Source organism: Vogesella alkaliphila, from assembly GCF_014652475.1.
Lineage (GTDB): Bacteria > Pseudomonadota > Gammaproteobacteria > Burkholderiales > Chromobacteriaceae > Vogesella > Vogesella alkaliphila.
Map to the genome: position 1 here is coordinate 84549 of NZ_BMYW01000003.1, position 55325 is coordinate 139873.

A 55325-nucleotide genomic window follows, 5' to 3' on the forward strand; every position below is an offset into this window, starting at 1 on the left:
AGAACAGTAAGATAAAAACATTTAGCGCAATCAAGCCTAGACGTTGCCGCTGAGTATGGTTTTTGTCAACGTTGGCCCTATGAAGTTGTCGTTTCGAACAATTAATGATGTTTTGGGCTGCTTGCTTATTGCCCGTAAATCCTTTCGCCGCCAGTAATTCTTGCACCGTGACTACACGCCCTTCACTATAGTTGTACCCTCGACTCCATTTGATATCTTCATCAAGCAACTTTTTTCGCGGCACAAACCACACTGTCGTTGGGAATATCCATAAAGAATTGTCTGGGTAATCTAAATAATCAGGCACAGCTAGCGCATGGGGATAGGATTTCTTTTCCAATATAAAGGATGCTAAACCATCAAACATCATCTCGCACAATGTCAATATTCTCGCCTGAGAATTTTGGCTTGGTGGGGTGGTTGCTTCCCTTGCAGCTGGATTCTTACGAAGTAGGTTGATGCCATGCGTAAGATTGTCTACTTGTAAAAATCGTTCTAGGAAAGTAATGACCGTGCTTTGTTGGCGAGCAGCACCATTTATTGATATGGAGTTAGTTAATACTCGCTCACGGAGATGCCTGATATAGGCCTGAACTACAGGCCGGGCAGTTTCTGCGCTACTCAAGACATCATAGAAACCATTTGTGTCTGCCCAATACATAAAGACAAGGAAGCGTGTTGCATAGTCTCGTACTGTTTCAGTACGTCTCCCACTGTGCTTTAAATCGTCTGAAATATGATTTATTAGGGCAAGAACGTGTTTTGCACGTTCTGTTGAAAGTGAATCCAAATCTACTTTCCGGCCTTCCGATTGCCTTCGAGAGTCTTGGAGTAATTTTGGTGTCGATTCGCGGTGTAGATAGCAGAGGGATCCAAAATCAGTCGATTTCCTATTCGGAAAACGTAGGATGGCCGACTCTGGTCTGAGGATTGCCGTATCCTTGGGAAGAGGCATGTCATAAATGACAGTTGGCCGCCTCGATAAAATCATTGGATATCCCTCAAGGCTAGTTCCGCTAACTGGCGAAGGTGATTGCTGTAGGCAGCAGTAGCGGCTCGGACTAGTTTGAGGTTTTTGCGGTATTGCAGATAGCGATCTGTTGTTGCAGACGACTCATGGCACATTCGGTTTTTCACAAACTCTCGAGCTTCATGCAAAGTAACCTCTCCCTTTGACACCAGTCCTAACTGCGCATCCGTCAGATTCATCCCAAACGTGGCTCGGGTATCGTGAAATTGGTAGCTGAAGCCTGGAGTGTTGTACTTCTCACGAATAAACGGGATGACGCGCTCTGTTATGAATTGCCTAACGCCTTGTCCCGCTTTGGCGTGCCGGATGCTTGCCGACGCATTGAAGGTTTGTGACCCTGCTTTGGATTGGTACAAGGGGGTACCTCTTATGCTGAGGAAGAGATATTGATCCTCGGTATCTCCACCTACCGCGCGATGCCGTCGTCTCCTAGCTCGCTCGCTCTGAGCATAGGTTCGCAACATTTGATAAAACCAGACAGGAATGTGTAGGACTAGCTGCTTGTCGTTTTTTGTGTCGATACCTGTGCCAGGGCCGACAGGGAACCGCAGTTCAAAGGGATGGGGTTCATCCAGCTCCAAAAGCACATGTCGCACACGGAAAGTAAGGATAGTTTGGATTCGGGCACCGGTGAGTAGTGCAAATAGATGAATCAGAGTCATCTCTGTATTACTTAGGGATATGAGCGCTTCTAAGAGCCAAGCCTGCTCATCCTGTGACAGAGGGCGCAGTTTGCCGCCATCATCGATAGTCCCTGCGTAGGGATCATCTTGCTTTGCGATGTGAAGAGAAACATCTGTTGTCGTAACGCGCTTTGAAAACTTAAAGCCGTGAGTGTCTTTCAGTTCAATGTAGCGATCTGACGCTTTCCAAGGGGAATACTCTGGAGCCAGAACGCCTTCGCTTATCAACCATGCGTAAAACGAAATGACTGCACTCATACGGCGCTTCGCTGTGCTACTAGCAATTTCGCCTGCGGCGATAGCGAGTTTGAGATGTCCGCTGTAGCGGTAGGTCGGCCTGCTTAGTTTGTGAGCAGGAAAGTGCATCCAGTCGATGCCGGCTTCATCAAGGTACCGCCGGTAGGCAGCCAAGTCGTCTGCGATGCTGGAGTACGTTGACATGGCGGGGGCCTGGCTATCCTTTATGCGCGAGAGCAGATAGACATTCGCCTCGGCCCAAGGTGCTCCCTCTGTATCCAATACTAAGGGGAACAGATTGAACTGGACCCTAGATGGTATGGAGCTGTCGTTCAGTCTCCTACCAACGTGTGCTTCTTCCTGCCTGGGACGGACGAAGTAAGCTTCGTGCGGGGAGTTTCTAGGCAGTCTGATCCGGATGGCTCCATCCTCTGTTGCCTCGGCAATCTCTGTAACCAGCAGGGAGGGGAGCAGAATTTTTCTGGCGCGTCTTGTCATTTCTGAGTTTGTTAGTGATTTCGCATCGGCAACGAGTCAACCGATCGGATAATTGCATCAGCATAACGCAGGTGGTAGGGTTTTGCGGAAAGGGGGGGCACAAATGCATATCCAGCATATTGAGGTTGGTAACTTCAGGAAACTCCAGTCTGTCCGCATCGATTTCTCTGAAGAGACAACGATCTTTGTCGGGGCAAACAATAGTGGCAAGACTTCGGCCATGATCGCCTTGAGGCGCTTTCTCGTTGATCGGTCAGATTTCTCCATTCACGACTTCACCCTCACTCATTGGGCAAAGATTGATGCGGCTGCAGTTGGTTGGGAGCAACCCGTCTTAGGTAAAGAGTCCGAGCCATTTGATTGGGGTGTGGTTCTGCCTTTTATTGATGTCTGGCTTAGTGTGCCTGTGCATGAGCTTCACTACGTCCAAAAGCTCCTACCAACCCTGGACTGGGACGGGGAGTGTATTGGGGTCAGACTGCGTTATGAGCCCAAGGATATACAAGCCCTCAAGCATGAGTATCTAACGGCGAAGGCCGCTGCTGAGGCTGTAATGTCCAGTGCATATGAACAGGAATCTCTGGCCCACGAATCCACGTCGGAAGTTACGGCTGCTGAAGCCAAGAAAGAAGGCTCTGATTTCGCACTGTGGCCGCGCACGATGATGGACTTTTTATCACGACGTATGCGTGCGACATTCGAAGTCCGTGCCTACCTGTTGGATCCTGCGAATCTTGTTGTGCCGAAGGATGGTTTAGCCAGCCCCCAAATCTTGCCAGTTGATAGCGAACCACTCGAGGGCGACCCTTTTAAGGGGCTCATACGTATCGATGAAATCAGTGCGCAGCGTGGATTCGGGCACTCACCGCGAAAAGCGTTGCGTGAAGAGGATGCGGCTGATGATCAAGGCGAACAGAGAACTGGCAAGAAGCTGTCATCTCAATTGCGGTCATACTACACGCAGCACCTCGATCCGTTCGACACGCCTGAGCCGAAGGATCTTCAAGCATTGCAAGCCTTACATGCAGCACAAACTGCTTTTGGCAAGCGCCTCGCGGATAGCTTCTCCGTGGCACTTGGGGAGCTTGAGGATCTTGGATATCCCGGGGTGACAGATCCTAAGCTTATTGTTACCCCTAACATCAAGCCCGTTGATGGCTTGAACCATCCGTCTGCAGTGCATTATGAAGTTCCAACCTACCTCGCTGAAAAGGGAGACGCTCACCGTTTGCCTGAGGATTCAAACGGGCTTGGTTATCAGAATCTTGTCTCTATTGTGTTTGCGTTAATGAGCTTTCGCGACAAGTGGATGAAGGTGGGTAAAGCTGGTCGTACCATGCAGGATGAGGAGGCTCGAATACCTCCGCTGCATCTTGTGCTGATTGAAGAGCCGGAGGCGCACCTGCACGCACAGGTTCAGCAAGTCTTTATCAAACAGGCCTACGACGTACTGCGAAAACACGATTCCCTCAAAGGTTCGAAAGATTTGAGGACGCAGCTTATCGTCAGTACACATTCCAGCCATCTTGCACACGAAGCTGATTTTGCGTCGTTGCGATACTTCCGCAGGCTTCCTGCTCCGGCAACTACTGGTGCGGTACCTGTGTCGTCTGTTGTGAATCTGTCTGAGATTTTTGGAAATAAAGATAAAACGGAACGCTTCGTTAGGCGCTACCTGAAGGCAACGCATTGCGATCTGTTTTTCGCAGATGGAGCTATTCTGGTTGAAGGCCCCGCTGAGCGAATTCTTGTTCCCCATCTCGTGCGCGCTCGTGAAGATTATGACTATCTTGAGCGCTGCTACATCACATGGCTTGAGATTGGGGGTAGTCATGCTCACCGACTGAAGTCCTTGCTGCTTCACCTCGGGCTTAATACGCTGATCATCACTGATATCGATGCGAAGGATGGGGTAACTGGAAAAAAAGTTGCGATTCCGAAGCGTGGAGCTGGCCTCAAAGCCCGCAATGAGACCTTGAAAGCCTGGATTCCAGCCGAGGAATCGTTCGATGCCCTTCTTGATAAGAAACATGAAGAGATCGTCTTTAACGATCCAAGTGGTTATGCGATTAGGGTGGCCTACCAGCAACCGATTTCGGTTACCTATAAAGCGAAGGAGCCAGTTGAGGCGCTGGCGAACACATTCGAAGACGCCTTGGTCTACGAGAACATGACCCTATTTGAAACGATGGATGGGGCTGGACTTATTGCAAAATTCCGTGATGCAATTGCAGATAGTCCTAATCTTGATGCGCTTGCCAAGGAACTAGAAAACGCCCTATCTGATGGTAGCAAGGCCAAATTTGCGCTTGATCTCATGTATAGCGACGAAATCGACAGTTTGAAGATGCCAACATACATTCACAACGGGCTTATTTGGCTAGCTGAGCAATTGAAGCGTAAAGAAGAGGGTACGACCGGCAAGTCGACAGAGGTGGCAGCATGACAAGTAATCAGGATGCTATTGTCGGTGGTGATATTGATAGTTCAGTCGATGCAGAGATTGCCGACTGTCTCGACTTATCTTCCCCGCGCAGTTTTTTCCTATTTGCCGGAGCGGGCTCTGGTAAGACACGATCACTCGTCACTGCACTCGAGCACATTCAGAAGCATCTAAGTAACCGGTTGAAAAAGAAGGGGCAACGAGTCGGCGTCATCACTTACACAAATGCAGCCAGTGATGAGATAAAACGGCGCCTGCTATTTGATCCTCTAATTGATGTAAGGACTATCCACAGTTTCGCTTGGTCATTGATAGAAGGCTTGAATCACGATATTCGTGAATGGCTGCGAACTGAGCTTTCCACTGATATCAAAATACTACGAGCCGAAGAAGAGAGGGGGCGTAAAGGGACCAAAGCCTCTGCAACGCGCTTAAGCAAAATCGAATCAAAAACTAAACGTCTTCAAAACCTCGACAAAGTAAAGCGTTTTGTTTATAGCCCAATAGGGGATAATCGAGGAAGGGACGCACTAAATCACGCGGAAGTTCTTCAACTGACCTCTTATTTTCTGAAGGCAAAACCAGCAATGCAAAGCATTCTGGTGGGACGGTATCCAATTCTCCTAATAGATGAAAGCCAGGATACTAATAAAAATCTGATCGATGCACTGTTTGCCGTTGAAGCTGCGCAGAAAGGTAAATTCGTCTTGGGCCTGATTGGCGACATGATGCAGCGAATCTATAGCGATGGCAAAGATGGCCTTGGTAAAGAGTTGCCCTCAAATTGGGCTACTCCTGGCAAGAAGCTCAATTATCGGTGCCCGAAACGCATTGTGACCTTGATCAACAAAGTCAGAAGTTCAGCCGATACGCAACAACAGGAACCACGCTCCGATGCCATTGAGGGCGTTGTCCGCCTATTTATCTTACCTAGTGGTACGTCGGATAAGGCGACTACAGAGCGTGCTATTGCCCGGAGTATGAGCAAGGTCACCGGCGACGAAAAATGGAATGAGCCAAAAGCGATCAAGACTTTGACGCTTGAACATCGCATGGCTGCTTCCAGGATGGGCTTCCTTGATATTTTTGTTCCGCTCTACGAAGTTGAGAGCTGGCGAACAAGCTTTCTTGAAGGAACACTCCCTGTGTCACGCTTCTTTACGGAAGAGGTGTATCCGCTCATTAGGGCGAAACAATCAGGGGACCGTTTTGCAATTGCTAACATCACCAAAGCCTTTTCACCGTTGTTGACTGCTGAAGCGCTGAGGGCTGCGGAAGACAAGCAGAGGCATCTACAAAAAGTTTCTGCTGCAATCGACGAATTAATGACATTGTGGAAGGACGGTGCCGACCCTACACTTTTGCAAGTTTTACGATGTATCGGTCAAAGTAATTTATTGGCGATTCCTGACCGTTTGCGAATGTATGGATCTTCTGATCAATGCCTGGAGAAAATTATGTCGAGTGACGAGGAGAGCGAATCCGACCGGCAAACAGAACAGGCTGTAGCAATCGAAAATTTTCTAAAAGCACCTTTTTCTCAGATAGAGCCATTCGCGAATTATATAGCTGGTAGAGCGCACTTTGACACACATCAGGGAGTGAAAGGGCTCGAGTTTGATCGAGTAATGGTCATCATGGATGATGAAGAGGCCAGAGGGTTTCTCTTCAAATATGAGGACCTGTTCGGCGGTAAAGCGACCGGAGATAAGACGGTGGAAGGAACGAGACGTCTGTTCTATGTGACGTGTAGTCGAGCCAAGCAGAGCCTTGCACTTGTCGCCTATACAGGCTCACCTGATCGAGTCCGCCGTTTTGTGTTACAGCAAGAATGGTTTAGTGAGGATGAGGTCGTCACTGAAATTCCAAGCTAATTGCCTATCGCAGTGTTGCTATAAACAAAGGCTAGGCCTTATTCGTCCTGGCCTTTAGTTTTTAGCGATTTATGCGAGCTCGCGCCAAGTAAGCCAAACCCGTAAATCAAATTCCAACTGATGATAGTCCGGCTCCATATGGCAGCACAGCTGGTAGAACGCTTTGTTATGGTCCTTTTCTTTTAAATGCGAAAGCTCATGTATCACGATCATCCGTAAAAAAGCCTCCGGCGCATCACGGAACAGCGCGGCGATACGGATTTCGTTTTTGCTCTTGAGCTTGCCGCCCTGCACACGCGCTACGAAGGTGTTGGTGCCGAGCGTGCCTTTCACAGGGTGCTGCTGATTGTCGTACGCTACCTTGGCCAGTGCTGGCGCGTTTTTCATGTAGTGCTGCTTGAGCTCGGCTACGTACTGATATAACGCCTTGTCGGTTTGGATATCGTGGCGCGATGGATACTTTCGCTCCAGCCAGGTGCCAAGTTGGTCTTGTTCCAGCAGGGTTTGGATGCGTTCAAGAAGGGCGGCAGGATAGCCGTTAAGGTAATGAAGCGTAGTCATGGCACTATGGTACTGCGTGGCTGATAGATATGGCAGGCTATGGCCACCACTTCAAGCGACTAATGATGTCCATTTTTCATTAACTTGTGCATCTTGTCATTGGAAGAATCACTTGTGAGTACGAGCTCGTGCACCACGATCATCTGCAGGAAGGGCTCCGGCGCGTCGCGGAACAGGGTGGCGATGCGGATCTCGTTCTTGGCCTTCAGTTTGCCGCCCTGCACCCGCGACACGAAGGCGTTGGTGCCCAGCGTGCCGTTGACCGGGTGCATATTGTTGTCGTACTGCACCTTGGCCAGCGGCGGCGCGTTCTTCAGGTAGCGCTGCTTCAGCGCCATCACGTAGTCGTACAGCGCGCGGTCGGTGGTGGCGTCGTGGCGCTCGGGATAGCGGCGGGCGATCCACTGGCCGAGCTGGCCCTGGTCCAGCAGCGCGCGCACCTTGTCCAGCAGTTCGGCGGGATAGGCTTGCAGATAGGTCAGCGGCTGGCTCATGCGGGGCGTGCTCGATCTCGGGTCGTGGAAACGGGGACAGCGCCCGGCGGGCGCTGTCGGGTGGCGCGAGGACGTGCTTAGACGTGCAGCAGCGCCATCTTCAGCGGGTGCTTGCCGTCGAAGGACGGGAAGTCGGCTTCCGGGGTGATCCACTCCACCTCGCGCACGGTGCGGCCAACCTTGGCGGCGCTGCGCTTGAGCTGGTCCAGCCAGGCGTCGGCATCGACCTGCGCCACGTTGTTGCAGCAGATGATGATGCCGCCCTCGGCGGTGGCCAGCAGCGCCGGCTTGAACAGCGCCGGGTAGTCGTTGATCAGGTCGACCACGCCGAACGGGCTCTTGGCGTAGCGCGGCGGATCGAGGAACACCAGGTCGAACTGGCGCGCTTCCAGCGGCTGGAACGGGGGCATCTTCTTGCCGCGCACCATCTTGGCCTGGCCGATGCCGGCCAGCTGGCGGATGGCCGGGAAGAAGTCGCTCTGCACGCAGCGCGGGCGGGTAGCCAGGGTGTTGAGCTTGGCGTTGCCGCGCGCCACGCGCAGGCTGGATTCGGCGAAGTCCACGTTCATCACGAAGCTGGCGCCGGCCTTGGCGGCGGCGACGCCGACACCGCCGGTGTAGGCGAACAGGTTGAGCACGCTCTTGCCCTCGGCCAGCTGCATCACGCGGCGGCGGCCGGCGCGCAGGTCGAGGAACAGCCACGGGTCCTGGCCGTCGTGACGCGCCTCGAAGTGGTAGTTGACGCCCAGCTCGCTGATCACGCGCGGCTGCTGCGCCGCGACCAGCTCTTCCTCGCTCAGCGCGTTGCCGATGCGCGAGTTGCTGCTGCTGCGGTCGTTGTACACCGCGTGCAGGCCCAGCGGCGCGTAGTGGGCGAGGATGGTCTGGTGCTCGTCGTCGCTGAGCGGGGTGTGGAAGGTCTGGATCAGCAGCACATCGCCGTAACGGTCGATGGTCAGGCCGTCGCGGCCCTCGACGCTGCCGTGAAACAGGCGGTAGGCGTTGGTGTTTTCGTCTTGCAGTTGCGCCAGCAGCGCGGTGCGCTGGGCATCGGCGGCTTGCAGCAGGGGCAGCAGTGTGGACATGGCTTCTCGCAATTCCTGAAAAAAGTGCGGCCGGTGGTCATCTTGCCCCGGCCGAGAATGGCGGAATTGTACGCTGATACCGCCACCGCTGTCGCAGCCGGTGTGGCGTCGCCGCAACCCGCCGCCGCGCTCTTGCGGCCAACCTTTTAGGCCAGCCACCACAGCGCCAGCGCCACGGTCGCCGGCAATGCCTGCACCCACAGGATCTTGCGGCTGGCGGTGGCGGCGCCGAACACGCCGGCGACGATCACGCAGCCGAGGAAGAAGGGCGCGACGGCGGCGGGGCTGCCCGGCAGCAGGCTCCACAGCAGGCCGGCGGCGAGAAAGCCGTTGTACAAGCCCTGGTTGGCGGCCAGCACGCGGCTGGCGACGGCGAATTCCGGCGTCAGGCCGAAGGCGCGGCGTCCGGCCGGGCGCGTCCACAAGAACATTTCCAGCACCATGATGTAGACATGGATCAGCGCGACCACGGCGACGGCGAGACTGGCGGCGAGTGTCATAGCGGCTCCGTTCAGGCGCTTTGCGGCAGCGGCAGCGCGGCGAAATCGGCGCTGCGCGGCAAGGCGGCGAGGATGGCGGCCAGCACCGGCGGCGGCGCGATCAGCTTGCGGCTGCGCAGGTCCAGCCAGGCGCCGGCCACCTCGTACACCGCGGCCAGGGTGCCGTCCGCCTTGCGCATTTCCTGGCGAATGTGCCAGCGGCTGTTGTCCGGGCTGGCGGCGGCGATCAGCACATTGATGCTAAGGCGTTCCCCCAGGTTCACCTCGCGGCGATAATCGGTGCTTTCGCGGAACAGCACCGGGCCGAAGCCCTGGCGTTTGAATTCGTTGGCGCCGAAGCCGGCCGCCTGCAGCCACTCCAGCCGGGTGTGGGTGCACAGGTCGGCGTAGGCGCTGTGGCGCATGTGCTGGTTGGCGTCGATATCGGCCCAGCGGACCTCGACGACCTTGCTGAATGCGGTCATGAGTGTGATTCCTAAAATAGAACGATCGTGCTATTTTGCACGAAGACAGCGGCAAGGCAAGCAGCGATGACGAAAAAGGCGGCAACGAGAGAGGCAATTCTGCAACAGGCGCTGGCGCTGGCCAGCCAGGTCGGCGTCAGCGGGCTGACCATCGGCAGCCTGGCGGCGGCCAGCGGCCTGTCGAAAAGCGGGCTGTTCGCCCACTTCGGCAGCAAGGAGGCGCTGCAGCTGGCGGTGGTGCTGGCGGCGCAGCAGCAGTTCGTCGTCGAGACGGTGCAGCCGGCGCTGGCGCTGCCGCGCGGCATGGCGCGGCTGACGGCGCTGTTCGACGGCTGGCTGGCGCGCATGGAGCAGGGACGCTACCCCGGCGGCTGCCCGCTGCTGGCGGCGGCCTACGAGTTCGACGACCAGCCCGGCGCGGTGCGCGAGGCGCTGGTGGCCGGCCAGCGCTGGCAGCGCGACACGCTGCAGCGACTGCTGCAGCAGGCCTGCGACGCCGGCGAGCTGGCGGCGGATTGCGACGTGGCGCTACTGGCCTTCATGCTGTTCGGGCTGGTGCAGAGCGCGCACCACGACCAGCAGCTGCTGGACAGCGCCGACGGCGTGGCGCTGGCACGGCGCGGCTTTGCGCGGCTGATGGCGATGCACCAGGCCGGCTGAGCGCCGCTCAGCGCTCGCCGCTGCCGTACAGCCGCTGCGGGGTGACGGCGACGCTGCCTTTTTCCGACGACAGCCACAGCGTGCCGTCCTGGATGGTGGCGTTGAGCTGCATGCTGCGCTCGCACAGCGCGGCCAGCTCGGCCAGCGTTTCCGGCGCGATGCTGAAGACGTTGAGGTGGTCGAAGCGGCCAACCTTGCCTTCCATGCCCTGCCACCAGATGTCGGCGGCGCGGCCGCCGTAGCTGTACAGCCACACCTTGGCGGCGCGGCCGCAGGCCTTGCGCAGGCGCTTCTCGTCCGGCTCGCCCAGCTCGATCCACTCCTCGATCTCGTCGCTGAAGTTCTTGCGCCACAGGTCCGGCTCGTCGTCGTCGCTGATGCCGCGGGTGAAGGCCATGTACTCGCCGGCGTGCAGCGCGAACACCGCGATGCGCAGCATCATGCGTTCGATGGTTTCCGACGGGTGCTGCGCGATGGTCAGGCTATGGCTGTCGTAATAGCCGCGATCCATGTCGGAAATGGTGAGATCGGCTTTGTAGATGGTGGCTTTCAGTGCCATGGGGGCTTTCGCTGGGGAAGGTTGCGGTCAAGGCCGGCAGTGTACCGCTTTTGCCCCGCCCGCGCCCGTGGCGGCGGGTACTATTGCCGCTTGGCGGCAGCATCTGCCTGGGATAGGCTGCTGGGTAACGAAAAATGGCGCAGGCCGGGGTGAATATGACGCTGTTACGCAATTTCATGCTCTTGCTGCTGCTGGCATGGTCGCTGCCGGCGCTGGCCGCCGACGCGCCGCTGCGGGTGCGTTTCTCCAACCCGGCCTACCCGCCGTTCATGGGCGAGCAGCTGCCGCGTGGCGGCATCCTGTCGGCGGTGGTGAGCGAGGTGTTCCGCCGCGGCCAGGTCAGCGTCCGCTACGGCTGGTATCCCAACCATCGCGCCATCCAGCTGGCGCGCAACGGCGACGTCGACGGCAGCCTCGGCTGGACGCCGAACGAGGAGCGGCAGCGCGACCTGCTGTTTTCCGAGCCGGTGATGTCGTTCCGCATGGTGCTGTTCCAGCGCGCCGGCGAAAGCTACCCGTGGCAGACGCTGGCCGATCTCGCGCCCTACCGTTTCGGCATCACCGCTGGCAATTTCTACTCCGACGCCTTCGGCAGCCTGCAGCAGCAGGGCGTGCTGAAGGTCGACGTCGCCGGCGACGACAACAGCAATCTGCGCAAGCTGCTGGCCGGCCGCATCGACCTGTTCCCGATGGAGTGGGAGGCCGGGCAGCTGCTGGTACGCAGCACGCTGCGCCCGCACCAGGCGCGGCAGCTGGTGCCGCAGGCGCGCGAGTACTGGACCACGCCGCTGTGCGTGGCGGTGTCACGCAAGCATCCGCAGGCGGCCGAGCTGATCGCCCGCTTCAACCGCGAACTGCGCAAGATGCGCGACAGCGGCGAGCTGGCGCGGCTGGTCGCGCAGACGCGGCAGCAGGTGTACGCCCGCCTCGGCGTCGGCTGACGGCTATGGCCGCGGTGCCTGCGCCATGCGCGCCGCCAGCTGGCGCTGTTCGCCGTCGCCCGCCTGCAGCGCGGCGATCACCGCGGCCACGTCCGCCGGGCTGCGGTTCTGGCTCAGTTTCTCCTTCACCTCCCAGCGCGTGACCCGCAGCCGGAAGCCGACGATGGCGCGCTGCATCGCCGCCAGCGCCTGGTCCGGCACCGCCGCCGGCGTCCAGCCGTCCGGCCCTTCGAAACGCGCGGCCAGTTGCGCCAGCAGCGCGGCCAGCTCGTCGCCGCTCACCGCCTCGGCCTGGCCGTGGGCGTGCGCCACGCGGTAGTTCCAGGTCGGCACCATGCCGGGGCTGGCGTACCAGCGCGGCGACACGTAGCCGTGCTCGCCGTGAAAGATGGCGACGCTGGGCGAGTGCAGCAGCGCGGCGCTGTGGCCGTTGGCGGCAGCGAGGTGGCCGAGCAGGCAGTCCGGATCGTGCGGATCGGGCAGCAGCACCAGGTGGCTGAGCCACGGCGTGTCCGGCTGCTGGGTGAGCAGCGTGGCAAACGGGAACTCGGCGGCGAGGCTGCGGCCAACGTTGGCTGCGGCGGCAAAGGACGGGGGCTGGTACAGGGGCATGGCGGGCTCCGGGGGCAGGGTCATGGCCCGATGCTGCCGTGCCGGTGGCTCCCTGCCCAGTGCCACTTTCCGCCCTTGTCGCGGGGCCAGTAAAAAAGCCAGCGCCGGCGGGGCCGGGGCTGGCAAAAACCATCGGAGGGGAAGTAAACGGCGGCTCAGCCCACCTCGTCGAATGGCAGGCCGACGTAGTTCTCGGCAATGGTCTTGAGGCCGGCCGGCGAGCTGGTGTAGTAGTCATAATCGGTACGTTGCATGCGCTGGTCGAAGGCGTCGGCATCCGGGAAGTCGTGCAGCAGCGTGGTCATGAACCAGGAGAAGCGCTCGGCCTTCCAGATGCGGCGCAGCGCCAGCTCGGAATATTTCGCCAGCAGGTCGGTGCGGCCTTCCTTGTACACCTTCACCAGGATGCGATACAGGTAGCACACGTCGGAGGCGGCCAGGTTCAGACCCTTGGCGCCGGTGGGCGGCACGATGTGGGCGGCGTCGCCGACCAGGAACAGCTTGCCGTACTGCATCGGCTCCACCACGTAGCTGCGCAGCGGGGCGATGCTCTTTTCCAGCGACGGGCCGGTAACCAGCTTGTCGGCCACGTCCTGCGGCAGGCGGGTCTTCAGCTCGTCCCAGAAGCGCTCGTCGGACCAGTCTTCCACCTTGTCGGTCAGCGGCACCTGCAGGTAGTAGCGGCTGCGGCTGGCCGAGCGCTGGCTGCACAGCACGAAACCGCGCTCGTGCTGCGCGTAGATCAGCTCGTGGTTGACCGGCGGGGTGTCGGACAGCAGGCCCAGCCAGCCGAACGGGTACACGCGCTCGTAGTGGCGCAGCACCTCGGCCGGGATGCTCTGCCGCGACACGCCGTGGAAGCCGTCGCAGCCGGCGATGTAGTCGCAGTCCAGGCGCACGGTCTCGCCGTTCTTCTCGAAGGTGATGTAGGGCTTTTCGCCCTTCAGCTCGTGCGGCTGCACGTTGGCCGCTTCGTAGATGGTCATCGCGCCGCTGGCGGCACGGGCCTCCATCAGGTCGCGGGTGACCTCGGTCTGGCCGTACACCACCACGGTGTCGCCGCCGGTCAGCGCCTTCAGGTCGATGCGGTCGCGGCGGCCGTTGTAGACCAGCTCGATGCCTTCGTGCACCAGACCTTCGCGGTCCATGCGTTCGGCCACGCCGGCTTCGCGCATCATGTTGACCATGCCCTGTTCCAGCACGCCGGCGCGGATGCGGCCCAGCACGTAATCCGGGGTCTGGCGTTCCAGGATGATGTTGTCGATGCCGGCCTTGTGCAGCAGCTGGCCCAGCAGCAGGCCGGACGGGCCGGCGCCGATGATGGCGACTTGTGTTTTCATGATCGCGTTCCTCTCGTGTTGCTTTTTGCTGTGTATGGCCCGGCACACGGGCTGGTGTGACGGTATTTTTGGTCAGCAGCAGGCGACATAACAGGCAATTTCAGGTAAAAAAACAGGACTTTTCGCAGAAGCGCACGGGGAAAATGATGTTGGGGCACGGCAGGGACGTTCCGGTATTCAAGCTGTATGGCGAGGGCGCGGCGTGGCCGACGCCGGACCTGCTGCACTGCGAAAGCATCTCCAGCCGCAGCCAGCGCCACGGCTGGGAGATCGACCAGCACCGCCACGCCGACCTGTACCAGCTGCTGTACGTGCGTCGCGGCCCGGCGACGCTGTTCATCGAGGAGCACTGCACGCCGGTGGCGGTGCCGGTGATCCAGGTGGTGCCGGCGATGTGCGTGCACGGCTTCCAGTTTCACGACAGCATCGACGGCTACATCATCACGCTGGCGGCGCCGCTGGTGACCTGGCTGCAGGAGTGCCTGGCCAACTGCCCGCCTCTGCTGCAGCAGCCGGGCTGCTACGCCGCCGACGCCGAGCTGGACGCGCTGTTTCTCGCCATCGCCCGCGAATACGCGACCCCCGCCGCCGGCCGCGACGTGCTGCTGCGCTCGCTGCTGTGCGCGCTGCTGGTGCTGCTCAGCCGGCAGCTGCCGCAGGCGGCGAACAGCGAGGACCGCCCCGACCGCGGCCAGCCGCAGCTGGTGAAGTTCACCGCGCTGGTGGAACAGCACTACGCCGCGCACTGGCCGATCAGCCGCTACGCGCGGCAGCTGGGCGTCACCAGCGCCCATCTCAACAGCGTCTGCCGCCGCCTGAGCGGGCACAGCGCGCTGCAGATCGTGCACCAGCGCCAGCTGCTGGAGGCGAAACGCAACCTGATCTACACCGTGCTGACGGTGAGCCAGATCGCCGACGTGCTCGGTTTTGCCGAGCCGGCCTACTTCATCCGCTTCTTCCGCCGCCTCACCGGCGTCACCCCGCGCGTGTTCCGCCAGCGCGGCGGCGTGGTGCCGGCGCTGCCCGCGCCGGCGGCAAAGCGTCATAATGGCGGCTCCGCCCCGGCAAGCGAGCACCCCTCTTGAGCAAATACGGCACCATCGTCCAGCAGGTCATCGACAGCATCGAACACGGCAGCTACCAGGCCGGCGACGCGCTGCCCTCGCTGCGCCAGCTGGTGGCACAGCACGCGGTCAGCCTCAATACCGCGCGCCGCGCCTACTACGAGCTGGAGCGGCTGGGCTACGTCGAGGCGCACGCCCGCAGCGGCTACGTGGTCGCCGCCGGCGCGCTGCACGGCGCCGACAGGTTGGCCGCACCGCTGGGCGCGCCCTTCATCGACACCGCGCTGTACGACACCCGGCCGCTGACGCACGCCTTCATCGGTGCCATGCGCCGCTACGACCAGGCGCTGGCGGAGCCGGCGCTGGCCGGGCTGCCGGCCTTGCGCCGCCAGATCGCGCAGCAGGCGCACGCCGAGGGCTGGCGGCTGCAGGCCGACGACGTGCTGGTGACCTGCGGCGGCATGGAGGCGCTGTCGCTGGCCATCGCCGCGGTCACCCACGGCATCGCCGACCCCTGCGTCGCGGTGCTGCTGCCGGCCTTCCCCGGCCTGCTCGGCTGGCTGGGCGAGCACGGCGTGCGCGTGCTGCCGCTGGTGGCGGACGCCGACGACCGCCTGCCGCTGGCGGCGCTGGCGCAGGCGCTGGCCGCCGGCGAGGTGCACGCCATCGCGCTGATGAGCGCCTTCTGCCACCCGCACGGCCGCTCGCTGCCGGCGGCCAGCCAGCAGGCGCTGCTGGTGCTGGCGCAGCAGTTCGACGTGCCGCTGATCGAGGACGACGCCTACCGCCATCTCGGTTTTGCCGACGCGGTGCCGCAGCCGCTGAAGGCGCTGGACCACGACGGCCGCGTGCTGTTGTGCAGCACCTTTTCCAAGTCGCTGGCACCGGGCTACCGCGTCGGCTGGCTGGCGCCGGGCCGCTACGCCGACATCGTGCGCCGGTTGAAACTGGCGCACACGCTGGCGTCGCCGCTGCCCAACCAGCTGGCGCTGGCGGAGCTGCTGGCCGGCGGCCGCCACCTGCCGCTGCTGGCGCGGCTGCGCGGCCTGCTGGCGCAGAAGGTGCGCGCGCTGGAGGCGGCACTGCAGCCGCGGCTGCCGGACGGCGTGCTGCTGCGCGCGGCGGAGGGCGGTTACTTCGTGTGGCTGGAGCGGCTGCCCTGCGACAGCGTGCAGCTGGCGGCCGAGGCCGAGCGCGCGGGCATCGTGCTGGCGCCCGGCACCCTGTGCCTGCCGGGCGAGGCCGGTCGCCGCGCGCTGCGGCTGAACGCCAGCTATTTCGATCCGCTGCGGCAGCAGGCGGCACTGGACTGGCTGGCGCGCGCGCTGCGCCAGGGGTGAGCGCTGCGGCCAACCTTGTCGCTTACGGCATCAGCAGCCGTGCTTCCTCGTGCAGCACCTGGCTCGGGTCGTCGAGGTTGACGATGCGCACGCCGACGGTGTGGCTGCCGCTGGGCAGCACGGCCGGATCGGCGACCAGCGCGACGTTGAAGCTGCTGACGCTGTCGCCGGCCACCTGCAGCGGCGGCGCCTCCACCCGCACCAGGCCGGCGCTTTCCACTTGTAACCGGTAGCGGCGGCTGTCGCGCTCGGTGTTCATGATGCGCACGTTGTAGACGTTCTCGATGTAGCCGTCGTTGCTCTCGCGCTGCATCACCGCGCGGTCGCGCAGGATGTCGACCTTGAACGGCACCCGCAGCGCGAGGCCGGTGGCCGACAGCGCGACGATGGCCAGCAGCAGGCCGCCGTAGACCAGCGCGCGCGGGCGCTGCCGCAGCGACGGCAGCGGCTGCTGCTGCGCCATCGCGTGCTGGGTGCTGAAGCGGATCAGGCCGCGCGCCTGGCCGGTCTTGTCCATCACCTCGTCGCAGACGTCGATGCAGGCGGCACAGCCGATGCACTCGTACTGCAGGCCGGCGCGGATGTCGATGCCGGTCGGACACACCTGCACGCACAGCCCGCAATCGACGCAGGCGCCCTGCGGCTTGTCGGCGCGGCCAAGGTTGGCCGCAATCGGGATGATGGCGTGCTGCTTGCGCCGCGCGCCGCGCGGTTCGCCGCGCTGCTCGTCGTAGGCCACCAGCAGCGTGTCGCGGTCGAACATCGCGCCCTGGAAGCGGGCGTACGGGCACATGTGCTTGCACACCTGCTCGCGCAGCACGCCGGCCAAGAGCCAGGTGAAGCCGCCGTAGCCGAGCGCGAACAGCGCCTCCCACACCCCGATGTGACCGGCGCCGAGGTTGGCCGCCAGCTCGCGCATCGGCGTGAAATAGCCGACCAGGGTCAAGCCGGTCCACAGCGAGAACGCGGCCATCAGCAGCTGCGTGCTGCCCTTGCGCAGCACTTTCTCCGCGCCCCACGGTGCGGCGTCGCGCTTGCGGCGCTGGTTGGGCGGGCCCTCCACCCAGCGCTCGATCCAGATCATGATCTCGGTGTACACCGTCTGCGGACAGGAGAAGCCGCACCACAGCCGCCCGGCCAGCATCGTCCACAGGAACAGCCCCAGCGCCGCCACGATCAGCGCCGCCGCTAGGTAGATGAAGTCCTGCGGCAGCAGGGTGAGGCCGAACAGGTACAGGCGCATGCTGTCGAAATCGAAGCGCGTCGCCTGCTGCCCGCTCCAGTTCAGCCACGGCAGGCCGAAGTAGATCAGCTGGGTGACGAGCACGAAGGCGACGCGCAGGGTGTTGAAACGGCCGCCGGTGAGGCGGGGGTAGACTTTGCTGGAGACGAAGTGCAGGGGCGTTGCCATGATGCGGACCCGAAGAGAAACGATGCCCGAGCTTAGGCGGCGTTGGCGGGGGGCAACAGGCACAGAGCGGCGCGATCGGCAGGACACAGCGGCGCCGGCGGCAAGCAGGTTTGACGTGGATCAGACGACGGCCTGCGGCCAGGGTTGGCCGCAGGTCCCGGAACGGGAACCGGTTCTCAGCCGGTACGCACGCAGTTGCGGCCTTCCTGCTTGGCGAGGTATAGCGCGGCGTCGGCGCGCGCGATCAGCGGCGTCGGCGTTTCCTCGCCCGGGTACAGCTCGCTGATGCCGATGCTGACGGTGAAGCGCACCGCCTCGCCGCCCAGCGGGTTGTCGAGACGGATCTGTTCCACCGCCTCGCGCACCCGCTCCATGATCAGGCTGGCGTTGTAGCGGTCGGTGTCCGGCAGCAGGATGGCGAACTCCTCGCCGCCCAGGCGGCCGCAGACGTCTTCCAGCCGCACGTTGAACTGGATGCAGGAGGCGAAGCGGCGCAGCACCTCGTCGCCGAAACCGTGGCCGTAGCGGTCGTTGATGTGCTTGAAGAAGTCGAGGTCCAGCATCGCCAGCGACAGCGGCCGTTGCCAGCGCTGGCCGCGCGCGATCTCCTCCTGCGCGCGCTGCAGGAACTGGCGGCGGTTGTACAGCCCGGTCAGCTCGTCGGTGTTGGCGAGGCGCTCCAGGTCGGCCTGCAGCTTCTTGGCGGCGCTGATGTCGTACTTGATGGCGACGATGTGGAGCAGCTCGTTGTACTGGTCGCGCACCGGCGCCACCGACACCGTCTCGACGCAGTGGTGGCCGTCGGGACGGGTGCTGCTCAGCTCGCCGCGCCAGTTCTTGCCGTCGTGGATCGCCTGCGCCAGCTGCTCCTGCAGCTCCGGCTGCTGTTCCAGCAGCAGCTCGGCCAGCTGGCGCCGGCCGCGCACCTCGTCGAGACGGTGGCCGGTCATGTCGCGGAACGCCGGGTTGATGTACTGCACCACGCCGTTGCCGTCGGCGATGGCGATGGCCTCGGCGGCGTAGTCGATCGCCGCGCTGCGGATGGACAGCGCCTCGCTCAGCGCCACGTTGTGCAGGTAGCGGCGGGTGGCGTACACGATCAGCAGCACCATCACCCCCCAGCTGGCGATGAACAGCACCAGCTTGCTCCACCACGGCTCCAGCAGGGTTTCCTTGTCGATGCCGACCGACACGATCACCGGCAGGTGTTCGATCTGGCGCGTGGCGTGCAGGCGGCGGCGGCCGTCGAAGGGCGAGGTCATCTCGTACTGCGCCTCGCTCTGCTGCTTGCGGATCATCGCCTCGGCTTCCGGGTCCGGCACCGGTTGCGTCGGCAGTTTCGGCAGCATCGGCTGGCGTGCCAGCAGCTGGCGCTGCTTGTCGGCGAAGATCAGCACGTCGTAGCGGTTGCCGACCATGGCGCGGTTGATCTGGGTCTGGAAGTGCTCGACGCGCACCGCGCTGCCGATCAGGCCGATCACCTTGCCGTCGTCGCCGCGCACCCGCTGCGTGGCCAGCACCACGTCGTCGCCGGCGATGGTGTGGAAGCGTTCGCTGACGAAGCGGTCGTCGCGGTTGTTGGCCAGCATCGCCTTGCAGTAGCTGCGCTCGCTGGCGTCGAAGCCGGGCGACACCTTGAACGACAGCACCAGCTTGCAGTTGCGGTCGACCAGGATCAGGTCGTAGGCCTGCGGCATGCCGTGCATGGCGCGCACCAGCCGCGTCTCCAGCGCGCTGCGCGCCGGGCCGTCGCTGGTGGCGGCAAAGTCGGCCTCGCCGAGCTGGCGCGCCAGCGCGCTCTGGATCAGGTCGATCTCGCGGAATTCGCGCTGGATCCACTCTGCCAGCAGCAGGTTGGTGACGCGGGCCTGGTTGAAGCCCTGCTTCAGCGCGCCGTGGTAGGACGACGCCAGCTCCATGGCGCCGAGGCCGAGTAGCAGCAGGCACAGCGCGGCGCTGAGCAGCAGCGTCTTGACGGTGAGGCTGGACAGGGAAAAGCGCGGGAGGGTGGGCATACGCAGGGTGACGAAGTCGCGATAAAGGGATTCTCGCATGAAGTTTTGCGCCGCCGCATGACGATTTGCAGCGGGGCGTGCAACGCGATGTAATGCGCGCTTCGGGTCTGAGTGAGTCTATGTCATGGAATACCGGTTCGGGTTTGCCGAAATACCGCTGCGCCTGCGTCGCAGCGCGCAGTTATTGTGGCTGTCGCTGCTGCTGGGCGCGGTGACGCAGCTGGGCGAGCGGCTGTGGCCGGGCAGCGCCTTGCCGCCGGCGGAATGGGCGCGGCTGCTGGCCTTCGTGGTGCTGGCCTACGGCCTGTCGGCGTGGGTGGTGTGGGAGCTGGCGCGCGCGCGGCCGTGGGCGCGGCTGGTGCTCAGCGGCTGGCTGCTGCTGTCGCTGTTTGCGTGGCTGAGCCAGCTGGCGGAGGCCATGCCGTGGTGGCAGCACGGCGCCGACGCGCTGGTGCTGCTGCTGGACGCGCTGGCGCTGTACCTGGCGTGGACGGGCAGCGCCGCAAAGTGGTTCCGTAGCCAGCGCCACGCCGCCGACGCGGCGCCCGTCGATCGCGACTAGCCGGCGCGATAGCGTGGGCAATGCCGTGAACGGGCGTTTTCTGCTGCCAACGCCGGCTTTCGTCGGCGCTCTTGCCTGATTGTCCGGGCGCTAAACCGCCTTCGCACCGTGCCTGACGGCAGGAAAAAAGCCATGCGGCCAACCTTGACCCAGGGTTGGCCGCATGGCTTTTGTGCTTAGAACCTGTTCAATGCCTGCTGCGACTTGATCTCAATGGGGCGATACGGCGTTGAACACGGCTTCGGCGTGCGGATTTATATCCAGATAAACCCCGCTTCCTCTACCGTTTTTGCCTGGTCTCGCTCTAGCTCGCGAGACTTGGAACAGGTTCTTAGCGGCTGAGGATCAGGCGCAGCCCGAGCGCGACGAACACGGCGCCGGCGAGGCGGTCCAGCCACATGCTGCGCCGCGGCGTGGTCATCAGCCATTGCCCGGCGTAACCGGAAAAGTAGCCGAGCAGGCCGAACAGCAGCGCCGCCTGCAGCGTGAACAGCACCCCCAGCTGCAGCGTCTGCCAGGCGACGGCGCCGCTGCCGGCGACGATGAACTGCGGCAGGAAGGCGAGGAAGAACAGCACCACCTTGGGGTTGATGGCATTGGCCAGCAGCCCCTTGCCGAACAGCGCCGCCAGCCCGTCCTGCGGGCCCTGGCCGGCGCCCTGCCACTGGCGGCCGCGGCTGCGCAGCGCCTGCACCCCCAGCCACACCAGATACAGACCGCCGGCGAGCTTCAGCGCGAGGAAGGCGGTGGCCGACGCCGCCAGCAGCGCGCTGATGCCGGCCGCGGCCAGCAGGGTGTGGCTGAGGCAGCCCAGCGCGCAGCCCAGCCCGAACACCATGCCGTGACGCCGCCCGCGCGCGATGCCCAGGCTCAGCACCATCAGGTTGTCCGGTCCCGGCGACAGCGTGATCAGCATCGCGGCGGCGAGGAAGGCAAAAATCTGGTCGGGGCTCAGCATCGCGGACTCCTGCTATAAAGACTGCATTATCAGTGACTTGCGGTCGGGTGTGGCCGGCTCAGGTCAGCGCCTTGCCGAAGATGATCAGGTCGCGGTGCACGCCGTCCAGCACCGCCACGCGCGGGAAGTGCGCCCACTGTGCAAAGCCGTGGCGCTGGAACAGCGCGACGCTGGGCTGGTTGTGGCCGAACACGAAGCCGAGCAGGTTCTCCACCCCGTACTGCGGCGCGATATCCAGTACCTGCTGCAGCAGGCGGCTGCCCATGCCGCGCCCGCGGCAGCTTTCCGCCAGATAGATGCTGACCTCGGCGGTGCCGTTGTAGGCGGGGCGGCCGTAGAAGTCGGACAGGCTGACCCAGGCGATGACCGTGTCCTGCTCGCGCACCACCCACAGCGGCCGGCGCGTGGCGTTGTGCGCGTGGAACCATGGCAGGCGGCTGTCGACGCTGACCGGCTCCAGATCGGCGGTCACCATGCGCCCGGCGATGGTGCTGTTGTAGATGGCGACGATCTGCGGCAAGTCGTCGAGGGTGGCGATGTCCAGCTGCACGTGACTCATGGTGTCTCCTTGTTCCGGTCGAAACATTGTGCTGGATGGCGGGCGCTTTGTGAATGTGCAATCCGGCTGCGGAACAGCGTGTTTTGGAGACGGGTTTCCGGAGGGCCACAGCTGGATGGCGGGCGTTGTCCACCCGATTTTGTAATGTATGTAATGAAATACATGATTTAAATACGTTATAAATTGCGTTTGTCGGGTGGCGGGCCGGGTATTGCCGTACGGGTGTGGCGGCGGTGGCGGAGGACGGGCGCTGTCGCGTCACCGCCGCGCATCGGCCCGTGCCGGTGGCGAAGTCGTGAGCGCCAAGGCCGTGAGGTGGCGAGCGGTGTCGCCGGGCTGGGCGGCGCTGCTGTGGCGCCAATGCGCGCTGGCGGCAACGCCACGGCAAGGTTGGCCGCAGCCGGGTATGGCCTTGCATCCTGCTTGCAAGGGGCGGCTGTCATCGGTGCGGCGCGAGCGCAGTCCGCTGCTCCGGGCGCAGGAACGTGTTCACGATCTCTCGCGCTCACGCGGGACAAGGCGAAAACGGCTGAGGAAGCGGCGTTTATCTGGATATAAACCCGCATGCCGAAGCCGTTTTTAACGCCGTCTCGCCCAAGGTGAGATCAGTCGCCGCAGGTCGTGAACAGGTTCTGAGGGAGGGGGCTGCCGGGCAGGTGAGTGCTGTTGCCGGCGGCGGTGGTCGGCCTGGCTCGTGGCATGGCCACAAGGGACGAGCGTGCCCAGGGTGGCGCTTGCCGTCCGTGGCCGGCGGGCTGCCGGTAGCGCGATGGGCTGTCGCCGGTGCTCAGTTCGGGACGGGGCTGTCGCGGTCGACCACGCGGTTGCGGCCGCCGGACTTGGCCAGGTACAGGCGGCGGTCGGCGCTGTCGAACAGCTGGTTCCAGCTGGCGCCGGGCTGCGGCGTGCCGCTGGCGACGCCGATGCTGGCGGTCAGTTGCGTGGCCGGGTCGGCGGGATCGAGCAGGATGCGGTTCAGCGCGCGGCACAGCTTGTCGGCCACCTGGCGCGCGCCGGCGGCGTCGGTGTCCGGCAGCAGCAGGCAGAATTCCTCGCCGCCGATGCGGGCGAAGATGTCGCCCTGGCGCACCTCGTCGGCGATGTGGTCGGCCACCGCGCGCAGCGCCTGGTCGCCCTTGCGGTGGCCGTAGGTGTCGTTGATGCGCTTGAAGTGGTCGAGGTCTATCATCAGCAGCGCCAGCGAGCGCTGCTGGCGGGCGTGCAGCGCGTACTGGCGCAGCGCCAGGTCGAAGAAGGTGCGGCGGTTGAAGATGCCGGTCAGCGGGTCGAGCGCGGCCAGCTTGCTCAGCTGGCGGTATTGCAGCTCGCGCTGCACCTGGATGAAGCCGAGTTGCAGCATCACCGCGCTGAGCAGGGTCAGCAGCAGCAGCGTCGGGCAGCTGAGCAGCGACGGTGCGGCCGGCTGGCTGGCGCTGGCGGCATAGGCCAGCAGGTAGAGACCGAACAGCGCGCTGGCGCCGCCCAGCAGCAGCGCCGCCGGGCCGCGCTTGTGGTGCTTGTGCAGCAGCTGGTGGGCGATGCCGGCGAAGAACCAGGCGCTGACCAGCAGGAACAGCGCCTGTCGCGATGCGGCCTGCGGCAGCAGCACAACGCCGCCGAGCAGCAGCGCGGCCTGCGCCACCGAGGCCCGCGCGCCGTGCCACCACGCGCGGCGGCCTTCGGTCAGTCGCGCCACCGCCTGGCCCAGCAGTTCGTTCTTCAGGCCGGTGAGCAGCGCGGTGGGCAGCAGCCAGGTACCGATGTCGCCAGCCGGCAGGATGGCGGGCGGAAAGGCGAGGTACAGCATCAGCGCCGCCATCAGCAGCGAGCCGCCGAGCCAGAACGCCTCGATGCCGCGGCCGGTCAGCCGGTCACGCCCCGCGTACACCATCACGCCGCCAATGCCGTAGACCAGGGCAATGGCGGTGAGAAGGGTCGGGGTGTCCAGCGGTGCCATGCGGCAAATATCCTGATCGGTTATTTTTTAAAAAAGCAATCGGAAATTGTACCATGCTTTTAATCAATATCTGTAAGCTGCCGCGTCGATTTTAAAGAATTATCCGTTCAAAAAGATGAACTTATCTGTCATGGCGGGGCGCGGCATGGCGGTCTGGCGGGGTCGGCGGACGGGGCGACATGCTAGAATGCGCACCATGGAACTGTATCGATTCTTGCAACAACAGGGCTTCGGCGGGCGCAAGGCCTGCCGCGAGCTGGTGGACTACGGCCTGGTCGAGCTGGACGGCGTGGTCGCGTCCGACTGGCGCATGGCGGTGGATCCGGCGGCGATCCGCACGCTGCGCGTCGACGGCGAGCCGTGGCCGGTGCTGGCGCTGCCCTGCTACCTGATGCTGCACAAGCCGGCCGGCTACGAGACCTCGCACCAGCCGCAGCACCACCTCAGCGTGTTTCGCCTGCTGCCGTGGCAGTTCGCCAATCTCGGCATCGCCGCCGTCGGCCGCCTGGACGTCGACACCACCGGGCTGCTGCTGTTTTCCACAGACGGCCAGTTTGTCCACAGTCTGAGCTCGCCGCGCAAACTTATCCCCAAGTGCTACCAGGTCACCGCCCGCCACGCCGTCACGCCGCAACTGCTGCAGCAGCTGCGCGACGGCGTGCTGCTGCACGACGAGAGCGCGCCGCTGGCGGCCACGCAGGTCGAGCAGCTGGACACGCACCGTTTCAACATGAGCATCACCCAGGGCAAGTACCACCAGGTGAAGCGCATGGTCGCCGCCGCCGGCAACCGTGTCGAGCAGCTGCACCGCATCGCGATGGGCGAGCTGGCGCTCGGCGATCTGGTGGAGGGGCAATGGCGGCTGCTGGACGCGGCGGAGCTGGCGCTGCTCGGTTATCCGGCGCCGGGCTAGCGCCGGCCGGCCAGATAAGCCCCGCACAAAGCACTGCGGCCAACCTTGAGCAAGGTTGGCCGCAGTGTTGATTGCCATTCGGAGCCGGTCATCCGGGCGCCGGGTTCAGGGCCGGGGCGTCAGCTTCAGCGTGTCGGCGGCCTGTTCCAGGCTGCCCAAGTTGTCGACCTGGCGGTAGCCGAGCTGTTGTAGCAGCAGCTGCGCTTTCGCGGAGCGGTTGCCGGTGCGGCAGTACAGCTGGATCGGGGTGCTCTTGTCCGGGGCCACCCGTGGAATTTCCTCGCCGATGCGGTCGAGCGGCAGCAACGTGGCCCCCGGCAGGTGACGCTCTGCGTATTCTTCCGGGCTGCGCACGTCGATCAGCAGCGCGTCGGCCAGCGCACTGCCCAGCCACAGGCTGCAGGCGAGGGCAAGTACGCTACGGACCAGGGGTTTCATCAGCAGCCGTTCTCCAGCGCGATCTTCAGTGCGTCCTGATAGTGGCGTTCGGCTTTTTCCGGCTTGTCGATCGCCTGCAGCAGCTTGGCCAGCTCAGCGTGGGCGCACAGGGTAGGCTGGATAGACAGGCTGGCTTCCAGATAGTTCTGCGCCTTGCCCCACAGCTGTTCGGCGTGCGCGAGGCGACCCAGCGACAGCAGCAGCAGGTGGTCGCGCGGCCGCGATTTCAGCCAGTTTTCCGCGTCGCGCAGCAGCGTCAGCCGGCGCGGGCTGTCGATGTGCTCGGCCAGCAGGCCCAGCTCGCGCGCCAGCTCCGGTGTCGCCTGTTCGTCGTCGGACAGCGCGCCGGCGATCAGCTCCGCCGCCATGTCGTAGGCGTCGAGCTTGATCAGCTGGTTGGCGATGTCGGCGACCAGCGCCGGGTTCTGGCGCTCGACCCCGGGGATGCGCTTCAGCCAGTCGCGGATCTCGCGCTCGCTACTGAAGCTGGCCAGCTGCTGGCGGTAGGCGGCCAGGCGGTAGCGGCGCGCCTGCTCCGCTTCCAGCGCGTCGGCCTTCAGCAGTTTCTCGGTCAGCGTCAGCACGTGTTCCGGCTGCTTCAGCATCAGGCGGATCTTCAGCTCCAGCCGCAGCGCCGAGGTCAGGTTGCTGGAGATGGCGCGCGCGCGCTCGACGGCGGCCAGCGCCTCCAGCGGCTGCTTGCCGTCGAGGCGGATCTGCGCTTCCAGCATGTGGCGCGCCAGCTGGATGCGTTCCGGCATGTCTTCCAGCCGGGCCAGATAGCCGTCGCGGCGCTCCAAGTCCTGCACGCTGGCGGCGCTGCGCGCGGCGATCATCAGCGCGAGGCCGCGGTTTTCATCGGAATACTCGTCGTCGATCGACTTCAGCGCCTCGCGCTCGGCACGCTGGAAGCGGCCTTCGAACATCGCGATCGCCGCCTCGCGCAGTGCGTGGCGCGACGCCTTCAGCTTGCGCTGGCGCTGGTAGGTGCGCACCTCGTGCGGCAGGTTGGCCGCAATGCCGAGCAGGCGCAGCACGCCGTAGGCGACCAGGATCAGCAGCACGATGGCGAGGATCAGGAAGTTGAACGACACCTCCATGCGGTACGGCGGCACGAACAGGATGGCGTAGCCGGTGTTGATGGTGGAGGCAAGGCCAATCAGCACCGCGAGGGCAAACAGCCCGACGACCCAGAATACGAATCTCACGCTTTATTCCCCTTTGTTGCCCTGCGCTTCGCGCACGGCTTTCAGGCTGGCAGACAGGTCCGGCAGCGTCACGCTCAGTCGCACCGCGGCCAGCTCGGACAGCACCGCCTGCCACTGGCGGGTGGTCGGCGCGTCGCGGTCGAAGTAGCGGGCGACGTACTGGCCGGCGGCGGCGAGATCGGCCTGGTAGGTGGCGCCGTCGCGCTGGATCAGCGCCAGACGCGCGTCCAGGAGGCGCATTTTCAGGTTCTCGCGCAGGAAGAACGCCTGCTCCGGCGACAGCAGCAACGCCTCCGGCTTGTCCATGCGGCGGATGCGCACCAGGTCGCCCAGGCTCTGTGTCAGCTCGCCGGCCAGGCGCGACCACCACGGCGCATCGGCGGCCACGCTGGCCTGCGCCACCGGCTTGCCGTCGAGGCGGTGATGGTCGATCACCAGCGGCAGCGTCTCGGCGCCCAGCATCAGCGTGTCCAGCTTGACGGTCAGGCCGACGGTGTCGAGGTAGGGCAGCGCCTTCAGCGTTTCCAGATCCTTGGCCACCGCGCGCTTGACGCCGATCAGGCCGGGATTGTCGAAGTGCGACAGCCGCGTCTGCACCCCTTCCAGCGCCGACACCGCGCCGCTGATGTTGCCGGCCAGCTGCAGCTGCTGGCTGGCGACGCCGAGGGTGTGCTCCACCTCGGACAGCAGCCAGTCGCTGCGGTCCTTGGTCAGCTCCTGGTACATGCCGCTGAGGGTGGCGTACTGGCCGGCGGACTCGTTGACGCGGGCCTCGACCAGCGCCAGCTTGGCCTGCAGCTCGCGGGTGCTGGCCTGGGTCAGTTCGGCCTGGTTCTGCAGCGCCTTGGTGCTGCCTCCGGCGTCGGCCAGCCGTTCGGCCAGCGCCTGCTGCGCCTTGTTCAGTTGCTGGCGGGTATCCAGGTACTGCCAGCCGGTGAGGCCCAGCGCGACGACGGCAACGATCAGCGCAAGGTTGACGGGTGGTTTGTTCGGCTTGCTGCTGCCGTTTTCAACTGGAGTGGCTTCGCTCATGGATGACGGAGAACCGGAGTGTGGCCCAGCCAAGAGGCGTGGCCGTGTTTGCTCGAAATATGGCGGCATCTGCGCCGGAATCATTGCGTCCTGCCGTGCTGCGTCGCGGCGCGGCGGCCACGAAACAAATCTTAACAGAACCGTGGCATTGTAACCGCGCCGTCCCGGTGCGGCCAGCGGCTAGGGCTGGCGGGCGGCAAACAGCGCGCGCAGCGCCGTCTCGTCGGCGGCCAGCAGCGGCCGTGCCACGCCCAGCTGCTGCAGGGTGGCGGCAATGCGCGGGTGCAGCGCGATGAAACGGCAGCCCAGCAGCGTGCGCTGGCGCGTGGCGCCGGCCTGGCGGAACAGCAGCTCTGCACTGTGGCTGGAGGTGATCAGCAGCGCCGGATTGCTGGCAGCCAGGCGGTCGAACAGCGCCCAGTCGGCCGCCACCGGCACGCGGCGATAGACCTCCGCGTAGCGCACCCGCGCGCCGCGGCGGGCGAGGGTTTCCCCAAGTTGTGGCCGGCCGCCGTCGCCGCGCACAATCAGGACCGTTTGCCCGGCCAGCTCTTGCAGCGGCGGCAGCGCCAGCAGGGCGTCGCTGTCGTTGCCGTGCGGCGGATGCAGCACCGCGCGGCCGCTGAGCGCGGCCAGCTTGTCGGCGCTGGCGCGGCCGACGCAGGCAAGCCTGGCCGCAAGCGGCGAGGCGGCGAGGTGTGGCCACGCGAGTTCGATGCAGGACGGGCTGACGAAGACCAGCCAGTCGGCCGCCGCGGCCTGCTGCGGCAGCGCCAAGAGCGCGGCGTCGTCGGCGACGGTGTCCTCGACGCAGAACGGCAGCGCCGCGATGCCGGCGGCAGCCAGTCGCTGCGCCTGCTGTGCCGCCTGTGCCTGCGGCCGGACCAGTAGCAGGGTGGGCAGCAAGGTTGGCCGCGGCGTGGCCGGCATCTTACTTGGCGGCCTGTTCGGCGATCACGGCCTCGATCAGCGGGCCGGCATCCTGCTCCAGCAGCTTCTTGGCCACCGCGCGACCGAGCGCGTCGGCGTAGTCGCGCGGCGCGCTGGCGCTGGCGGTGAGCATCACCGAGCCGTCCGGGTGGGCGACGAAGCCGCCGAGGGTGATCACGTCGTCGGTGATGGTGGCGAAGCCGCCGATCGGGATCTGGCAGCTGCCGCCCAGCACGCGCGACAGCGAGCGCTCGGCGGTGACGCAGGCGTGGGTGTCGGCGTGGTTCAGCGGCGCCAGCAGGGTCATGAGATCGTCACGGCCGGCGCGGATCTCGATGCCCAGTGCGCCCTGGCCGACGGCCGGCAGGCTCTCCGACGGCGCCAGCTCGGCGCGGATGCGCTCGGCCAGCTCTAGGCGCTTGAGGCCGGCGGCGGCGAGGATGATGGCGTCGAACTCGCCCTCGTCCAGCTTGCGCAGCCGGGTCTGCACATTGCCGCGCAGCGGCTTGATGGTCAGGTGCGGGAAGCGGGCGCGGATCTGCGATTCGCGGCGCAGGCTGGAGGTGCCCACCACCGCGCCGGCCGGCAGCTCGTGCAGGCTGGCGTAGGTGTTGGACACGAAGGCGTCGCGCGGGTCTTCGCGTTCGCAGATCGCGGCCAGCGCAAAGCCCGCCGGCAGGTTCATCGGCACGTCCTTGATGGAGTGCACGGCGATGTCGGCGCGGCCTTCCTGCAGCGCCAGTTCCAGCTCCTTCACGAACAGGCCCTTGCCGCCGATCTTGGACAGGGTCTTGTCCAGGATCTGGTCGCCCTGGGTGGTCATGCCGAGGATTTCCACGGTGAGCTGCGGGTACAGCGCCTCCAGGCGGGCCTTGATGTGTTCGGCCTGCCACATGGCAAGTTTGCTTTCGCGGCTGGCGATGACGAGTTTGTTCATGGACGGCGATCCTGCACGGGCAAATGGAAAGATGGCGCGCATTTTAGCACGAGCGTTGCGGCCAACCTTGATGCAAGGCAGTGTGTGTAGCTGCAACAGTACGTGTAGTTTAACTACACCGCGGCGGCGTTTTGCGGCAGGATGGATTGTCGGCGCCCGGCCTGTGGCCCGGCGCGCGACAATTGACTAGTACAGCAGGCTCAGCATCAGCGGCAGGCTCAGCATCGCCGCCAGCGTCGAGGTGGTCACCACCGCGGCGGCCAGCTCGCCGTCGCCCCGCATGCGCACCGCGAGGATGTAGGCGGAGGTCGCGGTCGGCAGCATGCTCATCACCAGCGTCGCCTGACGGTAGACGCCGGAGAGCCCGAACAGCTGCACCGTGGCGACGGCGATCAGCGGCAGCAGCAACAGCTTGATGCCGTTCCAGTACAGCAGCGGCGCGTAGTGGCTGGCCAGCGAGGAAAAGCGCAGTCCGGCGCCGACGGTGATCAGCCCCAGCGGCAGCGCGGCGGCGGCGAGGTGGTCGATGGCGGCGAACAGCGGCTGCGGCACCGGCAGGCCGGACACGTTGGCCGCAAGGCCGCTGCTGATGCCCCAGATGATGGGGTTGCGCGCCAGCTCGTACAGCATGCCCTGCTGGCTGGTCTGCGACAGCTGCCACACCGCCATCAGGTTGACCACCGGCACCATCGCGCCGCACAGCAGCGCGATCACCGCGATGCCGGGGGTGCCGGCGAGGCTGCCCATCACCGCGAAGGCGACGTAGGTATTGAAACGGTAGGCGCCCTGGTTGCCGGCGGCGAACGAGGCCTGCGGCAGGCGGAACAGCGGCCGGGCGGCACAGCCGAGCAGGAAGCCGGCACCGGTGAACAGCAGGCCGCTGGCCAGCATCGGCAGGCTGGCGGCAAAATCCAGCTCGGCCCGCGCCAGCGCGCGGAACAGCAGCGCCGGGAACAGGATGAAGTAGACGAATTTTTCCGCCTCGGCCCAGAATGCCGGCGACAGCATGCCGCTGCGGCGCAGCGCAAAGCCGGACAGGATGAGCAGGAAATCGGGTAACAGGATCAGCGCCGGGTTCATCGCGCTATCTTCGCAGCATTCGCATCACCATAACAATCAGGGAAAACAGAGCATGACGGAACTGGACAAGGACTTACCGCTGCGCGCCGACATCGCGCGGCTCGATCGCTTGCTGGAAAGCCTGCTGCGCGAGCAGGCCGGCGAGGAGGTGGTGACGGAAATCCGCGCCATCCCCAGCGGCGCGCAACAGCACGACCGCAGCGCCGACGCGCTGGTCGGCCGGCTGAGCCCGGCGGCCACCACCGCGCTGGTGCGCGCCTGCGGCCTGTACTCGCAGCTGTTCAACATCGCCGAAGACCTGCACCACGCCCGCCGCCGCCGCGCGCACCAGCGTGCCGGCAGCGCGCCGCAGCAGGGCAGCCTGGCGCGGGCGCTGAGCCATATCCACGACGCCGGCGTCGATTTCGGCAAGCTCAACCGCGCGCTGCAGGAAGCCAGCGTCAGCGCGGTGCTGACCGCGCACCCGACCGAGGTGCAGCGCCAGAGCGTGCTCGACGGCCACCGCGCGGTGCGCAAGTTCCTGGCGCAGCTGAACTCGCCGGAGATCACCCCGGAAGAAGAGCAGGAGCTGGAAGCCAAGCTGCAGCGCGTGATCCACTCGCTGTGGCAAACCACCGAGATCCGCTCCTTCAAGATGACCGTCGCCGACGAGATCGAGAACGGCGTCGCCTACCACCCGCTGTCCTTCTTCCAGGCCATCCCGGCGCTGTACGAGCGCCTGGGTAAGCAGGTGCGCGAGCTGTGGGGCGAAAGTGCGGCCATCCCGTCCTTCCTGCGCGTGGGCAGCTGGATCGGCGGCGACCGCGACGGCAACCCCAACGTCGACGCCAAGGTGCTGCGCCACGCGGTGACGCGGCAGGCGGAGGTAGCGTTCAAGCACTACTTCTACGAGCTGGCGGGGCTGTATCGCGAGCTGTCGCTGTCCTCGCGCCACGTGCAGGTGTCGGTGGCGGTGCAAACGTTGGCCGCGGTGTCGCCGGACACCGCCATCAGCCGCCGCGAGGAGCCGTACCGGCTGGCGCTGGCCACCATCGAGGGCCGCCTGTCGGCCACCGCCGCGCGCCTGAACCTGCCGCTGCGCGGGCGCTGGACCGCCGGCGAGCCGTATGCCGCGGGGGCCGAGCTGCAGGCCGACCTGCAGGCGCTGTCCGATTCGCTGGTCGCCCACGGCAGCGCGCTGCTGCTCGACGGCCGCCTCGGCAAGCTGCAGCGCGCGGTGGACGTGTTCGGCTTCTTCCTGATGCCGCTGGACCTGCGCCAGCACGCGGAGAAGCACGCCGGTGTGGTCGGCGAGCTGTTCGCCCACGCCAATCTGGAACACTACGAGGCGCTGGACGAGGCCGCCCGTGTGCGCGTGCTGCTGCGCGAGCTGGCCACGCCGCGCCTGCTGTACTCGCCCTTCCTCAGCTACAGCGCCGACAGCGAGAAGGAACTGGCCATCTTCCGCGAGGCGGCCAGGGTGCAGGCCGAGTTCGGCGTCGACGCCATCAGCCAGTGCATCATCTCCAACTGCGCCACGGTGTCCGACATCCTGGCGCTGGCGCTGCTGGCCAAGGAAAGCGGCCTGCTGCGCCTGCAGGATGGTGCGCCCGCCATCAGCCTGAACCTGGTGCCGCTGTTCGAGACCATCGCCGACCTGGACGCCGCCGGCGGCATCATGCAGCAGCTGTTCGCGCTGCCGTGGTACCAGCAGCTGTTGAAGAGCCGCGGTGGGATGCAGGAGGTGATGCTGGGCTACTCCGACAGCAACAAGGACGGCGGCTACGTCACCAGCCAGTGGGAGCTGTACCAGGCCGAGCAGCGCCTGGTGCGCGTGTTCGACGCTGCCGGCATCAAGATGCGCCTGTTCCACGGTCGCGGCGGCTCGGTCGGCCGCGGCGGCGGCCCGTCCTACGAGGCGATCATGGCGCAGCCGGCCGGCACCGTGGTTGGCCGCATCCGCATCACCGAGCAGGGCGAGATCATCACCTCCAAGTTCGCCGATCCGGACAACGCCACCCGCAACCTGGAGGCGCTGGTGGCGGCGGCGCTGGAGTCGACGCTGGCGCACGGCGACAGCGGCGCCACCGACGAGAGCGTGCTGGCGGAACTGTCCGGCCACGCCTTCACCACCTACCGCGCGCTGGTGGAGTCCGACGGTTTCATGCAGTACTTCATGGAGGCGACGCCGATCGGCGCCATCGCCAAGCTCAACATCGGCAGCCGCCCGGCCTCGCGCAAGACGCTGGCCAGCATCAAGGACCTGCGCGCCATCCCGTGGGTGTTCTCGTGGTCGCAGTCGCGGGTGATGCTGCCGGGCTGGTACGGCTTCGGCTCCGCGGTGCGCGCCTTCCTCGACCGCCACGGCGAGGACGCCGGTCTCGCCCAGCTGCGCGCGCTGCACCAGGCGTCGCCGTTCTTCCAGGTGATGCTGTCCAATATGGAACAGGTGCTGGCCAAGGCCGACCTGGAGATCGCGCGCCGTTACGCGGCGCTGGTCGGCGACGGTGCGCTGACCGACCGCCTGTTCGCGCGCCTGCAGGCGGAACACGACAAGACGCTGGCGGCGTTCTTCGCCATCACCGGGCAGCAGAAACTGCTGGAAACCAACCCGACGCTGGCGCGTTCGCTGGATACCCGCCTGCCGTACCTGGACGCGCTCAACCTGCTGCAGGTGGAGCTGCTCAAGCGCCTGCGTGACCAGCCGGACGACGAGGAAGCGTTGTACGCCATCCACCTCACCATCAACGGCATTTCCGCCGGCCTGCGCAACAGCGGCTGACGACGTCCCGGCAACGGCAAAGCCTCCCGAACGGGAGGCTTTTTTCGTGGCGGCCGCAGCCGGCGGCTAGAACCAGCGGCCACGGCTATAGCGCTCGGCCTCGTGGCGCAGGTCTTCCAGCTGGGTTTGGTGGCAGTCCAGCGTGTACTCCGGCAGCAGCGACCAGTGGTTGCTCCAGTAGGCAAGTAGGCGACGCAGCGTGTTCATGGCATCCTCACTGTTGAGTGGTTGATCGTGTTTGCAGCATAGAAGACGCCGACCGGCAGAAAAATGGCCAATTACTTGATTGTTTGTCGAGAAAATGAAAACAATGCCCCCGCCAGATGACGTGCTGGCCTTTGAAGCGGTTGCCCGTTGCGGCAGCCTGACCGCTGCCGCCGAGGCGCTGGGCTGCACCAAGAGCATGGTCAGCCTGCGGCTGAAGGCGCTGGAGAAGCAGCTGGGCGCGGTGCTGGTGTTGCGCACCACGCGGCGGCTGGCGCTGACCGAGGCCGGCCAGCGGCTGCTGCCGCACGCGCAGGCGCTGCGCCACAGCCTGCTGCAGATGCAGCCGGCGGTGGACACCGCCAGCTGCGCGGTGGAAGGGCCGATCAGCATCAGCACCACCTCGTCGATGTCGACGCTGCTGGCGCCGCTGCTGGTGGAGCTGGCGCAGCAGCACCCCGGCCTGCAGCTGCAGCTGGAGATCAACAGCCGGGTGCAGGACCCGATCGCCGACGTGCTGGACTTCTGCCTGCGTTCGCGCAAGGTGTACGACGAGTCGCTGGTGGCGCGCTCGGTGGGCTGGGTGGAGGAGGCGCTGTACGCGGCGCCGGCGTACCTGGCGGCCCAAGGTTGGCCGCAACAGCCGGACGAGCTGGCCGGCCACCGCCTGCTGGGCGACGAGCAGCAGGCGCAGCAGCGGCTGTACCGCGGCAGCGAGATGGTGACGGTGGCGATGCCGCCGCCGCTGCTGTTCAGCGAGACCTACCTCGTCAACCACCAGCTGGCCTGCGCCGGGCTGGGCATCACCGCGCTGCCGGACTTCCTGGTGGCCGGGGACGTCGCCGCCGGCCGCCTGCAGCGGGTGCTGCCGCAGTGGCACTGCGACCACTGGCCGGTGTTCCTGATCTTTCCCTACCGCCAGCCGCTGCCGCGCAAATACCAGGTGTTCCTCGACTTCGTGCTGCCGCGCCTGCGGGCGCAGCTGCTGCCGACGGCGCCGGTGACGGGCGGCTGAGCGCCCGGCGGCGGCAAGCCGCATTGGTCGGGCATGAAGCCCATGCCGGCACCGCCGGGTGCAGCCGGCGCTTGCTGCTGCGCTGCGGCACGGGCAGGATAGCGGACTATCCCACCCCTCATACGGTTTTGTCATGTCGCACCCTGTTGCCCCGTCCGGACGCGGAATCGCGTTCTCGCTCGCCGCCTCGCTGCTGTTCGCGGTGCTGTCCGGCTATACCACCCTGCTGCGTCCGCTGGACGGGCTGGCCATCTTCGCCTGGCGCATGATCTGCACGCTGCCCGGCGTGCTGCTGATCGTGCACCTGACCCGCAAGCGCCAGGCGCTGGCCGCGCTGCTGCGCCGCTTCGTGCGCGAGCCGGCGCTGTGGGCGCTGGTGCCGCTGATGGCGGCGCTGAACGCGGTGCAGCTGTGGGTGTTCCTGTGGGCGCCGCTGAACGGGCAGACGGTGGCGGTGTCGATGGGTTACTTCCTGACGCCGCTGGTGATGGTGCTGGTCGGCCGCGTGCTGTACGGCGAGCGCATGTACCCGCTGCAGTGCATCGCGGTGGCGCTGGCGCTGCTGGGCGTGCTGCACGAACTGTGGCTGACGCGCGCCATCGCCTGGCCGACGCTGCTGGTGGTGCTCGGCTACCCGCCGTACTTCGTGCTGCGCCGCATCAGCAAGATGGAGCCGGTGTCCGGCTTCGCGCTGGAAATGCTGCTGATCTTCCCGGTGGCGCTGCTGCTGCTCTACCAGCAGGGCGAGGCCGGCTGGGGCGTGCTGGCGCAGCCGCTGTTCTGGCCGCTGCTGGCCGGCCTCGGCCTGATCAGCTCGGTGGCGCTGCTGCTCAACATCACCGCCAGCCACCTGCTGCCGATGGGACTGTGGGGGCTACTGGGCTATGTCGAGCCGGCGCTCCTGTTCCTGCTGGCGATCACCTTCCTCGGCGAGCCGCTGTCCGCCGACCGGCTGCTGACCTACGGCCCGATCTGGCTGGCGGTGCTGCTCACCGGCGCGCACACCCTGCGCCAGCAGCGCAAGCTGTCGCCCGGCCCGGCGCACTGAGAGCGTGTTCACGATCTGCTGCGCTTCGTGAAACGTTACACGGTGAGTACGGCTTCGGAATGCTCATTGACCCCATGTCAACTCCGCTTCCTCAGCCGTTTTCGCCTTGTCTCGCGTGAGCGTGCGAGATCGTGAACAGGCTCTGAGCCGGCGCACGCGGTCGCAAGGTGTACAATTCTGCCCCTGCGCGCCACCGGCGCGCCTAAACCAGTTACGGAAGCGGACTTCTCCATGTTGTGGTTGCTGACCTTACCCCTGTTGTTTGCCGTGCTGCTGCTGTGGGCGCTGAACAGCGGCAAGCTGAAAAACACGCCGTTGCAGGCACGCTGGGATGAACTGTTCGCCGACGCGCCGGACGATGACGCCGCGACGCCACCGCAGGGCGAGCCGCCCGCCGCCGACACGCCGCCGGCCGAACTGCCGTGGACGCCGCGCGCCACCCCGCGCCCGCCGCGGCGCAGCGGACTACAGGCGGAAGACGACGCCGGCCCGGCCGCCAGCAGTCCGCCCGCTGACAGCCCGGTAACCACCCAGGCTGCTGCGCCCGCCGCGCCGCCACTGGTCGAGCTGCCGCTGGCGGTGCCGCGCTACATCCGCAAGCCGGCGCCGGCGGCTAGCGCGCAGCAGGACAGGCTGCCGGTGATCGGCCTGGCCGAAGTGCAGCACAACCTGCAGAGCGACGTGCAGCGGCGGCAGAAGCTGGCCGCCAGCGAACGCCGCCAGCGCCGCCTGCAGCAGCAGGACGAGGCCGGCGCGCTGCCGCTGATCGACCCCGACGAGGTGCGCGCCAGCCTGCAGCAGCTGCACGGCAAGCGCGACGCGGCCCCGCCGCCGCCGAAGCCGGTGGTGGTGCTGCAGCCGACGCCGGTGATGCGCAAGCCCTCGCTGGTCAGCCGCCCGGACGAGCAGACGCGGCAGCGCAACGCCGAGGCGCTGTTCGGCGCCGGTTCGCGCTTTGCCGGCGGCACCGCGTCGGCCACGCCAGCCCCTGCGCCGACCATCGCGCCGGCCGGCCGCGTCGCCAGCCCGACGACGGCGGCCCCGGCTGCTACCGCCGTGCCGGACCATTCCGTGTCGGCGCTCGCATCGGCGCCCGCGGCCACACCGCCGGCCGGCGACGACACGATCGCCGCCGCCGCGCACCCCGCGCCGGCGGAGCTGGCGCCGGTGGCCGGGCAGACGGCAGCCGTGACGGCGCCGTTCACCGCGGCGCCGGAACGGGCCGAAGAAGCGCTGCCGGCCGCCGCCGTCGCGACAGCGTTTTCCGCCGCACAGCCTGAGGACACGCTGACGGACGACAGCACGCCGCCATCGGTCACCGTCTGGCCGGCCGCGGCTTTTATTGCCGGCGATGATGGCGGGGCGGTGGCCGGCGACAGCCGCGAACCGGACTGGTCGCAGCCGGGCGCTGCCGTCGAGTCGGCGCTGTCATCGGCGGTGCACGCTGCCGGCAGCGCGCCGCCGGGGCTGGTGGAGACCACGGCCACGCCGGCCAGCCGCACGGCCCCGTGGGCACAGGCCCCGACCGGCGCCGGCACCGTGCCGGAGCACATTGCAGAACAGGCCGTGCGCGGCCCATCGCTGGACGCGGCACCGATGGCGGACGTTGTTGCCGGCCCGGTCGCGGCTGCGGATCAAGCCGCCGCCGTGGCGGAGCGCACCGACCCGGCAGACGCGGAGGACGCGGAGGACATGGCGCAGGCCGCCGCCGGCGCCGACATCGTCTGGCACCTGCTGGCCGACGACGAGGCGGTACCAGAGGAGAGCGCCGAGGAGCGCGCTCCCGCCGGCCTGGTGTGGCAGCTGATCGACGAGCCGGCGCCTGCGGCCAACCTTGCCGCTGTGTCGCTACCCGACACCGGCACAACGTTGGCCGCAGTGCCCGCCACCGTCTCCGCAATGCCCAAGCCGCACAGCGTGCCGGTGGTGTACGGCGACGCCTGCCTGCCGTCGCTGGAGCTGCTGCGGCCGGCGGAAAGCGACAAGGCGGTGCAGAGCGAGGACTACCTGATCGAGCGCGGGATATTGATCGAGGAAAAATGCGCCGAGTTCAAGGTCAAGGTGGCGGTGGTGGACGCCTACGCCGGCCCGGTGATCACCCGCTACGAGGTGGAGCCGGCGGTGGGCGTGCGCGGCAGCCAGGTGGTGAACCTGGCCAAGGACCTGTCGCGCGCGCTGGGCGTGGCCTCCATCCGCGTGGTGGAGACCATCCCCGGCAAGACCTGCATGGGGCTGGAGCTGCCGAACCCGAAACGGCAGATGATCCGCCTGTCGGAAATCTTCAGCGCCGAGGTGTTCCAGCACTCCGCATCCAAGCTGACACTGGCGCTGGGGCAGGACATCAGCGGCGCGCCGGTGGTGATGGATCTGGCCAAGGCGCCGCATCTGTTGGTGGCCGGCACCACCGGCTCCGGCAAGTCGGTCGGCGTCAACGCGATGATCCTGTCCATGCTGTACAAGGCGACGCCGGACGAGGTGCGCTTCATCATGATCGACCCCAAGATGCTGGAGCTGTCGGTGTACAACGACATCCCGCACCTCTTGGCGCCGGTGGTCACCGACATGAAGCTGGCCGCCAACGCGCTGAACTGGTGCGTGGGCGAGATGGAAAAACGCTACCGCCTGATGAGCCACCTCGGCGTGCGCAATCTGGCCGGCTACAACGACAAGGTGCGTGCCGCCGAGGCGCGCGGCCAACGTTTGAGCAATCCGTTCAGCCTGACCCCGGAAACGCCGGAGCCGCTGGCGACGCTGCCCTTCATCGTGGTGGTGGTCGACGAGTTCGCCGACCTGATGATGGTGGCCGGCAAGAAGATCGAGGAGCTGATCGCGCGCCTGGCGCAGAAGGCGCGCGCCGCCGGCATCCACCTGATCCTCGCCACCCAGCGGCCGTCGGTGGACGTGATCACCGGCCTGATCAAGGCCAACATCCCGACCCGCATCGCGTTCCAGGTGTCGAGCAAGATCGACAGCCGAACGATTCTGGATCAAATGGGCGCCGAGAGCCTGCTGGGGCAGGGCGACATGCTGTACCTGCCGCCGGGCACCGGCTACCCGCAGCGCGTGCACGGGGCCTTCGTCACCGACGAGGAGGTGCACGCCATCGTCGAGGACCTGAAGCAGTGGGGCGAGCCGGACTACGTGGAAGGCCTGCTGACCGGCGAATCGGTGGCCGACGACGAACAGGCCGACGCCAAGGGCCGCGCCGCCGCCGCCAGCGAGAGCGACCCGCTGTACGACGAGGCGGTGGAGATCGTGCTGCGCACCCGCAAGGCATCGATCTCCTCGGTACAGCGCCAGCTGCGCATTGGCTACAACCGGGCAGCCAGATTGATTGAAGACATGGAAGCCGCCGGCATCGTGTCGGCGATGGAAAGCAACGGCAACCGCACGGTGCTGGTGCCGCAGCGCGGCGACTACTGAGTCGCTTCCCCGGCAGCACAACGGCAGCCCGCGGGCTGCCGTTTTTTATGGCCGGAACCGGCCGCGCGTACTCTGCGGCCAACCTTGGTGTCGTCGCCTCAGTCCACCGTTTTCAGCTCGCCGAGCATGCGTTCCAGCCCGCCCATCACGCTGGCGTTGGCCTGCTCCATCGCCGCCAGCTCGTGCAGCGCGGCGTCGGGCTTGCCGGTGTAGAACAGTTCCAGCGCGCGGCGCGCGTGCTGGTGTACCTCGCGGTGCGGGCCTTCCAGCGCGCCGTAGCCGGGCAGGCGCGAGAAGCTTTCCTTGCCGTCGCCGGCGTAGTACCACTGGCCGAGGCGGCATTGCGTCTCGTCCGGCAGCTGTTCCGGGCGCAGGCTGGAGATGCCCATGAACACCTTGTACACCTCCAGCTTCATCGCCAGCTCTTCCAGGTTGGCCAGCTCGACGCCGGACAGCTGCGCGGCGGCGGCGATGGTGGCTTCCATGTGCTGCGCCTGGTCGTACAGCCGCTGCATGCTGTGCATCGCCTGCTCGCTGTCGCCGGAGAAGCGGCTGGCGTCGTCGGCGCCCTGCTGCATGGTGTGCCTGGCGCTCTCGGTCTCGGCCTGGATCAGGCCGACCAGGCCGGCGATCTCGGTGGTGGCCTTGGCGGTGCGTTCGGCCAGCTTGCGCACTTCGTCGGCGACCACGGCAAAGCCGCGGCCGGATTCGCCGGCGCGCGCGGCCTCGATCGCCGCGTTCAGCGCCAGCAGGTTGGTCTGGTCGGCGATGTCCTTGATCAGGCGCACGATGCCGCCGATCTGCTCCGCCTGCTGGTGCAGGGTGGCGACGTTGGTGGACGCCTGCTCGATGCGCTGGAACATGGTCTTCAGGTTGCCGGCGATCAGCTGGAAGTCGTTGCGGTTGCCGTCGGCCTGCGCCGCCATCGCGTGCGCGGCGTCCTTTTCCTGGCCCAGGCTGCCGGCCAGCCCCTGGAACGAGTGCTGCACTCCGCCCAGCGAGTTGCCGAAGCTGCCGATATTGGCGAACACCCCCTGCAGCATCGCGCGTTCGCGTGTCAGCGTGTCCAGCTGCGCGCGCTGGCTGGCGTGCTCGCCTTCCAGTGCGGCGAGGCGGGCCTGCAGCTGCCGGTTTTCCTGTTGCAGCGCGCTGTTGTCGCTTTGGGCTTGCTGCAGGGCAGCGCGGGTGTGGCGGAAGAACATGCGGATTCCCCTCGGGTGGTGGTTGCCGCATCTTACGCGGCGGCGGGTGGCAGGCAAATCGGGCAGATCAAGTTTCCGGCGATGACGGCCGCAGCCAGTGCTCGCTGTGGCGGGTGAAGGCCAGCGTCGGCGTGGCGTGCCAGTCGGCGGCGCGTTGCAGCGCGCGCAGCAGGTCGTCGCGCAGGCGCTGCGTCGGGCGCACGCCGGCCTCCAGGTACAGCGCCTTGACCTCGAACACGCCCTGCGCGCGGTGCGCCTTGGCGTCCAGCCGCCCGACCAGGCGGCCGCGGCTGAGCACGGGCAGCACGAAGTAGCCGAACTGGCGGCGAGCGGCCGGGGTGTAGCACTCGATGCGGTAGTCGAAGCCGAACAGCTCGCTGGCGCGCTTGCGGTCCCACACCACCGGGTCGAACGGCGACAGCAGCGTGGTGGCGGTCGCGCCCAGGTTCTCGTCCAGCGCCGCCTCGCGCAGGCTGTGGTGCACGAAGACCTGGTGCGGCCAACCTTCGATGCGCGCCGGCAGCAGCTCGCCCTCGTCGGCCAGCCGGTGCAGCAGCGCGTCGTACTTGCCGCGCTTCAGGCGGTAGTAGTCGGCCACCCAGCCGGTCTTGACGATGCCCAGCGCGCGGCAGCTGGCGCGCACCATGTCGCGCTGCGCCGCCTCCGGCGTCGGCAGGTCGCGCGCGTCGTCCCAGCCGGGCAGCACCCGCTCGGCCAGATCGTACACGCGCTGGAAATTCTGCCGCTCGCGCACCATCAGCCGGCCGCTGCAGAACAGCACCTCCAGATGGCGTTTTTCCGGCTTCCAGTCCCACCAGCCGTTGCCCTTGCCGCCCTGGCGCTCGAAGTCGCGCGAGCGCACCGGGCCGTGGGCGCGGATGTGCTCGACCAGCGCGTCGATCTCGGCGTGGTGCTTCTGCATCCATTCCACCGAGAATTTCCAGCCCATCGCCGCCGGGTCCAGCATGCGGTGGCGCAGCAGGCGGTAGTCCTCGACGGGCACGAAGCAGGCTTCGTGCGCCCAGTATTCGAACAGCGCGCCCTCGGCAAGCAGTGCGTCCAGCCACGCCGGGTCGTAGTGGCCGAGGCGGCTGAACAGCACCAGGTAGGGGCTGCGCGCGACCACGCTGATGGTGTCGATCTGCAGCAGCGCCATGTGGCGGATGGCGGCCAGCACGTCGGCCTTGCTGGCCTTGCGGCGCGGCGGGGTCGCGAGGCCCTGCGCGTGCAGGTGCAGCGCGCGGGCGTGCGGGAGGGACAGGTGCAGGTGGCTCATGCGGGTGGCCGTGGCGTCGGGATAAGCCGCCAGCATAGCGCGTCCGCCACCGGGCGGGGAAGGGGGGCGGCCGTCTGGCCGGTGGCGACGGCCATGGTGGTACCGGCATGAAAAAAGGTTGGCCGCAGTGTTGCGGCCAACCTTGTTTTCCGACGCGGCGGTTTAGAGCGTGAACGGGTTCTCAGTCCTCGCCGTGCGCCATGCTGCGCCCCAGCGGGCTGGGCTCATTGCGCCGGCGCGCGAGCTCGATCTGCTTCTGGCGCTCGCGCGCCTTGGCGCGGGTCTTCTCGCTGAGCGTGTCCCAGCAGTGCGGGCAGCTGATGCCGGGGCTGTAGTGCTCGGAGGCGCGCTCGGCGGCCGATACCGGCTGGCGGCAGGCGTGGCACAGCTCGTACTCGCCTTCCGTCAGGTCGTGGCGCACGGTGACGCGGTTGTCGAACACGAAGCAGTCGCCCTGCCACAGGCTCTGCTCCGCCGGCACTTCTTCCAGGTATTTCAGGATGCCGCCCTGCAGGTGGTACACCTCTTCGAAACCCTCGTTCAGCATGTAGCTGGAGGCCTTCTCGCAGCGGATGCCGCCGGTGCAGAACATCGCCACCTTCTTGTGCACCGCCGGGTCGAAGTGCTGTTTCACGTACTCGGGGAATTCGCGGAAGCTGGCGGTTTTCGGGTCGATCGCGCGCTGGAAGCTGCCGATGGCGACCTCGTAGTCGTTGCGGGTGTCGATGACCAGCACTTCCGGATCGCTGATGAGGGCGTTCCAGTCCTGCGGCTGGACGTAGGTGCCGACCGTCTTGTTGGGATCGACGCCGGGCACGCCGAGGGTGACGATTTCCTTCTTCAGCTTGACCTTGGTGCGGTAGAACGGCTGCTCGTCGCAGTACGATTCCTTGTGCTCCAGTGCCGCCATGCGCGGGTCGCTTTTCAGCCAGGCCAGCAGCGCGTTGATACCTTCGCGGCTGCCGGCGACGGTGCCGTTGATGCCTTCTTCTGCCAGCAGCAGCGTGCCCTTGACGTCATGGGCCAGCATGGCCTGGTGCAGCGGTTCGCGCAGCGCGACGTAGTCGGTCAGGGTGACAAACCGGTACAGCGCGGCGACGACGATGGGGTGGTGGGTGTGCATCGGTGGTCTCCAGGTGGTCGCCCGCGTAAAGGGCGGACCGGGGCGCGCCGGAATTGGCGCAACCGCACAGTCTACCCCAGCCTGGCGCGGCGGCCAACGCGGGGCCGGCCGGCGGCCGGTCAGCGTGCGATGCGGTTGCGGCCGTCGCGCTTGGCCTGGTACAGCAGCGCGTCGACGCGGCCGATCAGCGCGTCGATGCTGTCGTGGCGGCCGGCGAACTCGGTGACGCCGATGCTGACCGAGGTGTACAGCTCGCCGTGGGCGGAGCTCAGCGGCTGCATGCCGATCTCCTGGCAGATGCGCTGCAGCGGCACCATCGCGTCGTCGGCGCCGGCGTCCGGGAACAGGATCATGAATTCCTCGCCGCCCCAGCGGTAGACGCGGTCGATGGCGCGCACGCTGTTCTGCATCAGCACCGCGACGGCGCGCAGCACCTCGTCGCCGGTCTGGTGGCCGTAGCTGTCGTTGATGCGCTTGAAGTGGTCGATGTCCAGCAGCGCCAGCGCGAAACGGCGGCCGCGGCGGATGGCGCGTTCCTGTTCTTCCTGCAGCCGGATGTAGAAGGCGTGGCGGTTGCCAAGCCCGGTCAGGCTGTCGCTGTAGGCCATGGTCTCCAGCTGCTTCTGCACCTCGCGCAGCGCGCGGGTGCGCTCGGCGACGCGCTGCTCCAGCGTGTGGTTGACGTCGTCCAGCTGCTGGATCACCAGCCCGATGCAGTGCGGCGCCAGCCCCAGCGACAGGATCATCAGCGACAGCGCGGCGTAGTCGACGCTGTGCTCGTAGGCCAGCTGCGGCCCCAGCTCGCCCAGCAACAGCAGCAGGCTGGCGAGGGTGAGCAGCGCCACCGCGATGCTGGAGCCGACGATGCGGTAGCGGATGGCGACATAGATCAGCGCCAGCCCCAGCAGCCAGATCAGCCACGGGTGCACGCCCAGCGCTAGCAGCAGCGGCAGCGCCAGCAGCGCCGAGATCTTCAGCGTGAGGCCGGCCAGGCGTGGCCACGGTACCCCGCGCAGCACCAGGTACAGCGGGCTGACCACGAACAGGCCCAGGCAGTCGCCGGCGGTCATCATCGCCAGCCCGGCCAGATGGCCCTGCGCCGAGTCCGGCGCGCCGAGGGCGTGGTTGATCAGGTACATCGCCCAGGTGGTCAGCAGCGGCGGCAGCAGGCATACGCGCCAGAAGAAGCGCTGCAGGCCGGCGACGTCGTGCAGCAGGCGCCGCGACGTGCCGCAACCGCGCCACGCCAGCCAGCTTTGCAGGCTGTCGAATGGCGCCAGCAGCAGCCCGGCCAGCAGCGCCGTGCCCCAGCTGCCGCCGAAGAACAGCCAGCCGCCGGCATTGGCGATGGCGCTGGACAGCAGCACCAGCGGCAGGCCGCGCTTGCCGGCCAGCAGCAGCATGATCAGGCCGATGCCGGAGGGCAGCCACACCACGGTGAGCGAGGACGGCGGTTTCGCCGCCAGCCACATGCCCAGCCAGGCCAGGCTCACGTAGAGCAGGACCAGTAACAGCGCGTGGTGGTAGCGGGGTACAGTCGTCATGGCGGGCACGGACAGGGAGTCGGCGGGTTGCGGCAGGCGGTCGCTGCCGCCTGCCCTTGTGGCCATTATCGGCCGATAACCCTGCTCCGACCAAGGGCTAAATGTGATCCGCGTCGGCCGTTGTCGCGCTGGCGCTTGCGGCCAACGTTGGCCGCAAAAAAAACGGCGACCGTGCGGTCGCCGTTTTTTCGTGCGCGATGTCCCGGACTCAGGCGGTGAGCTGCAGCAGCTCGGCAAACGCCTTCTCGAACAGCGCGAGGCCGTCGCGTTGCAGCTGCTCGCCGACGGCGTCGAAGTCGATGCCGGCGGCCTGCGCCGCGGCCAACGTTGCCTGCGCCGCGTCGCCGTCAGTAGCCAGCGTGGCGGCGGCGTGGCCGTGGTCGCGGAACAGCGCCAGCGTGGCGTCCGGCACGGTGTTGACGGTGTCGGCACCGATCAGGCTTTCCACGTACAGCACGTCGGAGTAGGCCGCGTTCTTGGTGCCGGTGGACGCCCACAGCAGGAACTGCGGCCGCGCGCCGGCGGCGTGCAGCGCGGCGAATTCGGCGCCGTGGAAACGCTGCAGGTAGCGCCGGTAGGCGGCCTTGGCCAGCGCGATCGCCGCCTTGCCCTGCAGGGCGGCGGGCAGTTGTGGATCGAGCAGGCTGTCGACGCGCGACAGGAAGAAGCTGGCCACCGCCTTGACGTGACGCAGCGGCTGGCCGGCGGCGTGGCGGGCGGTGAGGCCGGCGATATAGGCGTCCCACACCGCCTCCACCTGCTTCAGCGAGAACAGCAGCGTGATGTTGACGTTGACGCCCTCGGCGGTCAGCGTGCGGAAGGCGGCGATGCCCTGCGGCGTGGCCGGGATCTTGATCATCGCGTTCGGGCGGGCGATCGCCGCCCACAGGCGGCGCGCGGCGGCGAGGGTGCCGGCTTCGTCGTGCGCCAGAGCCGGCGACACTTCCAGCGACACGTAGCCGTCGTCGCCGGCGGTGGCGCGGTATTGCGGCAGGGTGAGGTCGCAGGCGGCCTGGATGTCGGCGATGACCAGGGTTTCGTAGCGCTGTTCGGCGCTCAGCGTGGCGTCGGTTTTCAGCGCCGCCAGCTCGTCGCGGTAGCGCGGGTCGGTGCTGATCGCCTTGTGGAAGATGGCCGGGTTGGAGGTGACGCCGGCGATGCCGTCGTCGGCCAGCAGGCGGGCCAGTTCGCCGCTGGCGATCAGTTCGCGCGACAGGTTGTCCAGCCAGAGGCGCTGGCCGAAGGGGCGGATGGCTTGTAGACGATTCATGGTGCGGGTCCCGGTTGTCGGTTTCATTTTTTGGCACCCCATCGTAGCGTGCGCCCGCGCTGAAGCAAAGAGACTACAGCGCGGCGGCTTTGGCGTGTCGCCGGTACATCGGCGACTACGCGCCGCGCGGCGGCCGGCTCATTCGCGGGCGGTCAGCTGTTCGGCGTTGAAGATCACGCTGAAGCAGCTGCCCTTGTCCGGCTCGCTCTGCACCTCCAGCCGTGCGTGGTGGCGCGCCAGCACGTGCTTGACGATGGCAAGGCCGAGGCCGGTGCCGCCGTTGCCGCGCGAGCGGCCGCGGTCGACGCGGTAGAAACGCTCGGTCAGGCGCGGCAGGTGTTCGCGCGGGATGCCGATGCCGGTATCGCTGACGCTGAACACGGCGCGGCCCTCGTCCGCCTCCTGCCAGCTGAGGGTGATGCTGCCGCCTTCCGGCGTGTAGCGCACCGCGTTGGACACCAGGTTGCCGAACGCCGAGTGCAGCTCCTGCGCGTTGCCGCGCAGCCAGCGCGGGCAGCGCTTGTCCAGCGTGATCCGGTGGCGGCCCTGCGACAGGCCTTCGGCCTCCACCATCAGCGTGTCCAGCATCTGGTCCATGTCCACCGTCTCCTGCGCCATGCTGCGCGGGCTGTTCTCGATGCGCGACAGCGTCAGCAGGTCCTCGACCAGGCTCTGCATCCGCCGCGACTGCTCCAGCATCAGCGGCAGGAACTGGCGCAGGGTGGCGTCGTCGACCTGCGGCATTTCCGACAGCGTCTCCAGGAAGCCGCCGACCACAGTCAGCGGCGTGCGCAGCTCGTGCGACACGTTGGCGACGAAGTCGCGGTGCACGGTCTGCACCCGCTCCAGCTGGGTGATGTCGCGCGACAGCAGCAGCTTGCGGGTGATGTCGAACGGCACCAGCTGGATCGACAGCACGCGCTCGTCCGGGGTCGGGCTGTGCAGGATCAGCGGCTGGCTGTAGCTCTGCGCCGCCATATAGGTGTGGAAGGAGGGCTGGCGCACCAGGTTGAGGATCTGGTTGCCGACGTCGGTCTGCGGATTGAGCCCGAAGTGCTCGACGCCGACCGGGTTGACCCACTCGATGCGGTCGTACTCGTCGAGCACCACCACGCCGTCCGGCATCGCCTCGCCGGCGTTGATGAAGCGGTCGAGGATGCTGGCCAGCTTGCGCTTGCTCTGCTTCTGCTTGCGCGCCTGGCGGTACAGCGCCATGAACGCGTTGTGCCAGATGCCGTAGCCTTCCGGGATGCGGCCGGGGGCCGGCCGCTGCAGCCAGCGCAGCAGCAGGCCGATGTGATGAAGATGGAAACCCAGCCACAGCAGCAGCTGGGCCGACAGCACCAGCAGCCCGATGTCCGGGCCGTAGACCAGCGAAAAGCCGAAAGCGATGCTGCTGATGGCGAACAGCCAGCCCAGCGAACGCCGCGCGAAGTCAGTCAATGGATTACCCCTGTGCCGAGAAACGGTAGCCGGTGCCGCGCACGGTCTGGATCAGCGCGTCGTGGCCGGTGGCCTCCAGCGCGCTGCGCAGGCGGCGGATGTGCACGTCGACGGTGCGCTCCTCGACGAAGATGTGGTCGCCCCACACCTGGTCCAGGAGCTGGGTGCGCGAGTGCACGCGCTCGGCGTGGGTCATGAAGAAGTGCAGCAGGCGGAATTCGGTGGGGCCGAGGTCGATGGTGTCGCCGTTGCCCTGCACGCGGTGGGTGGCCGGATCCAGGCGCAGGCCCTTCACCTCGACCGCGTCGTCGGTCATCTGCGGCGCGCGGCGGCGCAGCACCGCCTTGATGCGCGCCAGCATCTCGCGCGGCGAGAACGGCTTGGTGATGTAGTCGTCGGCGCCGGCCTCCAGCCCCTGCACCTTGTCCTGCTCCTCGGAGCGGGCGGTGAGCATGATGATCGGGATCTGGCGCGTGCGCTCGTCGCCGCGCAGCTTGCGCGCGATCTCGACGCCGGAGGCGCCCGGCAGCATCCAGTCCAGCAGGATCAGGTCCGGCAAGGCGTTCTTCACCAGCATCAGCGCCGCCTCGGCGGTGCTGGCGCGCAGCACGTGATGGCCGGCCTGGGTCAGGTTGAAGGCAATCAGTTCCTGGATCGCGGGCTCGTCTTCGACAAGCAGGATATTGGCAGCCATGTGGGCATCCTCCCATTGGAAATTATGGCAAGGATAGAAACAGGGCGTTACAGAAATATGACGCTTAATGCTTCCGTCCGCTTCGTGCCGGCGAAATGGCAGGATCTGCCGCAGTTTGCCGGACAAGCGGCGCGATTATGGCATGAATCGGTGCCCGTTCCGGGCGGATGTCAGGGCTTGGCCAGGGCGGGGGCCGCAAGCGGTACCGGCGGTACGGGACGGCAGCCGCCGCGCCGCGATCCGGAAACGGTCGCGGCCTGCGGCCAACCTTGTGCCATCCGGCTGCACGGCCGGCTACCACCACCAGAACAGCCAGCCCCAGGCGCTGTCTATCCACAGCAGCGCGGCGCAGAACGGCAGCAGCGCCAGCGCCTGCCGCAGCCGGCTGCGCTGCCAGCCGGCGCCGATGCGCGCCGCCAGCCACAGCGACCAGCCATTGGCGACCAGCAACAGCAGCAGCCGCGCGTCGCCGACCCACGGCCACACGATGTGCTCGCTGCGCAGCAGGCTGAGGGTGACGGTGGTGAGGCCGAGGAATACGCCGCAGCCGGCCAGCGGGATCAGCGCCTGCACCAGGTGGTGGAAGCGCTGCCGCTGCCAGCCGTGGCAGGCGACCGCCGCCGCCAGCAGCAGGCTGCACAGCCCGCCCAGCGCGATGGCGGTGGCGGCGATGTAGGCCAGTAGCAGGCCGCCGTCCAGCCAGCTGAACACGTCGTTGCGCAGCGGGTAGTTGGTCAGCAGCCACCACGGCGCGTCGGCGTCCAGCGGCCACAGCAGGTCGCGCTCGATCAGCCACTCCGCCAGCGCGGTGCGCAGGGTGACGAACCACGGGCTGGCGCTCCAGTGGAAGGCGCCGATGGCGACGCCGAGCAGGCCGAACAGGATCAGCGCGCTCTGCCAGCCGTCGGCGTCGTGCGCGCCGAGGCGCACCACCTCGTCGGCCGGCGAACGGGCGCCGAGCGTCACCGCGTCGCGGTGGCCGCTGCAGCGGCCGCACATGTGACAGCCGCTGGCGCCCTGCATCTGCCGGATGGGCAGCAGCGGCGCACAGTCCACCGCCTTGATCGGCAGCACGCGCTTGTGGTCCAGCGACGCCTGCCACGCCTGCTCGCTGACGCGGAAATGCAGCGGCGCCAGCTTGGCCAGCAGCGCGAACACGCCGTTGACCGGGCACAGGTAGCGGCACCAGGCGCGCTTGCCGCGGGTGTAGTAGTAGCCGACCCACACCGCGGCGACGGTGGAGCCGCCCAGCACCAGCAGCACCGCCTGCGGATACTGGTAGACGCTGACCATCTGGCCGTACACCGTGGTCAGCACGAAGGCGGTGAACGGCCAGCCCGGCCAGCGCAGCCAGCGCGGAATCGGCCGCGCCTTGCCGTGGCGGGCCGCCCATTCCGACAGCGCGCCCTCCGGGCACAGCACGCCGCACCACAGCCGGCCGAACAGCACCATGGACAGCAGCACGAACGGCCACCAGATGCCCCAGAACGCAAACTGCGCGATCAGGGTGACGTGGTTCCACAGGTGCGCGGTTTCGTCCGGCAGCGGCGTCAGCACCGGCAGCACGATCAGCAGCAGGTACACCGCCACCACCAGCCACTGCAGGCGGCGGATCAGCGGCGCGTGCCGCCGCAGGCGGTCGCCGACCCGCGCCAGCCACGGCCGCGCGGCGACCGCCGCAGTGCAGTCGTGCGCTTTCATGCGGCCAACCTTGTCGCCACGCGGCGGCCGCGCCAGCGCATCAGCGCCAGCACCGCCAGCCAGTAGCCGGCGTAGGCCAGCAGCGTAATCAGCGCCGGGTGGGCGCGGTAGCCGGTCAGCGCCGACACCACGCCGCCGCTGGCGCTCATGTCGTCCAGCAGCGCCGAGCTGTCCCACAGCGGATCGACCAGCGCCGGCAGGATGTCCAGCGAGATCAGCTTGTCGACGCCGCTGGTGAACAGCGCCGCCGCCAGCAACAGCAGCATGATCTCGGTGGCGCGGAAGAACAGCCGCCACGACAGGTAGCGCCCGCCCAGCTGCAGCAGCCAGAACGACAGCAGCGCCAGCAGGAAGCCGGCGATCCCGGCCAGCAGCAGCGGCCACAGCGCGGCGCCCTCGCTGCCGGACAGCGTGCCGTACAGGAAGACCACGGTTTCGCTGCCTTCGCGGCCGACCGCCAGCGCCACCAGCAGCAGGATGCCCCAGCCGTTATGGCGCGCGCGGCTGGCGGCGAGGCCGGCCTCCAGCTCGCGCTTCAGGCTGCGGCCGTGCTCGCGCATCCACAACACCATGTGCACGATCAGCGCCGCGGCGCTGAACACCATCGCCGCCTGGAACAGCTCCTGGTAGCTGCCGAACAGCTCGCTGGCGGCGAACAGCCCCAGCGCCAGCAGCGCGGCCAGCAGCAGCCCGGCCAGCACGCCGCCCCACAGCCAGCGCTTACCGCCGGCGGCCGGGTTCTGCGACAACCACGCGTGCAGGATGCCGATCACCAGCATCGCTTCCACACTCTCGCGCCAGACGATAAACAACACCTGTTCCATCGCGCCGGCCCCTTACTTCGCGACCAGCACGCCCTGTGCCGTCGCCATGTGGAATTCGTCGAAAAACTTGTACTCGCCGGCGCTGAGCGGGTTGAACACCACGAAACTCTGCGCGCCGGGAGCCAGCACCTTTTCCTTGCGCAGCTGCAGGCTTTCGAACTCCACCGGCGTCTTGCCGCGATTGAAGATCTCGATCTTGAAGCGCTTGCCGGCCGGCACCAGCAGCCGTGCCGGCTTCAGCTGGCCGTCGTTCAGCTCCAGCCGGAACACCGGCAATGCCTCGGCGTGGGCGGTGCCGGCCAGCAGCAGGGCCAGCAGCGGCAGGATATGGCGTGCACGCATGGGGGGACTCCTTGGGGGGCTTAGTAGCCGCCCTTCTTGCCGATGCCGGCGTAGGTGAATTCGTAGTTCAGCTCGATCGGCTGGAACCACGGCGCGACGCCGGTTTCCTTGTCGACATGACGGCCGAAGTGGGCGTGCGGGTTCATGCTGGGCGGCAGGATGGTGTACTTCAGCTTGTACTTGCCCGGGCCCTGCAGCTTGATGTTGTCGCCGTAGTGCGGGCCGTCGGAGGCCACCATCGGCATGAAGTCGCCCTTGATCACGTCCTTGGCGCCGGCCTTGCTGATCTCGTACTTGATCAGCAGGTAGGGCACCCAGTCGCCCTCGGCCAGGCCGTTCTTGTTGCCGGCGGTGGCGTGGATGTCGGCCTCGAGGTGGATGTCGGACTGTTCCGCCTTGCGCATCATGCCGTCCGGTTCCATCTTCACCGGCTGCAGGTAGACGGCGGCGATCTCCATGCCGCCTTTCAGCTGCGGCTTGCCGATCGGGTATTCCAGCGCCTGGGCCGACAGGCTGAGGCCAAGCAGCACGGGCAGGGCCAGCGCCGGGATCATGCTTTTCTTCATCACGGGTTCCTTTGCGGAGGGGGCGCCATTAGAGCAGCGCGAATCTTAATAAAAACTTAAATGCGAACTTTTCCTGTTGTCGGCAAGCCACTGTGGCGGGCAAGGTTGGCCGCAAGCCCTCGCGCCGGCAGCAAGACCGGCGCTCGCCGCGGTGTGCGACCACAAAGGAGAATGCTTCGTATTGTCGTCAACGGGCGGCGGCAGCGGATTGATCTGGATTAAGGGCTGGCGAGATAGGGCGGTGCGGGGCGGGGAAGGCGCGCGATCGTTGCGATGGCGGACGGGCGGGCAGGGTGGCGCGGGGGCGCGGGGGCGCGCGGCGCAAAAAAAAACGCCTGTCCGGTGAGGGACAGGCGACTAAGGGTCGGTTTGCGGCCAGTCGGGCCACAAACACAAAGACCAGGGACAAAGAGATCACCAGAACAGTTCAAAGATGCCAGGGACACCGACACCCTCATACGTATCCAGAGGTCGACAGCCTCGGGCGCGGACCCGCTACTGCCAACACGGGGCGAATTGTACGTGGCTTGTTGCCGGTCGATAACAGGAAATCAAAGGTTTTATTGTCGATGTTCCTTGTATACAATTTATTTTTGGCAAATTTACTTTCGAATCCACGGTATGGACAAGTTTGACCGCAAAATCGTTGCTGCACTGCATGAAAACGCCCGCCTCAGCTACGCCGAACTGGCGCGGCGCGTCAGCCTGTCCGCGCCGGCCGTTGCCGAAAGAGTGGAAAAACTGGAACGTTCCGGTGTCATATCCGGCTATCGGGCAATAATCAACCCGGAAAAGCTGGGTTACCCGATCCAGTGCCTGATCGAGCTGACGGTGAAAAACCTGGAATACTACGGCGTGCTGGAGACGCTGAAGACGATGCCGGAGATCACCGAGTGCTACTCGATCACCGGCAGCAGCGGGCTGATGATCAAGGTGGCGGTCGACAATATGGCCACCCTGCAGCAGGTGATCGCGCGGCTGATGCAGTACGGCGACACCAAGACCTCGATCGTGATCGACGTGCCGGTCGGCGCGCGGATGCCGGGCTGGCGCGACGAGGAATAGCCGCCGGTGGCGTCGCGGGAAACCGGCCGCCGCCGGCCGGCGTTACCGTCAGCGCCGCAGCAGCCGCCACAGGCCGAGGAGGGCCAGCAGCCACTTCAGCCAGCGCCTGAGCCTGCCGTGGCGCAGCAGCAACAGCGCGCTGCCGAGCAGGCCGCCGGCGGCGGGCGTGCCGAACAGGGTGACGCCCTCGCGCAGCAGCTGCGCCGGCTGGCGCCAGCGTTCGGTCTCCAGCGCCAGCTGCATGCGCAGCAGCTCGCCCTTCAGCAGCAGCAACTGCTTGCGCTGTTCGCGTTGCGCCCGTGTCATGGCGGCTCCTTGCCGGACAGCGCCTGCCAGTCCTTGCGCAGCTCCTGCAGCGTGCAGGCGAACGCCGCCGGCGCGCGTTCCGCCCGCCGCCGCAGCGCCAGCAGCAGGCCGATGCCGCTGCCGGCCAGCAGCAGCGCGAGCACCCCCATCACCGTGGCGCGCCACGCCGCCGGCGTCACCAGCGCCACGAACAGCAGCAGCGCGATCAGCGCCGCCAGCAGCAGCACCACCGCCAGCCCCGCCAGCATGGTCTGCAGCAGCAGGCGCTCCTGTTGTTCCTGCCACTCCAGCCGCGCCAGTTCGGCGCGGCTGGACAGCAGCGCGACCAGCCCGTGCAGCAGCGAGGCGAGGCTGCCCGGACGCGGGGGCGTGTCCGCCATCAGCGGCGCGACACCAGCAGGCCGAGCAGGAAGGCGATGGCGGCGGCGATGCCGATCGCTTTCCACGGGTGTTCGTGCACGTACTGGTCGGTTACCTTGGCCGCGGCGCGGGCCTTGGCCACCGTCAGCTTTTCCGCCTCCAGCAGCCGCTCCTTGGCCAGTTTCAGGTTGGCGCCGAGCTTGTTGCGCAGCTCCTGCGCCTTGGCACCGCCTTCCTCGCCGGCGCCGGCCAGCAGCTCCTCGGTGTGGTTGAGCACGCTGCGCACATCGGCCAGCAGTTGTTCTTTCTCGGCGTTAAGGGTCTGATCGGGCATGACTACCTCCTTGGACGAACATCACGACGTGGAAAAGCGCAAGTTCCGGCACCGTACGCGGTGCGGCCGGCCTGGCCGGGCAGGCGGTGCAGGGTCATGGCTGGTGCCGTACGGGCCGTGCCGGCGGCGGAAGCTTCCGCACCGGCAGGTTTGAGCATAGACGTAAAAAAGCCTGCCCGATGACGGGCAGGCAAACGATTTATGCACGAAGAAGCAACAGAACCAAAGAGCGAGGCGCCCGTCTCCACACGGGCGCCGGGGAATTACTTGGCGGCAGCCCAGGCGCGTGCGGTGTCCAGCATGCGGTTGGAGAAGCCCCACTCGTTGTCGTACCAGGACAGCACCTTCACCTGGCGGCCTTCGATCACGCGGGTCAGCGAGGCATCGAACACGCTGGACGCCGGGTTGTGCATGAAGTCGATGGACACCAGCGGCAGGGTGTTCACCGCCAGCACGCCCTTCAGCGCGCCACCCGCGGCGGCGGTGACGATCTCGTTCACCTCGGCCACGCTGGTGTCACGCTGGGCGGTGAAGGTCAGGTCCACCAGCGACACGTTGGCGGTCGGCACGCGCACGGCGAAGCCGTCCAGCTTGCCTTTCAGCTCCGGCAGTACCAGGCCCACCGCGGCGGCGGCACCGGTCTTGGTCGGGATCATCGACAGCGCGGCGGAACGGGCACGGCGCAGGTCGCTGTGTTCGGTATCCAGCAGCACCTGGTCGTTGGTGTAGGAGTGCACGGTGGTCATCAGGCCGTGGGCGACGCCGATGGCGTCGTTCAGCGGCTTCACCAGCGGCGCCAGGCAGTTGGTGGTGCAAGAGGCGTTGGAGACGATGCTCATCTCGCTGCGCAGGGTGTCGTGGTTGACGCCGTAGACGATGGTGGCGTCGGCGTCGTCGGCCGGCGCGGAGATCAGCACCTTCTTGGCGCCGGCTTGCAGGTGCAGGCCGGCCTTGTCGCGCTTGGTGAAGATGCCGGTGCATTCCAGCACGATGTCCACGCCCATCTCGCCCCACGGCAGCTCGGCCGGGTTGCGGACCGACAAGAGCTGGATCGGTTTGCCGTTGATCACCAGCTTGTCGCCGGCCAGTTCCACGCTGCCCGGGAACGGGCCGTGGATGGAGTCGTACTTGGTCAGGTGGGCGTGCAGTTCCGGATTGCCCAGATCGTTGATGGCAACGATTTCAATATCCTGCTCGGCGAAGCGTTCCTGCCAGGCACGCAGTACCATGCGACCGATACGGCCATAGCCGTTAATTGCCAGTTTCAGTGCCATGATGACTCCTCGTTATGTGTTTGGCCGGACGCAAGGCCGCGTCCCGATGTGTGACATCGTTGCCGCAACGGGCGATGTACTCAACCGACTACAGCGCTGTAAGGGGTGGATTACCAACACCGGGCGCAGGGGCTTGCCGGCGGCGGCAAGGTTGGCCGCACCGCCCGCCCGTGCCACAATCGCGTGACCGATTTCCTTCAAGTGATGCCTGCCATGTCCCTGCAACTGCAAGTCGTCCCGGTGACGCCGTTCCAGCAAAACTGTTCCGTGATCTGGTGCGACGTCACCCGCCGTGCCGCCGTGGTCGACGCCGGCGGCGACATCGACCGCATTCTGGCCTTCGTGCGCGAGCACGACCTGACGGTGGAAAAGCTGCTGCTCACCCACGGCCACATCGACCACGCCGGCGGCGCCCGCGCGCTGGCCGACGCGCTGGGGGTGCGGATCGAAGGCCCGCAGCGCGCGGAAAGCTTCTGGCTCGACCAGCTGCCCAGCCAGGGCACCATGTTCGGCTTTCCGCGCAGCGAGCCGCTGACGCCGGAGCGCTGGCTGGAAGAGGGCGACACGGTGACGGTGGGCGAGGAAGTGCTGGATGTGCTGCACTGTCCCGGCCACACCCCGGGTCATGTGGTGTTCGTCAGTCATGCGGCCAACCTTTGCATCGTCGGCGACGTGCTGTTCCAGGGCAGCATCGGGCGCACCGACTTCCCGATGGGCAACCACCAGCAACTGATCGACGCCATCCGCGGCAAGCTGTTCGCGCTGCCGGACGACATGGTGGTGGTGCCGGGCCATGGCCCCTTTACCACTATAGGAGAGGAGCGGCGCAGCAACCCCTTCGTTGCCGACCGCCGCTACGGCTGATGGCGCCGGAGTTCGAGCACGCGGTGCTGCGCGCGCTGCGCGACATCCCGCCGGGGAGGGTCAGCACCTACGGCACGCTGGCGGCGCTGGCCGGCTACCCGCGCCACGCGCGCCATGTCGGCGCGCTCTTGGGGCGGCTGCCGGCGGAGCTGGCGCTGCCGTGGTTCCGCGTGGTCGGCAGCGGCGGCCGCATCGCGCGGCCGGGCAGCGAGGGCGCCGACTACCAGCGCCTGCTGCTGGAGCAGGACGGCATCGAGCTGGACGGCAAGGGCCGCGTCGACCTGTTCCGCTACGGCTGGCC

Annotated in this window: 52 protein-coding genes (2 of these 52 cut by a window edge); 15 read left to right on the top strand and 37 right to left on the bottom strand. The window is 66.3% G+C overall.

Annotated features, from left to right (window positions below):
• Both IE100_RS05935 and IE100_RS05940 read right to left on the bottom strand, forming a co-directional pair.
• Positions 1-790: the 5' portion of a site-specific integrase gene (locus IE100_RS05935; protein WP_189373191.1), read on the bottom strand. 920 nt of this gene lie to the left of the window's left edge; only the first 790 of its 1710 coding nucleotides appear in the window; it begins with the start codon at positions 788-790; its stop codon lies off the left edge, out of view.
• 197 nt (positions 791-987) lie between these two features.
• The gene (locus IE100_RS05940; RefSeq protein WP_229800251.1) at positions 988-2154 is read right to left on the bottom strand and encodes a site-specific integrase; all 1167 of its coding nucleotides are present in this window, start codon (positions 2152-2154) and stop codon (positions 988-990) included.
• 397 nt (positions 2155-2551) lie between these two features.
• On the opposite strand from IE100_RS05940, the gene IE100_RS05945 reads away from it, so the two are divergent.
• Together IE100_RS05945 and IE100_RS05950 are read left to right on the top strand one after the other, a co-directional pair.
• On the top strand, positions 2552-4894 hold the full coding sequence (locus IE100_RS05945) for an ATP-dependent endonuclease (protein ID WP_189373193.1): 2343 nt from the start codon (positions 2552-2554) through the stop codon (positions 4892-4894).
• On the top strand, positions 4891-6765 hold the full coding sequence (locus IE100_RS05950; RefSeq protein ID WP_189373194.1) for a UvrD-helicase domain-containing protein: 1875 nt from the start codon (positions 4891-4893) through the stop codon (positions 6763-6765). Before IE100_RS05945 ends, IE100_RS05950 begins: the two co-directional genes overlap by 4 nt.
• A gap of 69 nt (positions 6766-6834) precedes the next feature.
• Here the strand turns inward: IE100_RS05950 and IE100_RS05955 are convergent, their stop codons facing one another.
• From IE100_RS05955 to IE100_RS05975, 5 genes are all read right to left on the bottom strand, one after another.
• Entirely contained in the window at positions 6835-7326 is a 492-nt protein-coding gene (locus tag IE100_RS05955; RefSeq protein ID WP_047239124.1) for a M48 metallopeptidase family protein, read from the bottom strand.
• A 59-nt stretch (positions 7327-7385) separates the two neighbouring features.
• Positions 7386-7820 carry a metal-dependent hydrolase gene (locus IE100_RS05960; RefSeq protein WP_229800252.1) on the bottom strand — a complete coding sequence of 145 codons (435 nt, stop codon included), beginning with the start codon at positions 7818-7820 and terminating at the stop codon, positions 7386-7388.
• 77 nt (positions 7821-7897) lie between these two features.
• Complete coding sequence (locus IE100_RS05965; protein WP_189373195.1) at positions 7898-8905, bottom strand: class I SAM-dependent rRNA methyltransferase; 1008 nt, start codon at positions 8903-8905, stop codon at positions 7898-7900.
• 146 nt (positions 8906-9051) lie between these two features.
• Positions 9052-9405 carry a DUF1304 domain-containing protein gene (locus tag IE100_RS05970; protein WP_189373196.1) on the bottom strand — a complete coding sequence of 118 codons (354 nt, stop codon included), beginning with the start codon at positions 9403-9405 and terminating at the stop codon, positions 9052-9054.
• 11 nt (positions 9406-9416) lie between these two features.
• On the bottom strand, positions 9417-9869 hold the full coding sequence (locus IE100_RS05975) for an acyl-CoA thioesterase (RefSeq protein ID WP_189373197.1): 453 nt from the start codon (positions 9867-9869) through the stop codon (positions 9417-9419).
• A gap of 66 nt (positions 9870-9935) precedes the next feature.
• Here IE100_RS05975 and IE100_RS05980 point away from each other — a divergent pair, with 66 nt between their 5' ends.
• On the top strand, positions 9936-10529 hold the full coding sequence (locus tag IE100_RS05980) for a TetR/AcrR family transcriptional regulator (protein WP_189373198.1): 594 nt from the start codon (positions 9936-9938) through the stop codon (positions 10527-10529).
• 7 nt (positions 10530-10536) lie between these two features.
• On the opposite strand, the gene IE100_RS05985 is transcribed toward IE100_RS05980, so the two are convergent.
• Complete coding sequence (locus IE100_RS05985; RefSeq protein WP_189373199.1) at positions 10537-11088, bottom strand: YaeQ family protein; 552 nt, start codon at positions 11086-11088, stop codon at positions 10537-10539.
• Between the two features lie 155 nt (positions 11089-11243).
• Between IE100_RS05985 and IE100_RS05990 the strand changes: the two genes are divergently transcribed.
• A complete protein-coding gene (locus IE100_RS05990) occupies positions 11244-12029 on the top strand; it encodes a substrate-binding periplasmic protein (protein WP_229800253.1) in 786 nt (261 codons plus the stop codon).
• 3 nt (positions 12030-12032) lie between these two features.
• Here the strand turns inward: IE100_RS05990 and IE100_RS05995 are convergent, their stop codons facing one another.
• Together IE100_RS05995 and pobA are read right to left on the bottom strand one after the other, a co-directional pair.
• A complete protein-coding gene (locus tag IE100_RS05995) occupies positions 12033-12641 on the bottom strand; it encodes an FMN-binding negative transcriptional regulator (protein WP_189373200.1) in 609 nt (202 codons plus the stop codon).
• A 155-nt stretch (positions 12642-12796) separates the two neighbouring features.
• On the bottom strand, positions 12797-13981 hold the full coding sequence (gene pobA / locus IE100_RS06000) for a 4-hydroxybenzoate 3-monooxygenase (RefSeq protein WP_189373201.1): 1185 nt from the start codon (positions 13979-13981) through the stop codon (positions 12797-12799).
• Between the two features lie 143 nt (positions 13982-14124).
• Between pobA and IE100_RS06005 the strand changes: the two genes are divergently transcribed.
• On the top strand, positions 14125-15066 hold the full coding sequence (locus IE100_RS06005; RefSeq protein ID WP_229800254.1) for a helix-turn-helix domain-containing protein: 942 nt from the start codon (positions 14125-14127) through the stop codon (positions 15064-15066).
• On the top strand, positions 15063-16385 hold the full coding sequence (locus IE100_RS06010; protein WP_189373202.1) for an aminotransferase-like domain-containing protein: 1323 nt from the start codon (positions 15063-15065) through the stop codon (positions 16383-16385). Before IE100_RS06005 ends, IE100_RS06010 begins: the two co-directional genes overlap by 4 nt.
• 22 nt (positions 16386-16407) lie before the next feature.
• On the opposite strand, the gene ccoG is transcribed toward IE100_RS06010, so the two are convergent.
• Both ccoG and IE100_RS06020 read right to left on the bottom strand, forming a co-directional pair.
• On the bottom strand, positions 16408-17796 hold the full coding sequence (ccoG, locus tag IE100_RS06015; protein WP_189373203.1) for a cytochrome c oxidase accessory protein CcoG: 1389 nt from the start codon (positions 17794-17796) through the stop codon (positions 16408-16410).
• Positions 17797-17972: 176 nt separating this feature from the next.
• Positions 17973-19850: a diguanylate cyclase gene (locus IE100_RS06020; protein WP_189373204.1), complete on the bottom strand. Its 1878-nt coding sequence runs from the start codon at positions 19848-19850 to the stop codon at positions 17973-17975.
• 85 nt (positions 19851-19935) lie between these two features.
• Here IE100_RS06020 and IE100_RS06025 point away from each other — a divergent pair, with 85 nt between their 5' ends.
• Positions 19936-20373, top strand: a complete 438-nt coding sequence (locus IE100_RS06025; RefSeq protein ID WP_189373205.1) for a hypothetical protein — start codon at positions 19936-19938, stop codon at positions 20371-20373.
• Positions 20374-20704: 331 nt separating this feature from the next.
• Here IE100_RS06025 and IE100_RS06030 read toward each other — a convergent pair whose 3' ends face one another.
• The 3 genes from IE100_RS06030 to IE100_RS06040 all read right to left on the bottom strand — a co-directional run bounded on the left by IE100_RS06030 (position 20705) and on the right by IE100_RS06040 (position 23847).
• On the bottom strand, positions 20705-21331 hold the full coding sequence (locus IE100_RS06030; RefSeq protein ID WP_189373206.1) for a LysE family translocator: 627 nt from the start codon (positions 21329-21331) through the stop codon (positions 20705-20707).
• Positions 21332-21389: 58 nt separating this feature from the next.
• On the bottom strand, positions 21390-21890 hold the full coding sequence (locus IE100_RS06035) for a GNAT family N-acetyltransferase (RefSeq protein WP_189373207.1): 501 nt from the start codon (positions 21888-21890) through the stop codon (positions 21390-21392).
• A 787-nt stretch (positions 21891-22677) separates the two neighbouring features.
• Positions 22678-23847, bottom strand: coding sequence for a GGDEF domain-containing protein (locus tag IE100_RS06040; protein ID WP_189373208.1), 1170 nt, complete (start codon positions 23845-23847; stop codon positions 22678-22680).
• 196 nt (positions 23848-24043) lie between these two features.
• On the opposite strand from IE100_RS06040, the gene IE100_RS06045 reads away from it, so the two are divergent.
• Positions 24044-24760 carry a pseudouridine synthase gene (locus tag IE100_RS06045; RefSeq protein WP_189373209.1) on the top strand — a complete coding sequence of 239 codons (717 nt, stop codon included), beginning with the start codon at positions 24044-24046 and terminating at the stop codon, positions 24758-24760.
• A gap of 105 nt (positions 24761-24865) precedes the next feature.
• On the opposite strand, the gene IE100_RS06050 is transcribed toward IE100_RS06045, so the two are convergent.
• The 6 genes from IE100_RS06050 to IE100_RS06075 form a co-directional block, all read right to left on the bottom strand.
• The gene (locus IE100_RS06050) at positions 24866-25198 is read right to left on the bottom strand and encodes a rhodanese-like domain-containing protein (RefSeq protein ID WP_189373210.1); all 333 of its coding nucleotides are present in this window, start codon (positions 25196-25198) and stop codon (positions 24866-24868) included.
• Entirely contained in the window at positions 25198-26406 is a 1209-nt protein-coding gene (locus IE100_RS06055; protein WP_189373211.1) for a heme biosynthesis HemY N-terminal domain-containing protein, read from the bottom strand. Before IE100_RS06055 ends, IE100_RS06050 begins: the two co-directional genes overlap by 1 nt.
• Positions 26407-26409: 3 nt before the next feature.
• On the bottom strand, positions 26410-27438 hold the full coding sequence (locus tag IE100_RS06060) for a uroporphyrinogen-III C-methyltransferase (RefSeq protein ID WP_189373212.1): 1029 nt from the start codon (positions 27436-27438) through the stop codon (positions 26410-26412).
• A gap of 180 nt (positions 27439-27618) precedes the next feature.
• Complete coding sequence (locus tag IE100_RS06065) at positions 27619-28368, bottom strand: uroporphyrinogen-III synthase (protein ID WP_189373213.1); 750 nt, start codon at positions 28366-28368, stop codon at positions 27619-27621.
• A gap of 1 nt (position 28369) precedes the next feature.
• A complete protein-coding gene (gene hemC / locus IE100_RS06070) occupies positions 28370-29305 on the bottom strand; it encodes a hydroxymethylbilane synthase (RefSeq protein ID WP_189373214.1) in 936 nt (311 codons plus the stop codon).
• A gap of 186 nt (positions 29306-29491) precedes the next feature.
• Positions 29492-30385, bottom strand: coding sequence for an AEC family transporter (locus IE100_RS06075; RefSeq protein ID WP_189373215.1), 894 nt, complete (start codon positions 30383-30385; stop codon positions 29492-29494).
• A gap of 52 nt (positions 30386-30437) precedes the next feature.
• Here IE100_RS06075 and ppc point away from each other — a divergent pair, with 52 nt between their 5' ends.
• Positions 30438-33146, top strand: a complete 2709-nt coding sequence (gene ppc / locus IE100_RS06080) for a phosphoenolpyruvate carboxylase (protein ID WP_189373216.1) — start codon at positions 30438-30440, stop codon at positions 33144-33146.
• A gap of 66 nt (positions 33147-33212) precedes the next feature.
• Here ppc and IE100_RS06085 read toward each other — a convergent pair whose 3' ends face one another.
• The gene (locus IE100_RS06085; protein WP_189373217.1) at positions 33213-33353 is read right to left on the bottom strand and encodes a hypothetical protein; all 141 of its coding nucleotides are present in this window, start codon (positions 33351-33353) and stop codon (positions 33213-33215) included.
• 103 nt (positions 33354-33456) lie between these two features.
• On the opposite strand from IE100_RS06085, the gene IE100_RS06090 reads away from it, so the two are divergent.
• The 3 genes from IE100_RS06090 (at position 33457) to IE100_RS16395 (ending at position 38836) form a co-directional block, all read left to right on the top strand.
• On the top strand, positions 33457-34365 hold the full coding sequence (locus tag IE100_RS06090) for a LysR family transcriptional regulator (protein WP_229800255.1): 909 nt from the start codon (positions 33457-33459) through the stop codon (positions 34363-34365).
• A gap of 133 nt (positions 34366-34498) precedes the next feature.
• On the top strand, positions 34499-35413 hold the full coding sequence (gene rarD / locus IE100_RS06095; protein WP_189373219.1) for an EamA family transporter RarD: 915 nt from the start codon (positions 34499-34501) through the stop codon (positions 35411-35413).
• A gap of 231 nt (positions 35414-35644) precedes the next feature.
• Positions 35645-38836, top strand: coding sequence for a DNA translocase FtsK (locus tag IE100_RS16395; RefSeq protein ID WP_229800256.1), 3192 nt, complete (start codon positions 35645-35647; stop codon positions 38834-38836).
• A 98-nt stretch (positions 38837-38934) separates the two neighbouring features.
• Here the strand turns inward: IE100_RS16395 and IE100_RS16545 are convergent, their stop codons facing one another.
• The 11 genes from IE100_RS16545 to IE100_RS06155 all read right to left on the bottom strand — a co-directional run bounded on the left by IE100_RS16545 (position 38935) and on the right by IE100_RS06155 (position 50821).
• Positions 38935-40038 (bottom strand): methyl-accepting chemotaxis protein, encoded by a 1104-nt coding sequence (locus IE100_RS16545; protein WP_189373220.1) that lies wholly within the window; start codon positions 40036-40038, stop codon positions 38935-38937.
• A gap of 67 nt (positions 40039-40105) precedes the next feature.
• Positions 40106-41314, bottom strand: coding sequence for a winged helix-turn-helix domain-containing protein (locus IE100_RS06110; protein WP_189373221.1), 1209 nt, complete (start codon positions 41312-41314; stop codon positions 40106-40108).
• A gap of 181 nt (positions 41315-41495) precedes the next feature.
• The gene (gene trhO / locus IE100_RS06115) at positions 41496-42437 is read right to left on the bottom strand and encodes an oxygen-dependent tRNA uridine(34) hydroxylase TrhO (protein ID WP_189373222.1); all 942 of its coding nucleotides are present in this window, start codon (positions 42435-42437) and stop codon (positions 41496-41498) included.
• 119 nt (positions 42438-42556) lie between these two features.
• Positions 42557-43981, bottom strand: a complete 1425-nt coding sequence (locus IE100_RS06120) for a sensor domain-containing diguanylate cyclase (RefSeq protein WP_189373223.1) — start codon at positions 43979-43981, stop codon at positions 42557-42559.
• A gap of 208 nt (positions 43982-44189) precedes the next feature.
• Complete coding sequence (gene tal, locus IE100_RS06125) at positions 44190-45251, bottom strand: transaldolase (protein WP_189373224.1); 1062 nt, start codon at positions 45249-45251, stop codon at positions 44190-44192.
• Positions 45252-45389: 138 nt separating this feature from the next.
• On the bottom strand, positions 45390-46694 hold the full coding sequence (gene phoR / locus IE100_RS06130; protein WP_189373225.1) for a phosphate regulon sensor histidine kinase PhoR: 1305 nt from the start codon (positions 46692-46694) through the stop codon (positions 45390-45392).
• A 4-nt stretch (positions 46695-46698) separates the two neighbouring features.
• A complete protein-coding gene (phoB, locus tag IE100_RS06135; protein ID WP_047965829.1) occupies positions 46699-47388 on the bottom strand; it encodes a phosphate regulon transcriptional regulator PhoB in 690 nt (229 codons plus the stop codon).
• Between the two features lie 294 nt (positions 47389-47682).
• Complete coding sequence (locus IE100_RS06140; protein WP_189373226.1) at positions 47683-49089, bottom strand: 4Fe-4S binding protein; 1407 nt, start codon at positions 49087-49089, stop codon at positions 47683-47685.
• Positions 49086-49913, bottom strand: coding sequence for an FTR1 family iron permease (locus IE100_RS06145; protein ID WP_189373227.1), 828 nt, complete (start codon positions 49911-49913; stop codon positions 49086-49088). The genes IE100_RS06140 and IE100_RS06145 overlap by 4 nt, the downstream gene beginning before the upstream one ends.
• A 12-nt stretch (positions 49914-49925) precedes the next feature.
• Positions 49926-50255, bottom strand: a complete 330-nt coding sequence (locus IE100_RS06150; RefSeq protein WP_189373228.1) for a cupredoxin domain-containing protein — start codon at positions 50253-50255, stop codon at positions 49926-49928.
• A 20-nt stretch (positions 50256-50275) separates the two neighbouring features.
• Positions 50276-50821 (bottom strand): iron transporter, encoded by a 546-nt coding sequence (locus IE100_RS06155; protein ID WP_229800257.1) that lies wholly within the window; start codon positions 50819-50821, stop codon positions 50276-50278.
• 621 nt (positions 50822-51442) lie between these two features.
• Here IE100_RS06155 and IE100_RS06160 point away from each other — a divergent pair.
• On the top strand, positions 51443-51886 hold the full coding sequence (locus IE100_RS06160) for an Lrp/AsnC family transcriptional regulator (protein ID WP_189373229.1): 444 nt from the start codon (positions 51443-51445) through the stop codon (positions 51884-51886).
• A gap of 48 nt (positions 51887-51934) precedes the next feature.
• Here the strand turns inward: IE100_RS06160 and IE100_RS06165 are convergent, their stop codons facing one another.
• The 4 genes from IE100_RS06165 to gap all read right to left on the bottom strand — a co-directional run bounded on the left by IE100_RS06165 (position 51935) and on the right by gap (position 54160).
• On the bottom strand, positions 51935-52192 hold the full coding sequence (locus tag IE100_RS06165; RefSeq protein ID WP_189373230.1) for a hypothetical protein: 258 nt from the start codon (positions 52190-52192) through the stop codon (positions 51935-51937).
• The gene (locus IE100_RS06170; RefSeq protein WP_189373231.1) at positions 52189-52572 is read right to left on the bottom strand and encodes a phage holin family protein; all 384 of its coding nucleotides are present in this window, start codon (positions 52570-52572) and stop codon (positions 52189-52191) included. The genes IE100_RS06165 and IE100_RS06170 overlap by 4 nt, the downstream gene beginning before the upstream one ends.
• The gene (locus IE100_RS06175) at positions 52572-52886 is read right to left on the bottom strand and encodes an ElaB/YgaM/YqjD family protein (protein ID WP_189373232.1); all 315 of its coding nucleotides are present in this window, start codon (positions 52884-52886) and stop codon (positions 52572-52574) included. Before IE100_RS06175 ends, IE100_RS06170 begins: the two co-directional genes overlap by 1 nt.
• A gap of 263 nt (positions 52887-53149) precedes the next feature.
• Positions 53150-54160, bottom strand: coding sequence for a type I glyceraldehyde-3-phosphate dehydrogenase (gap, locus tag IE100_RS06180; RefSeq protein ID WP_189373233.1), 1011 nt, complete (start codon positions 54158-54160; stop codon positions 53150-53152).
• Between the two features lie 213 nt (positions 54161-54373).
• On the opposite strand from gap, the gene IE100_RS06185 reads away from it, so the two are divergent.
• Both IE100_RS06185 and IE100_RS06190 read left to right on the top strand, forming a co-directional pair.
• On the top strand, positions 54374-55024 hold the full coding sequence (locus IE100_RS06185) for an MBL fold metallo-hydrolase (protein WP_229800258.1): 651 nt from the start codon (positions 54374-54376) through the stop codon (positions 55022-55024).
• Positions 55024-55325 carry the 5' portion of an MGMT family protein gene (locus IE100_RS06190; RefSeq protein ID WP_189373234.1) on the top strand. The gene runs 22 nt beyond the window's last position, so only the first 302 of its 324 coding nucleotides appear in the window; its start codon is at positions 55024-55026; the stop codon falls past the right edge of the window. The genes IE100_RS06185 and IE100_RS06190 overlap by 1 nt, the downstream gene beginning before the upstream one ends.

Excerpts from the sequence above, each read along its gene's own strand:
- IE100_RS05940 (WP_229800251.1), bottom strand. The coding sequence starts at position 2,154 with ATGTCAACGTACTCCAGCATCGCAGACGACTTGGCTGCCTACCGGCGG.
- IE100_RS05945 (WP_189373193.1), top strand. The coding sequence starts at position 2,552 with ATGCATATCCAGCATATTGAGGTTGGTAACTTCAGGAAACTCCAGTCT.
- IE100_RS05950 (WP_189373194.1), top strand. The coding sequence starts at position 4,891 with ATGACAAGTAATCAGGATGCTATTGTCGGTGGTGATATTGATAGTTCA.
- IE100_RS05955 (WP_047239124.1), bottom strand. The coding sequence starts at position 7,326 with ATGACTACGCTTCATTACCTTAACGGCTATCCTGCCGCCCTTCTTGAA.
- IE100_RS05960 (WP_229800252.1), bottom strand. The coding sequence starts at position 7,820 with ATGAGCCAGCCGCTGACCTATCTGCAAGCCTATCCCGCCGAACTGCTG.
- IE100_RS05965 (WP_189373195.1), bottom strand. The coding sequence starts at position 8,905 with ATGTCCACACTGCTGCCCCTGCTGCAAGCCGCCGATGCCCAGCGCACC.
- IE100_RS05970 (WP_189373196.1), bottom strand. The coding sequence starts at position 9,405 with ATGACACTCGCCGCCAGTCTCGCCGTCGCCGTGGTCGCGCTGATCCAT.
- IE100_RS05975 (WP_189373197.1), bottom strand. The coding sequence starts at position 9,869 with ATGACCGCATTCAGCAAGGTCGTCGAGGTCCGCTGGGCCGATATCGAC.
- IE100_RS05980 (WP_189373198.1), top strand. The coding sequence starts at position 9,936 with ATGACGAAAAAGGCGGCAACGAGAGAGGCAATTCTGCAACAGGCGCTG.
- IE100_RS05985 (WP_189373199.1), bottom strand. The coding sequence starts at position 11,088 with ATGGCACTGAAAGCCACCATCTACAAAGCCGATCTCACCATTTCCGAC.
- IE100_RS05990 (WP_229800253.1), top strand. The coding sequence starts at position 11,244 with ATGACGCTGTTACGCAATTTCATGCTCTTGCTGCTGCTGGCATGGTCG.
- IE100_RS05995 (WP_189373200.1), bottom strand. The coding sequence starts at position 12,641 with ATGCCCCTGTACCAGCCCCCGTCCTTTGCCGCCGCAGCCAACGTTGGC.
- pobA (WP_189373201.1), bottom strand. The coding sequence starts at position 13,981 with ATGAAAACACAAGTCGCCATCATCGGCGCCGGCCCGTCCGGCCTGCTG.
- IE100_RS06005 (WP_229800254.1), top strand. The coding sequence starts at position 14,125 with ATGATGTTGGGGCACGGCAGGGACGTTCCGGTATTCAAGCTGTATGGC.
- ccoG (WP_189373203.1), bottom strand. The coding sequence starts at position 17,796 with ATGGCAACGCCCCTGCACTTCGTCTCCAGCAAAGTCTACCCCCGCCTC.
- IE100_RS06020 (WP_189373204.1), bottom strand. The coding sequence starts at position 19,850 with ATGCGAGAATCCCTTTATCGCGACTTCGTCACCCTGCGTATGCCCACC.
- IE100_RS06025 (WP_189373205.1), top strand. The coding sequence starts at position 19,936 with ATGGAATACCGGTTCGGGTTTGCCGAAATACCGCTGCGCCTGCGTCGC.
- IE100_RS06030 (WP_189373206.1), bottom strand. The coding sequence starts at position 21,331 with ATGCTGAGCCCCGACCAGATTTTTGCCTTCCTCGCCGCCGCGATGCTG.
- IE100_RS06035 (WP_189373207.1), bottom strand. The coding sequence starts at position 21,890 with ATGAGTCACGTGCAGCTGGACATCGCCACCCTCGACGACTTGCCGCAG.
- IE100_RS06040 (WP_189373208.1), bottom strand. The coding sequence starts at position 23,847 with ATGGCACCGCTGGACACCCCGACCCTTCTCACCGCCATTGCCCTGGTC.
- IE100_RS06045 (WP_189373209.1), top strand. The coding sequence starts at position 24,044 with ATGGAACTGTATCGATTCTTGCAACAACAGGGCTTCGGCGGGCGCAAG.
- IE100_RS06050 (WP_189373210.1), bottom strand. The coding sequence starts at position 25,198 with ATGAAACCCCTGGTCCGTAGCGTACTTGCCCTCGCCTGCAGCCTGTGG.
- IE100_RS06060 (WP_189373212.1), bottom strand. The coding sequence starts at position 27,438 with ATGAGCGAAGCCACTCCAGTTGAAAACGGCAGCAGCAAGCCGAACAAA.
- IE100_RS06065 (WP_189373213.1), bottom strand. The coding sequence starts at position 28,368 with ATGCCGGCCACGCCGCGGCCAACCTTGCTGCCCACCCTGCTACTGGTC.
- hemC (WP_189373214.1), bottom strand. The coding sequence starts at position 29,305 with ATGAACAAACTCGTCATCGCCAGCCGCGAAAGCAAACTTGCCATGTGG.
- IE100_RS06075 (WP_189373215.1), bottom strand. The coding sequence starts at position 30,385 with ATGAACCCGGCGCTGATCCTGTTACCCGATTTCCTGCTCATCCTGTCC.
- ppc (WP_189373216.1), top strand. The coding sequence starts at position 30,438 with ATGACGGAACTGGACAAGGACTTACCGCTGCGCGCCGACATCGCGCGG.
- IE100_RS06085 (WP_189373217.1), bottom strand. The coding sequence starts at position 33,353 with ATGAACACGCTGCGTCGCCTACTTGCCTACTGGAGCAACCACTGGTCG.
- IE100_RS06090 (WP_229800255.1), top strand. The coding sequence starts at position 33,457 with ATGCCCCCGCCAGATGACGTGCTGGCCTTTGAAGCGGTTGCCCGTTGC.
- rarD (WP_189373219.1), top strand. The coding sequence starts at position 34,499 with ATGTCGCACCCTGTTGCCCCGTCCGGACGCGGAATCGCGTTCTCGCTC.
- IE100_RS16395 (WP_229800256.1), top strand. The coding sequence starts at position 35,645 with ATGTTGTGGTTGCTGACCTTACCCCTGTTGTTTGCCGTGCTGCTGCTG.
- IE100_RS16545 (WP_189373220.1), bottom strand. The coding sequence starts at position 40,038 with ATGTTCTTCCGCCACACCCGCGCTGCCCTGCAGCAAGCCCAAAGCGAC.
- IE100_RS06110 (WP_189373221.1), bottom strand. The coding sequence starts at position 41,314 with ATGAGCCACCTGCACCTGTCCCTCCCGCACGCCCGCGCGCTGCACCTG.
- trhO (WP_189373222.1), bottom strand. The coding sequence starts at position 42,437 with ATGCACACCCACCACCCCATCGTCGTCGCCGCGCTGTACCGGTTTGTC.
- IE100_RS06120 (WP_189373223.1), bottom strand. The coding sequence starts at position 43,981 with ATGACGACTGTACCCCGCTACCACCACGCGCTGTTACTGGTCCTGCTC.
- tal (WP_189373224.1), bottom strand. The coding sequence starts at position 45,251 with ATGAATCGTCTACAAGCCATCCGCCCCTTCGGCCAGCGCCTCTGGCTG.
- phoB (WP_047965829.1), bottom strand. The coding sequence starts at position 47,388 with ATGGCTGCCAATATCCTGCTTGTCGAAGACGAGCCCGCGATCCAGGAA.
- IE100_RS06140 (WP_189373226.1), bottom strand. The coding sequence starts at position 49,089 with ATGAAAGCGCACGACTGCACTGCGGCGGTCGCCGCGCGGCCGTGGCTG.
- IE100_RS06145 (WP_189373227.1), bottom strand. The coding sequence starts at position 49,913 with ATGGAACAGGTGTTGTTTATCGTCTGGCGCGAGAGTGTGGAAGCGATG.
- IE100_RS06150 (WP_189373228.1), bottom strand. The coding sequence starts at position 50,255 with ATGCGTGCACGCCATATCCTGCCGCTGCTGGCCCTGCTGCTGGCCGGC.
- IE100_RS06155 (WP_229800257.1), bottom strand. The coding sequence starts at position 50,821 with ATGAAGAAAAGCATGATCCCGGCGCTGGCCCTGCCCGTGCTGCTTGGC.
- IE100_RS06160 (WP_189373229.1), top strand. The coding sequence starts at position 51,443 with ATGGACAAGTTTGACCGCAAAATCGTTGCTGCACTGCATGAAAACGCC.
- IE100_RS06165 (WP_189373230.1), bottom strand. The coding sequence starts at position 52,192 with ATGACACGGGCGCAACGCGAACAGCGCAAGCAGTTGCTGCTGCTGAAG.
- IE100_RS06170 (WP_189373231.1), bottom strand. The coding sequence starts at position 52,572 with ATGGCGGACACGCCCCCGCGTCCGGGCAGCCTCGCCTCGCTGCTGCAC.
- IE100_RS06175 (WP_189373232.1), bottom strand. The coding sequence starts at position 52,886 with ATGCCCGATCAGACCCTTAACGCCGAGAAAGAACAACTGCTGGCCGAT.
- gap (WP_189373233.1), bottom strand. The coding sequence starts at position 54,160 with ATGGCACTGAAACTGGCAATTAACGGCTATGGCCGTATCGGTCGCATG.
- IE100_RS06185 (WP_229800258.1), top strand. The coding sequence starts at position 54,374 with ATGTCCCTGCAACTGCAAGTCGTCCCGGTGACGCCGTTCCAGCAAAAC.